Genomic DNA, 57,671 nt, shown 5'->3' on the forward strand with positions numbered 1-57,671 from the left:
CATGACTAAGGTAATAGATTCGGCGAGTGTAAATGGATGCTATTAATATTCTTAATAGACAACCTTTAAAGGTCACTAAGCAATGCGACAAGGTTCGATAAGAAGTGTAATCCCGTTACTCCTAATATTGCGTTTAGTTTTCCTTGAGGCCTTAATTTTAAATAATATAACGCGTAAATAATACCACTGATTGTTGTGGCTATTATATAAAAAACGTGGTAATGGTGTGATAAACCAAAAAGGATTGCGGAAAAAGAGATGATCAGGCCAGGGGGGATCTTTATCTTTCTTAATATTTCAATGACCAGGAATTGATAGATTAGAGTTTCAATTATTGGAGCAAATATTAACAACAGAAATGTTGTAAATAGTATTCCATAATCATCTGCTGGATTTTGAAGCGAAGAAGGATCGATTAGATAAGCGATTCCACTTGTAATAGCTCCGATAATGAGTTTTAAAATTAAAAACCAGAAAAAGTATTTTAAATTTTGCTGACTTGGGATAGGTTTTAAATTGAACATTGATAATTATTCTCCAAAGTGTAAAAATATAGGAACAATACTTTTTTAGTAATTTTTTATTCTTTCAGTTTTATGGTTACCATTCCGAATAATCTCCCAAAAGTACCATGAATTACATCTGAGCCCAATGATTTTTTATAGGATAATTCCTCTAAATTTTCAACCGATAAACCTTTTAGATCAGATGTCATTGATCGTACAGTCTGTGTCGTATCCCTTTTGTCGATTATTACATAATATTCTCCAGATTTAAGGCTAGGCAATGAATTGTTATACAAAAGGCTGGCATTGATATAGATCGATTCTACAAACTTTTGTAAGTCCATGCCCTTTCTGCTAATTCCATCTTCCATCAACAGGGAAGGGGTAGACACTCTATCAATAATTTCTGTGTTCTGTCCAAATGAAGCCTTGCCAATAACTAGCAAAACCAATAGAATAAAGGATATTCTCATGTAATATAATTTCTATTCATAGTAGTAAATTCTCATCAAATAGACGCTTTCTTCAGTTTGAATGATACGCTTACTTAATTTTAAAGATAATGAAAAACCTCAAAGGACCATGCTCAGATCCCGTGTTTCTTAAATAAAGAAATCCTAAAATAAAGGAACCCGAAGGGCTCAGTATCCATTCAGAATTCGATGAGCATTTGGAAGGAATTCCGCTTTTAATTCTTTTGATTCTGAACGATCATTGAAGAATCTGAACGGTTCTCAAATATTATCCCGTGTCATCCGCAATCGAAGATTGCGGAACTGTACGCCAATACAAAAAATGAAATTCTAAAATATTAAATGTTCGCTGTTCTCGTAGATGCTTCCGTTGTTTTTATAATACAAGCTTAAAGTCGTGATGAGTTTAAGGCTTGCATCGTCGAACAGTTCCTTAACCTTCGGTTAAGGATGACAAGGGGGTAGGGCGATAAAACAAAAGATTCTTGACGAATTGTTCAGGATCAGAAAGATACAACCTGCTGTTCTTGTTCCTTGGGATTGTTCTACTTTGTTCTTAAAAGCCCAGTCCTTGCTACTCATTGTCCGTTAAATGGTTTCTTTTAAGGCTATAGAATCAACTAGAATATCTTCTCTGGTTTTTAGATGTTTACCGTTCAATACTGGACAGAACCTTGTCCGATAGTGAACAATAATGAAATAAAGGAATTGTATATTTCATTGATAATCAGCATTGTGTTGGAATGGCAGACTGATTGTTGGTAAAAATATTAATAGCTTTTAAATATTATTAATCCATAGAAAGAATTTTATAACATGCTAATCTAAAAATTGTAGAAAGGATGTTTTAAGATTCGAAACACACTTATGAGATAAGAGAGCTAATGCTAGGCATAGATTACCAATTGATATAAAAACTGAAATAAACGAAAAATATGAAAAAGCTCAATCAAATTATTCGACATCTGTGGCGAAACAAATTTTTTACTAGCCTAAATATAGTTGGGTTGGCAATTGGAATTTCGGTTTGCTGGGTTATTTTCAGATTTGTAAATTATGAATTCAGTTTTGATAGGAATCTATCGGAAAGGGAGGATGTATATAAGGTAATTATACAAGAAACTATTGATGGGAACGAATCATTTTCAAATTATGCACCTTTGGGTCTTGCCCCGTTTATTGAAGATTATGTTTCTAATAGCGAATTATGCGTTCCAATCTATGGTAAATACGTTAAGGAAGTAATCATTGATCATGAAGAAGATGAGCTCTCCATTCATAACTCTCCTGATTATTTAGAAGCAATCAACAGAAATTATTTTGATCTAGTAAACTATAAATGGCTTGCGGGCAGTAAACAAAAAATCTTCAGAAGTCCATTCGAAGTAATTTTAACCTCGTCAAGGTCAAAATTTTACTTTCCCGAATTGAATCCTGAAGAGGTCATAGGGAAAACTGTCGTATATGATACTACACAATACACCGTCACCGGAATTGTGGAAGATCTCAATTCAGTAAGTAATTTTTCAGGAAAAGAATTTATTGCCATAGATAAAAATGATTGGAGTAGTACAGGTTTTTTGGGAGGTTCCTCCCAAAACCAATTGTTTATTAAAGTGAGCTCCGAAATAAACAAAACAAACCTTTTAAAGATTATCAACGATAGACTTGAATCAGAACTTTCAAATGGAAAGATATCTGGAAAAATGAAGTTTGTTTTTGTACCATTATCACAGCTTCACTTCAGTTCTTTTATGCATAATTCTGTTGATAAAAAAACGCTCTATGGAATCATCGGAATTGCAGTTTTTCTATTGGGTTTATCTGTCATCAATTTTATTAATATTTCTACCTCCCAGATTCCGGAAAGAGCAAAGGATATTGGCATTCGTAAAACGATGGGCGAACGTCCAAAACATCTAGCATTGACTTTTGTTTTAGAGACGATTATTATATGTCTGATATCTTTCTTCTTAGCATTCTTTTTAAAGGATTTAATCTTTTCTCAAATTCAAGAATATGTACCGGAAAACTTTCATTTTGTAAATGATATTAAAGAAGTTGCTTTATTCCTAACAATTTTATTGATTGTACTGGTAGCTTGTACAAGCATCTATCCGATTTATTTAGCGAATAAAGTTCAGGTCGTGGAAGTCCTGAAACATAAATCCCTAACCCACATTAAATTTGGTAATCTATCTATTAAAAAAGTATTAATCGTTCTACAGTTTATCGTGGCTCAATTTTTTGTTGTTACATCTTTACTGATTGGGTTACAGTTAAAATTTATGATGAATAAAGATTTGGGGTTTGAGCACAATGCTATTGTAAACATTCAGCTTCCAAAAACAATTCGTTCTGGATTAAGTAAGGATCCAAATGTACTTGTGGATATCTTAAAATCAAATCCCAAAATACAAGATGTTGCATTAGGTCGTTTACCATTAGAAAATGGAGTTAGTTCACTATTTTTAGAAAGTTTTGAGGGCCAAAAAATCCAGACTTCCAATAAAGGGGTAAATGAAAGATACGGAAGGCTTTTTAATCTTAAACTTCTTGCTGGAAGAGATCTAACAGTTAAGGATTCCATTAGCAATATAGCCATTACTAAAAGAACTGCAGAAATGCTAGGTTTTGATAAACCGAGTTCAGCGATAGGTAAAAGGATTCAAACAAATGAAAGCAAAACAAGAGAAATTGTTGGAGTATATGACGATTTCAATAGTCAAACATTACATTCAGAAATTAGGCCAATTTCGTTTATTGCAACCAACTGGCCACTTTCACTTGGATATATGAACATTAAACTTTCTCAAAATACCAATGACTGGAATGAAGCTTTATCAACTATAGAAAAAGAATGGAAAGCATTTTATAAAGACGGCTCATTTAATCTTCAGTTCTATGATGATAAGATGAAAAACTTGTATGAAAACGAGAGGAAATTTTCAAAAATCATTAATTCATCAGCCGTAATCACCATATTTTTAAGCTGTTTAGGTTTAATTGGATTGATAAGCATTGCGACTTTCCAAAGGACTAAAGAAATTGGAATAAGAAAAGTTTTGGGAAGTACGGTCAGTGGAATAGTCAAACTACTCTCAGTAGATTATGTAATATTAATTTTGATTTCCATCTTAATTGCAACACCCATAGCATGGTGGGCTATCAATCATTGGTTGTCGGATTTCAGTTATAAGGTCCCCTTAAAAATATGGATGTTTTTTATTCCGGCCTTAGCAACTTTGTTAATTGCTTTTCTAACAATGGCTTTTCTTTCAATTAAAGCGGCAAGAGCTAATCCAGTAGAAAGTCTAAGGGATGAATAGGTTTGGTTTTATGGTTGGGATTTTTTTATGGAATGAAGTTAAGACTTTTTGTGTAATACTGAGGTTTATCTAAAGTAGCCATTAATGCAAAAGTTCAAGATCAAAAATGTCATATATTGTACTGATTTATAGGTTTTTAATCTTTATTGTAGGAGGGCCATGGAGTAGAGGCAGGAGGCGTATTTGGAAGGAATTCCGCTCTTAAATCCTTTGGTTCTGAACGATCATTGAAGAATCTGTATGGTTCTCTAATATTTTACTGTTTCATCCGCAATCTTCGATTGCGGAACTGTACGCCAATACAAAAAATGAAGTTCTAAAATATTATATGTTCGCTGTTCTCGTAGATGCTTCCGTTGTTTTTGTAATACAAGCTTATAGTCTCGATGAGTTTAAGGCATGGAAAGCGAACAGTTCCTTAACCTTCGGTTAAGGATGACAAGGGGGTAGGGCGATAAAACAATAGATTCTTGACGAATTGTTCAAGATCAGAAGGATACAAATTGCAGTTCTTGCTCCTTGGGATAGTTCTTATATGTTTTCCCTTAACTTAAAGACATTGCCCAATTGGGTTAGTACATCTTAAATTTTATAACCATTTTGTTTTTCTTTGGCAGAATGTAATGTTCATCTTCAGATAGATTTCATTCTACCCCTTACACTAAAGTGCTGACAATCAAAACAACACTGATCAACATCAGCCCCCAATAAACATATTTAAAGAATGTACCATCTTTTAATTTATGGTTTAGGTACCTACCTAAAAATATTGCCGGAATGGTTGTGATCAGCGAATAGAGAAAATAAGTATTAACCTCTGTCGTGATCAATCCCTTTGCATAATAACCCACGACACTTAACAGACTGACCGGTAAAAAATAGGCCTGTAGGGTGGCCCTAAAATGTTTTGCGCTCCATTGCCTCAGATTTCCGTAAACAACGAGTGGCGGGCCATTTAGGCCATACGCTCCACCAAAAACTCCAGATAAAAACCCGCATACGAAGAGCCAGAACTTACTGTCCTCCTGCAAGGCCTTATTTTTTGTAAAATAGAGGGAATAAAGTGAATACACGATAATGAGTACACCAAGCCCAGTCTTTACGATTGTTTCATTAGCATAGGTCAGGATAAGGATACCCAAAGGCAGGCCAAGAATAGCATAAAAAATCAACCATTTGGCACTGTGAAAATGGATTTTTTTATGGTCTTGTATCACGACCACAAGAGCAATGACAATGGACAACATAACTGCCAGCGGAACTGCAACATCTACGGGCAAAAATAAAAGGAAAAACGGAACTGCAATTAACGCTTCGCCAAAACCTAAAGTCGACCGTACCAAAGAAGCGAAAAAACTAATAATAAGGATAAAAAATATTGTCAAAACAGGATGTAGTTAGTTGTTTTTCAACACTCTAATTTACAAAAATAATATCGGAATGGCTAGTGAAAAACGTCATATTTTGGAGGTAATCTTCGCAAATATTCTTATCGTTCAATAACAATTTTGAGGCTTAATCAAAGGTGAGTAGGAAGGGGGCCAAAAAATAAATTATAGCACCTATTAATACCTAGATATAAGCTCTCAGAAGTCAATTCACCGAGTTCGGTTTAATATTTGTAAATACCTTTCTCGGTGATGGAAGATTTAAGAATTTGTTTGAATATTGAAGGCTAGCATGCAGATAAATGGATTGGGTCAGAATATTTTAGATAAATGGGCATTTTCTTTACGAAAGTTTAAAATCGAGTCTATATATCGTAGTTAAATCTGAACTTCCATCGCTGTCCTCACACAATAGGAATGAGATCATTTCGGGCTGCAATTCATAGTATGTAATCCCTTCGAATTTTTGATCATTCGAGATTTTTTGACAGTGATCAATTTTCATATTGATTAAATCGAATTTTCCGAATACTGTTCCTCCGATTTTTCCGTCTTCATAAGTAGATAGTCCTTCTTCTGCGGTTGCGATGAAATAAAGTGAATCACCCTGCACAGCAGCACCTGAAAAACCAAATAGCAGACCATCGATCTGCGGTAAATCGATGTCAAAGCAAGTTATCACGAAGTCATTGATCAAATCATCTCCATCGACTTTGAAAATTACATTCCGTCCAGCTGGGCCATTTCCACGGTTCAGGAACAGCCAACTATTTCCATGCATTGCTACACCTTCGATATTAAAATCAGAAGAGGAAATGTTAGCTGACTTTTTCATGGCACTGAACAGGTTTCCCAGGTCTAGCTCAGTGCTATTCCAGTCGTTTCTCGAAATGGAAAATCCTCGTTCCCGGGCAGCAGTTGAACCCGATCCGAAAGTATATATCCTTTCCTCCGTAAATACCATTGCTTCCAGATCAATTTTTTGGGGTTTTTCGATCCTTTCCATCTGCGGACTCTGTAAAAGGACATGTCTATACAGTTGATTCTCAGTTATTCGGTAATCGTAAAGATAATTGCTGTTGTCTGATACGATATAGATTTGACCCTCCCAAAATTCTATTCCAGAGGCTGAACTGATTCCAGGGATATCTAAAAAGTCCTTTAAATAAAACTCATGCATAATGTTAACCTATCATATTTTCAAGAGATCGTGTATCTAATATATCCTATTTTCATGAAGGAGCAATAAGTATCTCATTAATTCTTAATCGAATGTTCAATGGGAAGGGGCAGATCGGACAAGGCAGGTCCAATTTGATATTTTTGAAACAATCCTTCAGCAATTATCAAAGGGAATAACCTTATAATAGGAATTCTTTCTAAGGGGTTTGATTATTAGAAGGACCTGTTCGCTGATATAATCTATGATGTTTTTGATTTTGTGTTTCTCCGGGACGCTTCGGATGAACCTTAGCGTGACAAGTCTGTTAGGACTGCAGTTCTACCCATTGATGTCCATATTTGTTTACCAGAGAATATTTTTATCCGCCATAAATCCCCAGCGGGGATGAATTCTTTTAGCATGAATGGTTTTGAATTATATAGGGTTAATGCAAAAACGATGTTCGATTAATCGAACATCATTTTTGCGCGACTTACGGGCTAACGTGCCATGTCTGCTAAAATAATGGAACCCCAAAAGGAGTTCTATATTTAAAAATAAAAGAGCTAATTTATTTTTATTGCCAACTTGCTGCCATCTCTTTTCGATAAATTAAGTCCAAATTTTTACTTCTCAGCATGACAAAATAATATTAGGATATTCCGGCGGTCACAATGCCTTGGGGATTCTCTTGGTCTGATCCCGCTAGGGTTGGTTCAGCCCCACATACCCCAGACACATTCCCTGAATCTTCTCCGGATCGAACCATAATTTGTGCCTTCGGTGCATGTCCGCCATGCCCACAGCCCTTCCCGGAACATGCAACTATTCGAACCCACTGGTGCGAAACTCGAACTCTTTAGTGCATGTTTTTTTTGAAAATGAGATAAAATTACTTTTTCAATATATCAAATAAAGCCTTATTGATATAAAGTGTTTCTTTCCATATTTTTTTGGGAGCTAATACACCAAGTTGTTCCAGCGTTTTCAGGTATTTTGACGCAGTAATCCTTGAAACGCCCATTCTTTCGACTACAAATTCGATCTTACTGTAAGGTTGTTCAAAAATAAGTTCCAATAGCTCCTTATTATACACCTTTGGTGCTTTGGTTCTCATCCTCTCCTGTGTTTGGGCAAACAACGTTTTTATGGAGTCAATCTGCTGTATGGTCTGTCGGGATGTCTCTTCTACCGCCTTCAACATGAACAGTATCCAGTCTTCCCATTGGTCGGTTGTCCTGACTTGCTGAAGTAGGCGGTAATAATCAGACTTATGCTTAATAATGTATTCACTAAGGTATAGCACCGGGCTATCCAGTAAGCCGTGCAGGAACAAGTACAGCACATTGAGTATACGTCCAGTCCTACCGTTGCCGTCATAAAATGGATGGATGCTCTCAAATTGGTAATGCTGTATAGCCAACTTGATCAAAGGAGATACTTCGTCTTTTTCATTGATATAGTCTTCGAGATTCTTCATCAATGCCAGTATAGCTTCTTTGTCATCGGGCGGTGTGTAGATGACTTCTCCCGTTGTCGCATTTTTCAACGCTGTTCCCGGCAGTTTACGCAATCCAGCATTATTCTCTTCCAACACGCTTTGTATGGCTATAATCGTATTGGTGTTCAGAATGCCTCGCTTCTGTACGGAGTGGTACCCTTTAATAATGGCTTCTCGGTAACGCAATACTTCTTTGGTGGCTGTATCTATTTCTATTCCCTTCGCAGAAAGTGCCTGATATAATTTGTCGTGTGTTGTGATGACGTTTTCAATCTCAGAACTACTACGTGCTTCTTTAAGGATGACCGCATTTAACAGGATAGATGGATTGGGTAATGTATGGACTAAGCCTTTCAGTTCTGCTAAAGCAATGGCAGACTTGGTTACCTGTCGTAATATGGGGACAGTCTCGATTTTCGATAACGATACGGGTAACTGGGGTAAGTTGTTATATGGGATTTCAGTATTTAGCTTCATCTGTTTATTTTTTGTTTGTAGGTGTCTAGTGGAACCTTTGATTAATAATAAACATTACTCTTGAACTTTATGCTGGTTATTAATCATATCGGATTCATCATGCAAAGTTTTTATACACGAATACTTTATCATGCAAATATAATTGTTTTTTCTATACATGATAATAATCTCATGTAAACTTTCTTATCATGATGATATTGATTCGACCAAACCGTTTTGTAACATTCATACAGACCATGAAACGCCTAAAACACAACATCGAACCCCGAAGATAATAGTGTATTCAGTGTATATCTGTCAGAATACCAGTGGATTATAAGGATATAAAAAAGGAAGCTAACTTGTTGTTTTTAGATTTGTCCCAAGAGGTGATCCCGCTGAGGTTGGTTCAGCCCCACAAACCCCAAACACAATCCCTGAACCTTCTCCGGATCGAACCATAAATGCTGCCTGCGGTGCATGTCCGCCATGCCCACAGCCCTTCCCGGAACATGGGATCAAGCTGAATTCTCGGGAGGAATACTGTAAATTTCCTGATTTAGGATTTTTTAAACAGATATTCCTTGCAAGATACTGAAAGTGAAATACTCTCCTTATTGATGTCCGAAGGACTTTTTGAATACTTTCAGATTATGGAAAGTAAATCAAGTCGACAATTGACTCCACATCTATTTAGATGAACTTAATATCGCTACAGTAGGTTATGAAAAAAGTAAGCTGGAGTCCAAAGGATTTACACTTTCTACCGAGATTTCAGAATTTCCCGTTAGAGATCAGAAAGTTAAGCTTCACATTTGATGTCGAGTTTGGACGGTTAAAGATACCGGACTGATTATTTCAAGAAATTATCCCGTATCGTCTGTGTTCTCGAAGACGGGGAAATCACGCTGACAGATTACTGCACAACATATTGAAACAACACTTTGAGGATTTCGGCGAGGAAATAAATACCATCCATGCCCGAGACCAAAAGCCAATATTATAGCTATGGAAACACGGTAATATGAAACCAATCCTCACAGGATTAGTTGTGTGGAAAGCACCAAGTACTTGAACTTAGACTCCGTGTTAATTTTATAACTATTGCCACTCGATTTTATAATTTCCGGTTGGTGCAGTTTCAACCCATTTACCTGTAATAATTTTATCTTCGTTTGTCCTATTATTCACTAAATGTAGTATGTAGGATACTTGTCGTTTTCGATATTCAAGCTCAACGATAAACTTGGACTGACCTTGCGGTATTGCTACTTTTGTGATTTGTCCTTTAAACTTACTGTGTTTTTGAATTAGGCTATTTGAATAAAAGGATGTTGCATCATTTGTAAACACTTTATTATCTATGATTTGAGCAGGAATTTCTATCGATATAGAGTCTGTCAATTTCCAAGGGAATGCACTTTCGGAGTTACTTTTAAATTGAGAAAGTTCAAATGAATTTATAAACGGATCAAATGAAAAACCCTGTTGTGTAGTCGAATTAATATTAAAGGAATGAGTACTCCCTTTTTCCACAAATATCGAATCGTTGTCATTGTTCTCTATGGTGTATTTAATGTTTTTTATTGTGTACCCTTGAGATGGTTTTTGATTTATTGCTATTTCCTTTGTGCCGTTACCCGATTCTAAGAAAATGATAAAGTGAAAATTCTTATTCGTGAAATTTTCTTTTAGCTGAATGACTACAGATGTTTCAGTTTCATGTTTAATAATAAATCCTTTATCAGACCAAATTGCTTCTAAGCTTCCAAAGCTATCTAATTCCAATATTTTGTTTTCTTGAATTAAATTTCCGTCAAACGAATAAATATTACCAAAAATGGTTTGATTGTTATCTTGGTTTACCACTTTTGTGATTTTCCAATCTTTATTTGTAAAAGATATATTCTTTACACCTCCCTCTCCTTCAAAATCGATGGATGTAGATGACGGATCAGTTGAAGTAAGGTCATCCTTTGAACAGGAAAAAAAGCTTATTAAAAGTAAAGCAAATAGTAAATGGGTGAATTGTTTCATTTTATAATGTTTTGCAAGAATTTTATAAATTCTTTAGCTTGTATCGATTAAATGACCGTTAGTGTTTTTTTGCACTAAACCTCAATCGAAGTAGAGACTTTAAATATAGTGCAAAAATTTCAATCAGGGCCTACCTGCCTTGTTTTCTTACAAAACACATATAACTGTTACACAGTCCAAAACAAATAAAGCTTCGCTTTTTCTATAAAAGAAATTCTAATCTTTAAAACATCCTTTCTAAACGTTTCCTGTTTTATTTTTTTTAGTCAATACCGCCACTTCCTGCCAACTAATTCCACGGATTTCCACTTTCCCGTACCGCTTCGATTTCCATAAGACTTTTGTTGCGAAAGCCCACACGGGGTGGGAAGGCAATAACAATATAATTCAGTTAAATCATGGAAAAACAAAGCAAAAAAATATTGATGACAGGCGTCCAGTTACTGTCGGCATTACCTCCTGTAGATTCTGAACAATCAGTGAAGAATCTGTACGTCAATTAAAAAAACTAATTGTCATTCTCTATCGAAGATAGAGGACCTGTTCGCTGATACAATCTATGATGTTTTGATTTTGATTTTCTGTTTCTCCGAGATGCTTCGAATGAACCTCAGCATGACAAGTCTGTTAGAACTGCGATTCTACCCATTGAGGTCCAAATTATTTACCAGAAGAATATTTTTATCCGCCATAAATCCCCAGCGGGGATGAATTATTTTAGTATGGTTGGTAAACAATATAGGGGTAATGCAAAAACGATGTTCGATTAATCGAACATCGTTTTTGCGCGACTTCTAGGCTAACGTGCCATGTCTGCTAAAATAATGGAACCCCAAAAGGGGTTCTATATTTAAAAATAATAGAGCTAATTTATTTTCATTGCCAACTTGCTGCCATCTCTTTTCGATAAATTAAGTCCAAATTTTTACTTCTCAGCATGACAAAATAATATTAGGATATCCCAGCGGGCACAATGCCTTGGGGATTCTCTTGGTCTGATCCTGCTGGGCGATGTCATTAAGTTAACGTTTTTTGTACTGAGGTTCACCCGAAGCATCTCAGAGAAATGCGAGCCTCCAAACTCAACGGCGGCCGTTGTTGAATTGACGAACAGTTCTTCAATCTTCGATTGAAGATGACAAAACCCCTAGAAGGAGAACCGTACATATTCTTCACTAATCGTTCAGAATTGGAAATGAATTCAGTAGGGATTTTCAGAAAAATATTTCACCCACACAGTGGGTTATCCGATTAACGATCCGTTTTTCTACAAAGATGTCACCCCTTTCAGGGGTTCCCATTTTATACAAACAACCATCCTTCCGCAGGAAGTCCTTTAGCAACCGGCTCATTTCCAGTGGCGGAAAAATGGATAGAATGCCGTTGACTTGCGCGATGGGATTGGCCTTTGAATGCTTTCAATAGATCATCCCATTAAAAGGGATGATCTATTGAAAGATATTCCCGACAACAAGGCATTCTATCCATGTGTGGGAGCCCGTGCGAAAAGCCACCTTAAATGGGCCGAAGCCTTTTGGTTACTTTTGGGCTTCAAAAGTAACGTAGAACCTAAATTTTGATTTTTCTTAACTTAATGACATTGCACGCTGGGAATGGTTCAGCCCCACAAACCGCAGACACTTACCCTGAACCTTCTCCGGATCGAACCAAAATTGATCCCTGCGGTGCATGTCCGCCATACCCTGAGCCCTTCCCGGAACATGCAATTATTCGAATCCCGAGCGGGCACAATGCCTTGGAGATTCTCTTGGTCTGATCCCGCTGAGGTTGGTTCAGCCCCACAATCCCCAGACACTTACCCTGAACCTTCTCCGGATCGAACCATAAATGATGCCTTCGGTGCATGTCCGCCATGCCCACAGCCCTTCCCGGAACATGCAACATTTCGAATCCCAAGCGGGCACAAAAAAAGCCTCACATTTCTGTGAGGCTTTTTTTGTGAACTTGCTGGTACAAAACTCGAACCTTTTATTGGAAGATTTGAAGAGATTAAATCAGTTGAAAGACACCCAAATTCAAGCAGGTTTGGATACAAAAAAAGATACTCTAATCAAAAAAACTGGTGTTCAAAGAAAAATTTGAGACTAAGAAAATATGCTTGATCGAAGAAAAAATTTTATAACATTAGCTAATGAATCTTTCTATCTCGAACCGGAAAAAGTCGTTAGCTTGTTGTTTGTAAACATCAAACTGAGAGGTCGCCTTTACATTTCCAAATTGATCAATATAAAGGTTCTTCAGTTGATCATCAGCTTCCAATCTTGAAACTAAATTTACACTCAAACCAATTTTAGTTAAAGCAATTGTGTCTTGATTGGTCGTTCCATAAGTGTACAAGTTATAGTCATTCAAGCTAATTAAATTGTAATCATATAAAAAAGCTATGAACTTACTAATCTTGAAACTTACAAAATCATCTTCAATTTTAAGCTTCACAATAGCCAAGTTAATTAATTCTGTGTCGCTTTTTGTTGTAAGATCAACATAACTTGGTAGCGAGAATTTTCCATTTTCTTTTTCTATTGATACTTCACCGTAGGTACTGCCGAAATATGTGTTGGGAGTATTTTCACGAATTCTTCTTTTGAAATATTCAAATAGCCAGTTTATATTCTGATTCAATGCACGCTTTTGGGCAACAGTTATGTAGCTTTCATAATATCTCTGTGCTGGCGGAAATTGTAGACGAGAAAACTCGTGGTCAGTTATAATATCAAGATTGCCAACAACAAAAAGTTTTGCAATTTTCTCCATCATGGTCAAACCAAGCCATTGAGGATCATTATTCATTTGGGTTATACCATTGGAAATTCTCGAAGTAAGAGTGTTTATTTGTGAGTAAAAAGAAGATATACCTGAATCTATTAAATTTTGCTTTATACGTTCCATTTCACTTGATGGCTCTGTACTTAAAAAGCTCTCATTCAATTGTATCGTCTGGCATTTTACTTTCTTTTCTTCTTTGTTAGGTCCTTTGATGGAATCAATATCAAATGCAGACAATGTCGGATTGTCTACTTGATCCCGAAAAGCGAATGAACGAAGTAGCTCAATTTTTGAACGCATCTTACTATTGGCTTTATTGTAACGTTCCGTATTAACAAAGTGGGTTGTCGGCAGAAGCTTACTTAAGTTATTACTATTTGCACTGAAAATCTGGTTGAGTCGATTGACCCTCCCAATTAAGTTTGTTAGCTCTTTCCCATATAAAGATCGGGTATTAAAAATAAATAGATTGTCTATGGGCAGATTCATTCCTTCAAGAATCACCATGTTAGCAACTACATATCTTATCTCGGGAATAATAGTGAACTTGCTTTCAAGATATTCCTTAATAAGGTCAGGCAACTTACCATGCAAATATATTATTCCATATTTCAAGAAGTCAACACCGTAAAATTTCTCATGAACTTCTGATTTTAATATTCTAATAACTTCTATCAAATCTGACGAAAGGGAATTTAACTGACCATTTTTTGTTTCTAAAAAAACAGAAAGTTCTTGGCAGAAATTCTCTATTTTAATAGGACGATAATGATAGATGAAATTCTTCGCAGTCGAAGCATTGAAAACATAACTTAAAGGACTATTGTCATATCCAACTTTATAATGAGTGTTAACAAATCGATTATACTTTGTGATATCACCATTTAATAAGTACTCATAAATTTCGGGCTCTTTGACATTGAAAGCAATTCTATGTTCGCTAATACTTTGTTTGTCGTTTACACGTAAATTTGAAACATCGTCAACCAAAGGTGATAAATAAACAACCTTCTGAAGTTCATTTCTATTTCTATTTCTTCTCAAAAGTCGTGAAATCAAAATACTTCTCTCATCTTCCTTAAGGATATTATGGGCTTCATCAACGAAGATTAAATCAAAGGATAAATCACTATTTTTGCTTAATAGTCGTAAAGCCCTTTCTTGCGTAAAAATAGCTATGAAACTATTTTGACCTTGATACATCTCGTCATGTATAACAATTTTTTTTCCAATATTAGAACTACGTATCATCCTATAAGTCTGCATTAATAGCGACTTTGTAGGGACTATTATTACTATCTTGATATTATCATGATTACTTTTTATAATGTACTCAATTATAACCGAACTCTTTCCGAATGAAGTTGGTGCTATATATCCTATGTCAGATGACTGACTGTTTAGCAATTCTATGCGTTCGACATGCTGATGTATAGTTTCTATATGTGTATCTTTTTTGAACCTTTCAACTTCAAGATCCAATAAAATATTGTCTAATTTGTCAAAATCTGACTGCTCCAAAATTGCCTTCGTTATCGGATAAAAACCGAAATTAGATGAGAAATCAAGAAGGGGCATGAAGTCATTATAGCTAATTGAGTATTTGAGAATTATATAATACGAAAATTCTGCAAATGTTTTTAAACGCTTGTCTTTATTGTAGGTTTTTAAAAAGAGTATAGCACAACTTAGAATGTATGCCTTTTCATTCTCATCCAGCAGTTGATTTACTGTGAGTTTGTGAATTATATCTTTGAATATTGGAATTGAGTTAATCTTTGTCAATTCTCGTTTAGAGATGCTTTCCATAGATTAGGAGACAGATAGGTAAGTTAAAAAAGCTTGAAGAGATTTCTTAGTAACACATATTACCTTTATCCTCTTAAAATCAAGTGCCTCTACTAAGGTTTTTACTTGACTTTCAAGATTAACAAGGTCACTCGCAACCCAAGCGCCGTCTAAAAATATTGTCGATCCGGGAATGATATTAAAATCTTTAACATCATAATAAACTCCCTTCAAATACTGATCGGAAAGAGCTTTTATATTTTGCCTTACAGTAGTCACAGCTCCAACATCTATTTGGCTCGCATGTTGATACGCATTTTGCCAAGGATTATTATTCGCTTTCCCTGCAACTTTATCTTTCAGGTCAGAATAAGCTTCTCTGATTTTGGCAGGATGGCTAATGGTCTGGGTAGTAATTGAACCTGATTTACTTTCAAAAATCCATTCTTCTCCATTTAGAAAATAGTATCCGTCGAATCCCTTTTTTATAGATTGTTCTTCAAGATTGAAGTACAAGAACTGTGGTTCAAATCCGATTTCATTGAGATATTGATGTACAATAAATTCAGCAATAGCTCCTAATTCAGTTGTTGTACCTCTCTTTGATCCCAAAAAATTCCTTAATCTCAATTTAACTAGAGACAAATCCGTTCCCGAATTCCCTTCACAAATTTTAATAAACTTTGCATCAAAGCATTGTTTGAGGTCATCATCTATATCTTCAATATCAACAATATGTAATTCATTACTGTTGCCAAGTTGCAACACATGGGCAGATTTGAATGGGTTGATATAGGCTACTGTCATAATGGCTTATATTATAATAAGCTCCAAGATAATAATCTTTTGTTGTACATTGATAATAGCTACTTAATTTTCACTTCCTTTTTCAAAACAGATGATTAATGATATGAAAAATGCATTGGTATAAAATAGTGTATTTTGCAAATTGGACTTTCCATATATGTGAAAAATCTTCCCCTACTTCGTCCTGTCTCATGAAAAAAGCTCGGTACTAATCGTAAAATTTGGAGAGGCATATTGGCTTCATTTTAAACCTTTAGTACTATGAGACACCTATTACACAAAATCGTCTCCGACATACAGAAACAGGAACGTAAATTGTCGGCTGCGGCTTCGAGTTTTATGGACGAGGCATACAGGATGACGGTCTATCTGAAAGAGCTTCTTGGGGACATCAAAGAAGATATAATAAACGAGGGCTTCAAAACATTAGAAGACGAAATTCTTTTCTTTAAGCAGATAAAACCGACCGTTCTTGGCAAACTCATCTATTACAACAAAGTGTTCAGAATAGAAACTGCATGCCCTGCAAACAATGGAAATATGTATGAGAGCTATTTTGCCATGCACCTGCGTGAATTGAAACTGGAATATACGGAGCATGTCTGCAATTCCGATTTTTACCGCTATTACCGTTCCGGCAGAACAGACCGAGATGAACAATACTTTACACTTGGCAAAATCAACTGCTATGACGGATTGAATAGCTTCGTGTTTGAAATTGATACAAAATTTTCAACATACTTTGATTACAAGGTGGCGAAAATCATAGCCAACGAATTAATCTATAATTACCTAACTACTAAGCTAAGCCCCGAACAAAATCCCGATGTCCTGCTACAGCATGAGGAAACCAAAGATGTTTTTTGGACACAGTCGAAAAATGCCCTTATCGAATTGATTTATGCGCTCTACGCCTGCGATGCCATTTCCCATGGGAAAATAGGCATCCGCAAAATCAGTATGGTATTCCAAATCCTGTTCCGTGTTTCGCTAAACGACATCCATAACAGTTTCCACCGGATGAAGACCCGTGCAGGCTCACGGACATTGTTTTTAGATCAACTCAAATATAGCTTAGAGGAATATATGGACAGGGAAGACAACCTATAAATTTTTGTCATCTATTTCCATCAAAAAGGACAGCATCAATCGGTGTTGTCCTTTTTTGTGCATTTGCCGATATGTGTCTATCGGCAAATTGGTCGAATGGCGTACCGAGCCATTACCGAAAAGTGTGGAAAGGCCCTAAAAACAGCACTTTACATGAATTGTAAAAAAATGAAAAAAGTGCCTTTTTGATAGACACGTATCGGACGACAACCTGCGCCAATCGCTCCAATTTTGTGGTGTTAGAAATCATTAAAAAGTATTGTTATGAACATCGACAGAATGGAATTTATCGCATGGATGGAACGTATCATGGAGCGTTTCGATATTTTGAAAGAGTACGTCCTAAACATCAAAAAAGAACGGCACAGCATAGACGGCGAAGAACTATTGGACAACCAAGACCTGCTCCTCATGTTGAAAATCAGCCACCGCTCTTTGCAACGATACCGCTCCACGGGCAAATTACCGTATTACACCATCAGCGGAAAGTTGTACTACAAACTATCGGATGTACACCAGTTCATTAGGGAAAGTTTCAAAGCCCCCATACGGCGTACAAAAGAAAATCCCGGACAAACACCGCCGTCCAAGGACGGGTAAATAGATTGGGGAGTCATAAGGAGTACTTTCGGACAATGTAAATTTTAAAAAAATCAATATCATGAACGAACAGACAAATGAAAATCTACAGCAATATCCCGAACAGCTTTCGGATGTGCTGTTGGTGATGGACAAGGAGAAAAAGAAAATCCAAGCCGTCACGGGTGTTGACGAAAACGGCAATCTGAAAACCGTTGATGCCACCAAGAAAAACCAAAGCCAATTTATGCGAGTTGACAGAACCGGAGATTTGTTTACAAATTTCTTCTCCAACTTTTGGCGACAGCTTAAAGACCCGACCCATTTCTCATTTTTCAAAGTACCTGCAAAGGAAGCGGTGGAAACCGCCAAAGAAATGCAGAAACAGGTCGATGCCCCCACCAAAGAGGGCGAGGCTGTCATGGCAAAGCACGAGGTCAAAGAGCCAAAGGAGCAACAACAGGAAACCAAAAAGGAGGTGGAAACACCACAGGTAACACAGACAGCACCGGAAACGCCGGAGAAAAACGAATACCGTTTTAAGGCAGAAGACGTTGACTGGAAAACTTTAGAGCAACTTGGTGTGAAAAGGGAAACGCTCGAAAAAATGGGGGCAATGGACACTTTGCTAAAGGGCTACAAAACTAATTTCGTAATGCCTGTAAGTGTCAATTTAGATACGGTAATTCTCCGTTCAGATGCAAGGCTCGGTCTTCAAAGCGGTGCGGATGGAAGGGCGGTATTTATGATGTACGGTGTACGCCATGAGCCGAACCTCAAAGCCCCTTTCTTTGGTCACGAGTTTACCAAAGAGGACAGGGAAAACTTGCTCAAAACCGGAAATATGGGGCGTGTAGTGGAATTGACCAACCGTAAGACAGGCGAAAAGATACCGTCCGTTATCAGTATCGACCACCTAACGAACGAGGTTATCGCATTCCGGCAAGACAGGATAAAAGTACCCGATGAGATTAAGGGCGTAAAGCTGACAGAAGACCAAAAACAGGATTTGAAAGATGGTAAAGCCATTTATTTAGAGGGGTTGGATTTTAAGAACAGTACGAACAAAAATGCCTATGTACAGTTCAATGCCGACAAAAAATATCCAGAGTACCTTTTTGGCGACAAAGCACCCAAGCAAACACAGGAAAACGACCCGAAAATGTTCCGAAATAAAGTGTTCACCGATGAACAGTATAAACAACTCAACGAGGGTAAAACCCTTTACATTTCGGATTTCAAAGATGGGCAAGGACAGCCGTATAAGGGGTATGTTACTCTGAACAAAGAAACGGGAAAATATGATTTCAGCTTTAAGAACCCCAATGCGCTGAAAAATAAGGCACAGCCTGCCGAGGCGCACAAAACACAGGTTGCCGTAAATTCCAACGGGAAAACCAACGAAGCAACCAAGCACATCAACGAGCCTCTGAAACCGGAGCAACAAACGCCGAAAAATAAAACACAACAGCAAGGGCAGAATGACCCCAACCTTCCGGCTAAATCCAGAGGGGTAAGAAGATAATACCATCAAAAAACATTTTTCTTTGGAAAATCCCCTTTCACAGAATACGAAGGGGTTTCTCAAAGAGAATTGTTCATCACATAATCCATTAAAAGAGATAATATCATGAAAGCAATCATTGCAGAAAAGCCAAGTGTAGCAAGGGAAATAGCTACCCTGTTGGGAGCGACCGAAAAACGGGATGGCTACCTCACAGGGAACGGCTATGAAGTTACGTGGGCATTGGGGCATTTGGTCGGACTGGCGATGCCCGAAGATTACGGGGTATCGGGCTTCCAAAAGGAAGCCCTGCCCATATTGCCCGACCCTTTTTTACTGACGGTACGAAAGATTAAAAAGGACAAAAGCTATGTTCCCGATAATAGGGCATTAAAACAGTTAAATATTATCGAACAGGTCATCGGCAGATGCGATAGTATTATCGTGGCTACCGATGCCGGACGTGAGGGCGAACTCATATTTAGATACATTTACGAGTACCTAAAATGCCGTAAACCGTTTGAACGTCTATGGATAAGCTCGCTCACGGAAAAGGCGATTAAACAGGGTTTTGAAAACCTAAAAGCCGGAAGCGATTTTGACGGGCTGTACCGTGCCGGACAAGGGCGGAGCAAAGCCGACTGGCTTGTGGGCATCAATGCCTCGCAGGCATTGAGTATTTCGGCAGGGCGTGGCGTTTACTCGCTTGGTAGGGTACAAACGCCAACGCTTGCCCTTATCTGTAAGCGGTACTTGGAAAACAAAGACTTTGCCGTCAAGAAATACTTTCAAATCCAGTTGGAACACCGCAAAGAATTTACAGACTTTAAGAGCCTGTCAAAGACCAAATGGGATGATAGAGAACTCGCTGACGATACGCTGAAATCCATTCAACGTAATAGAACGGCTACCGTTACGACAGTCGAGAGTAACACGGTTAAGGAGCAACCGCCTTTGCTGTTCGACCTAACGGGATTGCAGAAAGAAGCTAATAAAAGAGCATCCTATACTGCCGAGGAAACGTTGAACATTGCCCAAAGCCTATATGAAAAGAAATTTATCACGTATCCCCGTACAGGGAGCAAGTACATCCCCGAAGATATATGGTCGGAAATCCCTGCACTGGTAAGGAATTTGGAAGCACGGGCTTCCTGCAAAAAAGCGGTCGGAAAAGTGAAATGGGGTCGTTTCAATAAGTGCATCGTGAATGACGTAAAGGTCACAGACCACCACGGTCTGCTGATTACCGAAAAAATACCGTCCGAACTATCTGCACACGAAAATGTTATCTATGATATGATTGCGCACCGCCTGTTGGAAGCCCTTTCGTCTGCCTGTACCAAAGAAATAACGGACATCGGATTGCAGGCTCTACATTATGATTTTACACTGAAAGGGTGTAAAATCATAGAAGCCGGCTGGCGTGGCATCAAAGAAAAATTCACAGATGAGGACAGCGAATCTGTGCAGGAACTGCCGGAATTAAAGGTCGGCGATGAGCTGAAAATCAAAGAGGCATCCGTACTGGAAAAGAAGACCAAACCGCCTGTGCTTTACACCGAGGCAGGTCTGTTGTCCGCAATGGAAAATGCCGGAAAGGAAATTGATAACGAGGACGAACGGAAAGCCCTAAAAGACATTGGCATCGGTACACCTGCCACAAGAGCCTCCATAATCGAAACGCTTTTTAAGAGGGATTACATTAGGCGTGAAAAGAAATCCCTTATTCCTACCGATAAGGGATTGCAGGTTTACGGGGCAGTAAAGGACAAAAAGATTGCCGATGTAGCCATGACCGCCGAATGGGAAATGGCATTGCAGAAAATTGAAAACGACGAGGCGGATGCAGGTGCTTTTCAGCGTGAAATGGAAACCTATGCCACTTCCATTACACGGGAACTTTTGTACACGGGCATTCCCCATGAAAAGCAACCCGAACTGACCTGCCCCAAATGCAAGTGCCGTCAGCTATTGATTTGGCACAAAGTTGTAAAATGCCCCGATGAGGCTTGTGGTTGGCTTCAATTCCGTATTGTTTGCGGAGTGCCATTAAGCCTTGCCGATATAGAAAGTCTTTTGACCAAAGGAAAGACCAACCTTATCAAAGGCATGAAAAGCAATTCGGGCAATAAATTCAATGCCTATATCGTCATGAACGACAAAGCCGAAACCTCCTTTGAATTTGAAAACAGGAAACCAAAAAGGAAATAAATGTTTTGTTTTTTGGACGGCATACAGCGTGAGGGATAGAAGCGACATCCTTTTGCGGTCCTCGCAGATCCGCAAAAGATATAGCGGATAGCCCGACCCGTCTGCATTTTTTCGATAGCCTGGGCATGGGGATAAAATGCAGACGGTGGCACGCCCAAACCCTACTTTTCGTCCTGCTCGTCCATTCTCTTGATAAGTTCCTCTCGAAGCGCATCAAGGAATTTAGTACGGTTCATCTTCCGGTTTCTCAACTCCAAATAGGTCTGATAAAAATTACCCAAATCAATATCAAATGTGCTTTCAAAATATTGAGCGACTTCTCTTATGTCGTTGTTCCCTTTGTCAAATACATCTTGATAGTGCAAAGCATAAATCAATTCTATCAACGCCACTTTGCTACCCGTCCATTTCAATTTTTTAAAGGCTTTCGGTTTGTCTTTTTGGAATTTGTTATACAACTGGTCTTCGATGTAAACCTGTATCAAATCGTTGGCTATTATCTTGGCGACCTTGTAATCATGCGAAGTGGAAAAGGACTGGTCAGACTGGAAATAATAAGTATCCAACCACAGCTTTATATCATGTTTGCCACGTACAAAAAAACTTTCGTCAAGAAAGGAATTGTTGCTACGGTAATACTTATAAAAATCGAGGTTGTTGTCAAAGAACCTTTTTAGTTTTTTCAACTCTCTATTGAGGTACTTTCTTATGGGCTTTGCACCATAAGGCTTCTTTGTCTCGATTTTGTAAATAGCATTGTAATAAATGAGTTTGGCAACAATGGTGGGTTTTTGATATTTAAAAAAGCGGATTTCTTCGTCAACATTCTTAAACCCTTTTTTTAAGATACGCTCCTTTACTTCGGACAGGCATTCCAAAATCAGATGTATAACGGCTTCTATGCGTTGTATGGAGCAATCGGCTTCAATTTCCAATTCATTGATTGCCGTTTCCAGATTATGGAATATTTCTTTGAAATAATTATTCATATTTTGTTAATTATTGTTTGTTCTATTTAATAGATAAAAATTCTAACTAATGAATTACAAGCAATTCATACACAGAAAAAATCAAGACGGAATTAATCCGTCTTGATTTGTGAAAAAATAATTAGATTACACCTAATTGAACTTTTGCTCCCATAATATGATTTTCGTCATTAGTTTCTAATGCGAAATACCCATATGCCAAGGCTGATGCAGAAGCTCGTTCTATAGCTTGTTCATAAAGTTGCCCCCAAGTTCTACCACCTTGATTTTCATAAGCTGTAATTAGCTTTCGAAGACTTGCCTCTCCGAAAATAGTTACATGTCCAGAAAAATCATTCGCTGGATCTCCTAAGTGGGCTGTTGACCAGTCAATAATACCTGCGACAATACCATCCTGTGAGGTAAGTATGTGTCCTGCATATAAATCACCATGAATAAACTGTGTAAAATCTGGCCATAGTTTATCGTTATCTAACCATTTTTTATAGCGTAATTCAAGCTCTGAACTTATCCCTATTTCTGATTTTACCGTTTTTAATTGATTATCAATCTCTGGTCTTAAATCAGACGGCTTCATAATCTTCAGATGATTTTTAATCACTTCTTCTTCTGTAATATCATGTAACTCTACTAAAGATTTCGCTAATGATTGTATATAGTTTGGACTGTCTTTATCCATATTCCAAACCATACCATAAGTTTCCGCATCAACCGTAAGTGCAGGTTTTTCTTTAATTAGTGGATAGGCTATTAATTTTGGAGATGTAATCTTCCAATCGGGAACTTTAACAGATAGGTGTTTTTTTACAAGATGTAAAATTCTCTTTTCCTTATCTATTTGTTCACTCATATCATTCCGCCGAGGAATACGAAGTAACCACCTCTGTCCTTTATTATCTATAGCGAAACCTACCCTAAAGTCGATACCCATTTCATTAAATCTTATATTTTCTGTTAATAACAGTCCATGCTCTTCTGCAAGTATTTGAATATCCTTGATTGTCATTTTTTTCTATTTTTGCATCTATCCCATTTAAACGGTATAGATTATTATAAATTAATTCTTATTAACTAATTGCGATATTTCACCGCTTATAATGTTACTTTTTCCGACATCCCTTTTAGATTTACCAATTTTCATTAACATAGGCGATAAAAAGGAAACTATTCCAATTAGTATTGTTATCGAACCTGAGAGTAAAAACGAATTTGATATTCCGATTTTTTCAGCTAATGCACCAGTAAATAACAAACCTACAACCGATGGTAAAACAGCTAAGCTGTAGTACATAGAAAACACTCTTCCTAACATGTTAGAAGCGATTTCCAATTGTATAATCGTTGTAAATGAGGCTGAAAATATTGATAGTGAAATACCAGCCAATATGGTAATTACAGCATATCCTATAAACCATGTGGATGGTAACAAGCCACATAATAGAAAAGAAGCTCCTAATAATATATGCATGGAATTAACCATAATGATTTTTTTAGTTTTTATCTTAGCTAAACCTAAAACTGCACCTCCTAATAGCATTCCTACAGACCAAGCAATTTCGATCACACTCATTTCCCATTTACCCCCATTGTAATATTCAGTTGTTAATAGAGGAAACATAATTGCAGTTGGCATAATGAAAAATGTAACCATCATTGCGTATAAGAAAAGTAGAGCTAAACCTCTCTTCGCTAAAACATTCTTGAAACCATCTTTCCAATCTTTCAAAATGTAACTTATTGAAAGCTTTGTATTTGTTTTGATGTGAGGAATATGCACAAATACTAAAGATACAATGGCGATAATTGCTCCAAGTATATCTAAGTATAAGACGGTGGAAATAGACAAGTAAGTGATAGCTAAAGTTCCAATTGCTGGACCAGCTATTCCACTCACCGAATGTATTACTTGATTAATTCCTGCTATCCTAATCAATTCTTTTTTTGGCACAAGAAGTGGAGCTATAGTCTGTATTGCCGGAGAGTGGAACGCATTTCCAACAGAACGTAAACCCAACATAAGATAAATCCAATTGATATTTGCTGTTTCATTTCGTAGAAGAATGCTCATCGTTAATGCGCACAGTGCTAAAAAAATATCAGACATTATTAAGACCTTTTTACGGTTCCATCTATCGATAAAGACACCAACAAAAGTCCCTATTATAGCTTGTGGGAGCATTCCTGATATCCCTGCAAAAGCCAATACCTCAGCCGACCTATGCTCTAAACTCAACCAAATAATAATTGAAAATTGAACGGCATTGCTGGTCAACATAGATATAAATTGTCCAGACCATATAAATACATAGGTCTGTACCCATTTTCTATTTTCCATGAAAATTAATGAAATAGTTATACAACAAAAAAAGGAAGAGCAATACGATGATTGTCTTCTAAGAAGGGAAGTGTACTAAAGTAACACTTGGATTAGTTATTCCAAGGCTTAGCCATCATTGCTGTATTTGAATAGTTCATGGTACAAAGTTATAAAAAATACTGTTCGTTAAAACGTTATGAATAAAAAAGTTCATTCAAAGTTTTTATTTGCTATTCTGGATCAAATGCTGTAAATCGGGGTCGTTCTTAATACGCTCCATTTCGCTTTCTACAATATGCACAATGTCTGCTTTGACCTGCCTGTAATTGGCTTCAATGACCTGCTTCATATTGTCGTTGCCGTTTTCATCGGCAAAAGATAATATCTGCGGTATCTTCTTATATGCTTTGGTCTCGGCAGAAACCTTTTCGTTATCCACGACAATTTCAGCATGAAATATTTTCTGCTCGATACGCTCATCAAAGTTATCTGAAACAGACCCTACGAACATTCCCTGTGTCAAGGTAGATATTTTGGAAGCCGGAATAAGGCTGTCCAATTGGGTGGATATAGAAGTAGATTTGTCATTACGGTTGATAGTCATGCTTTGCCTTTTCTGCAACACTTTTCCAAAGCGTTCACTTAGATTCTTAGCTGTTTCGCCCACTACCTGACCGGAAAAAATATTACCCACGGTATTTTGGATGACCTTGCTTTCTTTATCGCCGTAATCCCTTATCAATTGTGAATAGTCTTGAAAGCCCAAACATACCGCAACCTTATTGCTACGTGCCGTTGCGATAAGATTATCCAAACCCCGAAAATATATCGTAGGCAACTCGTCTATTATAACGGAACTCTTTAACTTATCTTTCTTATTGATGAGTTTTACAATCCTCGAATTGTACAACCCTAAAGCGGACGAATAGATATTTTGGCGGTCGGGATTATTGCCCACGCACAAGATTTTCGGCTCTTGGGGATTGTTGATGTCCAGTGAAAAATCATCACCCGTCATCACCCAATAAAGCTGTGGCGAAATCATCCGTGACAATGGAATTTTTGCCGATGCTATCTGCCCCTGCAATTGGTCTTGCGCTCCGCCCTGCCACGCATCCATGAAAGCCGACAGGTAATTTTCGAGTTCGGGATATGAGGTCAGTATCGTAAAAACGTCTGCATATTTTTTATTCAGCAATTCAATAGCATGGGGGAATGTACAATACTTTCCATCTTCATAGATTTTCAGATACCAAATGATTGAGGCAAGCAATATAATTGGACTTTCCACGAAAAAATCCCCTTGCTTCAAAATCCACGACCTGTTAAGGTTAAGCATGATGGTATAAGAGGCTTCGTAGGCATCGGATATATCCGTCATAAAGGCAGGGCTTAGCGGATTGCATCGGTGGCTACGGCGTGGGTCGTCAAAATTGATAACATAAAATTTCGGCTTTACCTTATACTTATCGGAATGTTTCAGCAAATGGTTGTAGGCAATCGTGGAAAGGTCGTCAAACTTAAAATCGTAGATATACATCGCAAATCCCTTTTCGATATGTTGCTTGATGTAGTTGTTTACGATGGCGTAGGATTTTCCGGAGCCGGGAGTACCAAGCACAATCGAAGCCCGAAAAGGATTGACGATATTAACCCATCCATTGTTCCATTTGCCTTTGTAAAAAAACTTCGTTGGGAGATTGACCGAGTATTCATTTTCTATCAGACGGGTTTCCTGTTGGAAACTCTCGTTTTCATTATTGAAAACATCGTCCATCAGATTGTTGCGGAGCAGTCGGCTCATCCATACCCCTGCCATGAGCAAGGCTATATAACCCAAACTCGTTGTAAGGATATAAAGCGATGTGGCAACCCCTGCCGACAACTTTAACAATGGCGTGTTCAGAAAGAACAGCACAAAACCGATAACTAAGGCGGTGTAAATCTTAGCCCATGTTATCTTTTCATTCTTTACGCCTTTAGTGCCGAGACAGCTTAACGCCAATAACAGCAAGGCAAAAATCTTGGTGTAAAGGGTGTGGGCAAATAGCCCTGCGGTACGGTTGAAATTGGTCAGTATCTTGCCGATAATTTCCAGTGTCCATCCACGTTCGGCAAAGAACCCGTAACAGAACCAATAAAAGTGCATCAGTACCAAAAGAATACTTACAGCACGCATAAAAGCCATGATTTTGGCTAATCCTCTCAAATCGTCTTCTCCTTGCATAACAAAAAATTTTAGTGATGCAGGAAATTTAGAGGCTATTTAAAAGGGCTTATCCAAAGCGGTGTCGGATGGCTTTTGGGGGCTTAGTTTGGCTGAGTATCGTAGAAGCAGAAAAGGTAAAACTCGCTATTGAGTATCAAGAACAATTTTTTGTACCTTTGTTCCTAACAAAAACTAAAATATTTAATCCAATGAAGCTATAAGTAACTGTCCAAAAAAGAAATGATAGCTCATCACTTTTGCATAAGTGATGAAGAAATCTATTACAAACTTAAATTTATTACAATGACACAGTTACAAATGATTGATACAACCAAATCAATAGCTCAACAAGACGAAAATGTTTCCGCAGTTTTAATGTATGGTTCGTTTACCAAAAATGAGGGCGACCAATATTCTGACATCGAGTTTTATATTTTTCTGAAAAGCAAAGAAAATTTTTCTGCCGAAAAGTGGGTAAATCAGATTTATCCGACAGCGTTATATTTTACGAATGAATACGGAAGTGAAGTTGCCATTTTTGAGAACCTGATTAGAGGCGAATTTCATTTTTTAACAGTAAATGAGATTGACGTTATAAAATCGTGGGAGGGTTTTGTATCGTTCAGTGATTTTGACCAAATGAACTTAATTGACAAAAACGGTCTTTTGACTGAAACGCTTAATCAAATAAAAACAAAATTCCCCGACCGAACTACAAATGAAAACATTTTACTTTTAAGTAAATCATTACTAAATGTATTATTGACAACAAACAATTTGATTAAACGAGAGGAATACGCTCACGCTTACCAAAGTCTGTCGAACGTACAAAAGTATTTACTTTGGTTAATCCGAATAGCAACAAATCAAACCAATCATTGGGAAAGTCCGACAAAAAGTCTTGAAAAAGACATTGATAAAGATTGGTATTCAGCATTTAGATTGACAACATCTGATTTGGACGCCGACAATTTAAAAACAGCTTTCCAAAATTCATTGAACTTATCAAAAAAGCTGTTTGATGAATTAGGTGTTAAGACAGACCTAAAACGACTACTACATAGGATTGAATAAGCCGAAATTTTCTATTTCTTTATGTGGTTGGGAAATGTTTATTGCTTGTAATCTATTCTGACAAATGCGGTTAACCCATCCACTCTGTTAAACGTGGCATTCAAAGCTAAAACCATCAATGACCAGATGTTAATCCTGGTCTTTGATGGTCAAAAAAGCTATTGTTGTCTTCCATGCCTTTTGCGTTTCTTCTTTTTCTTCATACGGTTGTCAAATTCCTGTTCCTCGTAGTCTTCGCCCTGTGCCTCCGGCAGTAGCCCACCCAATCCGTCTATCAACAAATCGTCGGTCTGCTGTCCTTTATTAAGGAAGTTAAAAAGTGAATGGGCTTCCTCTTTCTTTACGGTGTTGCCTGTGGTCGATGACTGATTTTGTGCGTTCGTTTTTTCAGCTTCTTGGCGTTGTCCAACCGTCTGCCTGTTCCACCAATCGTTAAAGACATTCGCCGATAGGTTTTTGCCCAAAGCTGAACCGTTCCAAACGGTACGGCTTTCGTGGTCGATAAAAGTCATACCGTAGATACGCCCCTCATCGTTGCGCCGTACCACGGTATTGATGCCCTGCTCCAATAATTGCTTTTTAAAATCGGTTTCGTTTGTAGCGGTGTGCATTGCCACTTCAATGGTGCTTTTGAGTACGGCTCTTACGGGGTCAGCTTTCATTTTCTCTTTAGCCTTTGCGAATTGGTTTTGCAGTCCGTCCAGTCCTGCCTGTTTGCCGAAAAGGGATGCCTTAAAAGGATTGCTCGCTTTTTCGCCCGGTTCGTTCAATGCAAAATAGACAAGCCCATTTTTGGGCTGTCCGTGCAATTCCCCTTTGACTTCCTCTGCGGTGATATTGAAAAGCGAAAGCAACGCGTTGTACGCTCCGAGGCTTGCGTACCCGTAATACATCGGCAGGTGTCGCACCACCGATGCGATTTGGCTCTTAACGTCTCCGGCTCTGTAATCCACGGGACGGAATACCTGCTCGTTTCCGGTACGCTGTTTTTCCGTTGCAGGTATGAGGTTATACGTTTGCTCCAAATCCCGACAGATTGCCATCGAACGTGGATGGTCGTAACTATCCGGTAACTTCTTCCCGTCCAAACCCACACAGACCGTTACGATATGGATATGGGTACGTTCAATATCGGTATGCTTGAAAACAACATAAGGTTGATTGCCGTACCCCATACGCTCCATATACTCCTGCGCCATTTTTACGAACTGCCCATCGCTGACCCTATCCGCAGGATCAGGGTTCAGCGATATGTGGCGCACAGGCTTTTCCGTTTTGATATTTGCGGACAGATACGGCTCAAAACACTGGTGCAGGTAACTGGTCGAATAGGTATTATCCAACGTTTCGGGTATTCTGTTCAACAACAAAACCTGCCTGTTTTCACTATCAATTTTCTTTTGGTTGTATGAAATTGCACCGTACAAATTCTCACCCTTGCCAATCTTTGCTATCATCTTATCTGTGTTTTTGCAGGTGTTCTTTTTCAAATTCCTGTGTTAGCTCAATCACTTTCCGGCACAAGTCCGCCATTTCTGCGGTCTGTTTTTCCAGTTTAAAGAGGTAAGCCGATGCCTTTTTCTCCGAGAAATTGCGGTAAAGTATCTTCACGATTTGGTTGTAGTTCACGCCAACGGCTCTGAACTGGCTGTAAAAATTGGTCAGCCTCGTATGAAAATCGACTGCATCCATATCAATTTTTATGGTCTTGATTGGCTTCTGAAAAATGCAGGCTGTAATAAAATGTGCCATTACTTTCATTCCCGATTGCTCGAACAGCGTAAGGAACTGTGCATTTTCCATGTCGTTGAGACTAATCGAATAACGGTGGATGGCAGGGTCTTTCTTAGGCTTGCGACCAACTTTATTTGTTCGGTTTGTTCTGTTGTTTTCCATATCTAAATCCATTAATAACCGAGCTTCAGCGAGCTCAACTTTAGTTAATTATCATAAACCCCGACTTCGGAGGGTGTTTTCCAAGCCCCCTGCAAGGGCAAGTGGTTTTGAGATGCGGAATTTATTTCGAGCATCTCAAAACATAACTTGCTCTGTTCGGGTGAACAGAAAATCCGCCCTACGGGTCGGATTGGGTAAAGCGGAAAAAAACGGCTTTGTGCCGTTCCGCCAATAGTTTCCATTCTCCAATGACTTTTCCATTCACCTCTTGAATTTAAGCCTTTACAAAGTAAGGGTAGCTTTTCCAAAGCATTGCCCTATTACTCCCGACCAAACATTGCCAACAAATGCCCCAAACTACCGCATTAAAAGAGTGCATCGGAATAACCTGCTTCTTTGTGCTATCAGTCACGCAAGCCTGTTTGCAGGCATCCGCTCCCGATGGCAATGCTGAATGACGGAGCGCAGGAATGCCGGAACGCATGACGGCATTCCAAACGGCAGGCAGACCGGACGGCATGAACGCTATCCGGTAGCCATTCCATCGGGCAGGACGACAGGCAAGCCATCGGTCTTGCCTGTATGGAAGCCGGAATGACGGCACGGCTGACTGAATGGATGACGGCAAGCCGGACAGACGGCATTGTATCAAGACCGCCGGAGAGCGTGCAGGGATGACAGCCCCGTTCCATGCAGGACGGCAGGCAGTCCACGGAAATAGAAACTTAAAAATAGAATAGAAATGGAAGCAACAAACAGGACAAAATTCATTGCTTTTTCAAGCCAAAAAGGAGGCGTTGGAAAAAGCACGTTTACAACCGTTACGGCAAGCATACTCCATTACCAAATGGGTTATAACGTAGCCGTCTTTGACTGCGATTACCCACAGCACAGCATCTGTCAGATGCGAGAACGGGATTTGAAAGCGGTCATGCAGAACGAGATATTGAAAAAACTGGCACACCGCCAATTCTCGACCATCAACAAGAAAGCCTATCCGGTATTGCAAAGTAGGGCCGACAATGCCCTAACGGATGCGGAAGCATTTATACAGTCCTCGGCTGTTCCCGTGGATATGGTCTTCTTCGACTTGACGGGCACGGTGAACACTTTGGGCTTACTGAATACACTGGCAGGAATGCACCATATCTTTTCGCCCATCACGGCAGACCGTGTGGTTATGGAAAGTACATTGAGCTTTACCGATGTGCTGACCAACGTCCTTATGAAACACGGGCAGACCTCCATCGAAACCATAAGGCTGTTTTGGAACATGGTCGATGGCAGGGAAAAATCGCACCTGTACGAAATCTACGGCAATGTCATTAAGGAGGTCGGACTGCAAGCGATGGAAACACGTATTTCCGACAGCAAGCGTTTCCGCAAGGAAAGTGAAGCAACGGCAAAGACCGTCTTCCGCTCCACGCTGTTACCTCCCGATAAAAGATTGATGAAAGCCTCCGGCTTGGATTTGTTCATCAATGAATTTCTAAGAACCGTCAAATTTTAACTGCTATGGACAACGAAAACAAGAAAAAGCCGAATGCCCCGATTGACGAGGCATATCTCATGTCCATTATGGCAGGTGAAACAAAGAAGCCCCAACAGGCGGTAGCCCCCCAAGAGCCGAGCGCAGAGCCGACAAAGGAAACCATTACGGAAAAGCCCGTAACCAAAGAGCGTACCCGACAAAAAAGGGCTTCCGGCACAGGCTATGGTGAGCGTTTTCTCAACAGCCATACCATGACACGCCGTGGCGATAAGAGCATCTACATCCGGCAGGAATACCACGAACGGCTTTCCCGTATCGTGCAGGTTATCGGCGAGGATAAGATACCCCTATATGCCTATTTGGACAATATTCTCGAACATCATTTTGAACAGTTCGAGAAAGCCATCACCGATGATTTCAACAATAAGTTTAAACCCATTTTTTAAAATATTCGATTATGAAAAAGGAACAGCAAAACCAACCTAAAAAGGTACTGCAAATTGCCCGATATAAGTCAGCTTTTTTAAGACCGACCGGTGTTGTAGCACGGTGCGGAAAGTCGGTATATATCTGCCCGGACTTCCACAAGAAACTATCCCGTATCGTCTGTATTCTCGGAGAGGGAGATATTACGCTTACCGATTACCTGCACAGTGTATTGAAACACCACTTTGAGGATTTCGGCGAGGAAATAAATACAATCCATGCCCGAAACCAAAAGCCAATCTTATAGCTATGGAAACATTGATTGTAATATGCCTTATCATCGTCATTATCCTTTTGCTGAAAGATAAGGTGGTCATCCATAAGAACGTCCGCAAGGAGTTAAAGCCGGAAAAGGAAAGCCCCGACCTGCCGGATATTATGGGTCTTCCCAAGCCCGTGGAACGCCACACCTTGCCACTGAATGCCACAAAGAGCCAATCGGGCGAACGTGACGGGATAGCTGATAATTTTGGAACAGAAACCTACGGGATAGGTTTTGGATTGGAAAATCCGCAGATTGAGGGTGAGCCGGATGAAGTTTTCGGGAGTATGTCCGATTTTGAAAATGAGGAAGACGAATGGGATGAATACGGGTTTGAGGACAGCGACAATGAGTTTGCCACAGGGGTTACCTTTGATGAACTGACGACCGTGGGGGCATGGTTGGAGCAAGAGGCACCAGAGCCTGCCCTGCAACAGAAAGCGGTGGATATAGTTCAGCGATTACATGGAACGGAATTGTTCGGTCTGCTCGAAAACTCAATGGAGGGGGCTTCACGGAAGATTGCAGAATTGTTGGATAAGAGCCTCTCCGCCGGAACGGATTTCAGTTCTCCCGATTTGCGGAAAAGTGATTTGGAGGGTTTTGATATTGGGGAGTTTGTCTGACACAGAATTATTTTAATAGAGCCTGAAATTTAGCTTTTCAGGCTCTATTTATTTTTACATTCACTTTGCCAACTTCAATATCCTATACGCTCCCCTTGCTACAACGACAAATACAATCACTCCGATAATCAAATCAGGATAACTGGAATTAAGCCAATTGACCAAAAGGCCTGCGACAATAACGCCCGAATTAATAATAACATCGTTTGACGTAAAAATCATTGAAGCCTGCATGTGTGCTTCTTTACTTTTGTTCTTTTGCAATAGGTAAAGACAAAGTACGTTAGCTATCAGCGCCAAAATAGAAACAATAATCATTGTTTTGAAATCGGGCATCGTTTCTATTCCGATAAAACGTCTGATAACTTCAACGAAACCGATAACCGCTAATAGAATTTGAAAGTAACCTGCAAATTTGGCAATGTTGTTTTTCCTTAAAATCGTCCCCCCAACAGCAAACAAAGCCAATGCGTAAACAATACTGTCGGCAAGCATATCCAAGCTGTCTGCTACCAACCCCATTGAATTGGAAAAAATACCGAACAGCATTTCTAATCCAAAGAAAAGGAAGTTAATAATCAGTACAGCCCAAAGTAGTTTTCGTTGGTTATTGTGTGTATCTGTTTCAATAACTGCGTTATTTTCTTCGGTGGAAAGTAATGTTGTATTCAGGTTCAGTGCTTCCAAAGCCGAAAAAATCGGCTCTGGGTTTCCACTATGATAAACATTCAATTTTCTATTAGGAATATCAAAATCTAATGACTTTACCGTATCGAAATTTTGCAATTTCATACGAATTAATTGCTCTTCACTTGGGCAATCCATTTTAGTTATATTAAATATCGTTTTATTCATGTTTTTAAAGTCTAAATTTTATCCCTCCGTTAATTACAAATCCGTCCAATGGTGCATAGATGTCTTTAAAAACAGGGTTGGTTATCGTTCCTGTATAAATGTTGTCAAAACGTGTCTGTCTTGTATCAAGGAAATTTTCAAAGTTGATGTACAAAGAAAATCTTTCCCAAATCTTTTCAGCCATAAAGCCACACATCCAATACTCTTTTCCTGCTGTCCCGTCGTTCAGCTTTTGCGGACTGAAATAATAGGCTTCCAAACCAATCTTCCATTCGTCTTCTATTTCATACATCAATACAGAATTAACCCGATGTTTTGGGGTTAGCGGATTGTCGGTAGTTATTCCGTTTTCAATCAAGCGGGTATCGGTAAAGGTGTAGCCCAAAAACAGTTTCAAATCGTCATAGCCGATTTTGATATTAGTTTCTGTTCCTTTGGTATGGATGTAGCCGGAGGAGTTGATAAATTGATAAGTGTTTGCCGCTATATTTTGAAGTAACAAAGGATTATCCAAATAGGTGTAAAAGAATAAATGATTGATGCTAAAAGTCCAGTCATCACTAATATTAGTACGATAGTTGATGTCTGCATTTGCTCCGTAACTTCTTTCTAATTTATTGGTATTATCGTCAATAGGCATTACGTTTTGATATTGTATGCGTTCGCTTTCTTCGGTAAAAATGGTTGGTGTTTTGTAGCCAAATCCACCCCCGATACGTGAAGTCAATCCGTTTGCAATCTGAAACAATGCCGAAACTCTTGGTAAAAAAACTGCTCCGTAATCGACCACATAATCCGTTCTTAAACCCGCTTCCATTTGAAGCCAATCCGTAGCCTCAAAAGAATTTTGCACAAAAGCGCCAAAAGTCGTCTGGGTGTAATCCCTCATCGGAAATGTGGTCATCTGTTTTTCCTTAAAATTGTCCGTCCAAAGATTAACACCTGTCACCCATTCCGATTTTTCTTTGCTGTGGGTATAACTTGCTTCTGTAAAAGTCGCCGTTTGTGTTCCCTCAAACTCGTAATTGGGAATAGCTGTATTGCGGTTAAAATAACTTACGCTATTTTTTACTTGTATAAAACTGTTTTCATTTACCGTATGGTCAAAAACAAATTGAGTAGAATAACGCTGTGTTTTGTTTTCTTCAAAATATTGATGTGTATTATCTCCTTTGCCTTTGATGTACAGCATATCGCCACCCAAACGGTTTTCAATGGTGGTGTTAATGCCAAAGTTCATTTTTGTTCTATCATTGAAGTAAACAAATAATTTAGGGTTCAGCACATACCTTTCAAATTGGGGGATGGCAGAAAGTCCGATTTTTGCAGGGTCGTAAGCTACGTTACGATTGTGTGAAGCAAATATGGTTGTTCCAATTTTATTGAATTTTTGTCCGTAAAAACCATTGATGTCTAAACCTCTACCTGATGTCCCATTTAAATGAAAACGCAAATCCCTCTCTTCTGTCGGTGTCTTGGAAATTAGATTGACCAAACCTGCTATTGCTCCACCACCGTACAGCGTGGAAGTTGAACCCTTAATAAGTTCAACTTGCTTTAAGTCAAGTGGTGGAATTTGCAACAAACCTAACCCACTCGAAGCACCCGAATAAATCGGAAAACCGTCTTTTAAGATTTGCGTATATCGTCCGTCAAGTCCTTGGATACGAATACTTGCATTGGCACTTGTGGGCGATGTCGTTTGCACATGAATACCTGTACTTTCACTCAAAAGCATACGGATGTCACCGGCTTTCATGTTGCCTTTTTCATCCAATTCCTCACCACCAATAAATTCAATACGTGTAGGGATATTTTGGATGGTTCTCGTGCTTCTTGTGGATGAAATGACAACTTCCTCCAATTGTTCGGAACTATCATCGAGTAGGATTTCAACAACACTGGTGTCCGTTAACGGAAATTGAAAATTATCGATGCGTTCATTAAAACCGATATAGCTAAAATGTATTGATTGCAGTCCGTTGGGAATATCTAATAAAGTGATTTGTCCGTTTTCATTAGATGTTGTTGCAATTGCAGTTCCTGTAATCTGTACGGTTACTCCCATTAAAGGCTCTTTTTTTTCGCTGTCTTTAATTACAGCTTTGAATGTGTTTTGTGCAAATGCACAAAAACCGAGTGCCATAAAAAATGACACAATTAATATTCTTTTCATTGAAAAAATAATGATTAAATGAATGATTGCGGTGCTATGCACCGCAAGTAATAAACTGTGCTGAAAGCACTACATATTACACAAGCTGTGGGGGATGCCAAACAGAAAAGGGGAAGTCTGAAACAGGTGATGCTATTATTCTGCTTATTTTCATTTCAGGTTGCTTGACAACGTGTGGAATTGAAAAATGAAGTAAAGTTACTACAAACCCTGTACACGTTTTGCAAGTGAAAAAAGGCGAGCAACATTCTTTATCACAATCATCTTCATTCTGTTCTTGGTTGTCTGCTATCTGAAATGTTCGGTCATGGCATTTATCTTCCATAAAGCACGGTGCTGTTGATAAAATCAACACCATTAAAGCTAATATGAATGATAAATATTTCATTATGCGAAGATAGTAAAAACCTTTCCCTTTGTAAACATTATCCTGTAGATATAAACCTTTTTTCTTTATCTAAATCGCCATACCCTGCCAATTAATTCCGCTGATTTCCAGTTTCCCATAACGCTTCGATTTTCATAAGACTTTTGTTGCGAAAGCCCGCAAGGTGTGGGAATTAGTAACAAATTAATTCAGTTAAATCATGGAAAAACGAAGCAAAAAAGTGTCGCTGACAGGCGTTGCGTTACTGTCAGCATTCGGTGTGTTCGCACAGGGCGACGGCTCGGCAGGCATCCAAGAAGCCACGCAGATGGTAACGAGTTACTTCGACCCTGCAACTCAACTCATCTATGCGATTGGGGCGGTGGTTGGGCTAATCGGAGGTGTAAAGGTGTACAACAAATTTAGTAGCGGTGACCCCGATACAAGCAAGACGGCTGCGTCGTGGTTCGGGGCTTGTATCTTCTTAATCGTAGCGGCGACCATTCTCCGCTCATTCTTCCTTTAAACTGGCGTATTATGAGCAATTACAATATCAATAAAGGCATTGGGAGAACGGTCGAGTTCAAAGGACTGAAAGCACAGTACCTGTTCATTTTCGCCGGAGGCTTGCTCGGTGTGCTTGTCCTCGTCATGATTATGTACATGGCAGGTGTAAACTCTTACATCTGTCTGTTCATCGGAGCAGGCGGTGCATCGCTCATCGTGTGGCAGACATTCGCATTGAACGGCAAATACGGCGAACATGGCTTGATGAAAGTCGGGGCAAAGAAAAGACATCCGAAATACATCATCTGTCGCAGAGCTGTACACCGCTATTTGAAGTTCAACACTAAATCCAATACCCTATGAGAAATACTGCAAAAGTCACAACGTTGGAAAGCAAGTTTCCATTACTGGCGGTGGAACACAACTGCATCATTTCAAAGGATGCAGACATCACGGCTTGCTTTCGGGTACACCTGCCGGAACTGTTCACTGTGGCATCGGCGGAGTACGATGCCATACACTCGGCATGGCACAAGGCTATCAAGACCCTGCCGGACTATACCATTGTCCACAAACAGGATTGGTACATCAAGGAAAGTTATGCGCCGGATATTGCACAGAACGACCAGAGTTTTCTTGCAAAGTCCTATCAACAGCATTTCAACGAACGTCCTTTTTTAAACCATTACTGCTACCTGTTCCTCACCAAGACAACCAAAGAGCGGATGCGGATGCAGAGCAACTTTAGTTCGCTTTGCAGAGGTGTCCTCATCCCGAAAGAAATTCGGGATAAAGAAACCGTCCGCCGTTTCATGGAGACGGTTGCACAGTTTGAGCGGATTATCAATGATAGCGGTTTTGTGAAACTGGAACGCTTGACCGAGGATGACATCATCGGCACAAGCGACACACAGGGTCTGCTCGAACAGTACCTTACCCTGTCGAGGGAAGCCGGAACGCCCATGCAGGATATAGCTTTGGGCAGTGAAGATGTGCGTATCGGCAACAAAAGGCTGTGCCTGCACACCCTGTCCGATACGGACGATTTGCCGGGCACGGTATCGGCAAATACAAGGTATGAAAAGCTGTCCACGGACAGGAGCGATTGCCTGTTGTCCTTTGCCTCTCCCGTGGGCTTGCTCCTTAGCTGTAACCATATCTATAACCAGTACCTGTTTTTGGATAACAGCGATGAGAACCTGCGCAAGTTTGAAAAGTCAGCCCGTAATATGCACTCACTGGCAAGGTATAGCCGTGCCAATCAGATTAACAAAGAGTGGATTGAAAGGTATCTGAACGAAGCGCACAGCTTCGGGCTATCCTCCATCCGTGCGCACTTCAATGTGATGGCGTGGTCGGATAATCCAAGCGAACTCAAACAGCTAAAGAACGACACGGGCAGTGCGCTCGCTTTGATGGAATGCAGACCGAGGCATAACACGGTGGATGTTGCCACGCTGTATTGGGCAGGCATGCCTGGCAATGCAGGCGATTTTCCGGCAGAGGAAAGTTTCTATACGTTCATCGAACCTGCATTATGTTTCTTCACCGAGGAAACCAACTACCAAAGTTCGCCATCGCCTTTCGGTATAAAAATGGCGGACAGGCTCACGGGCAAACCCATCCACTTGGACATTTCCGACCTGCCCATGAAAAAAGGCATTATCACGAACCGCAACAAATTTATTTTGGGGCCATCGGGTTCGGGCAAGTCTTTTTTCACCAATCACATGGTGCGCCAATACTACGAACAGGGCGCACACGTCCTGCTCGTGGACACAGGTAATTCCTATCAAGGACTGTGCGAGTTGATTAAGGGAAAGACCAAAGGTGAAGATGGTGTGTATTTTACCTACACAGAGGACAACCCGATTGCATTCAACCCGTTTTATACGGATGACGGCGTATTCGACATTGAGAAAAGGGAAAGTATCAAAACGCTCATCCTTACACTTTGGAAGCGTGACGATGAACCGCCGACCCGTTCAGAGGAAGTGGCGTTATCCAATGCCGTGAGCGGTTACATCGACCGTATCAAGCAAAGCGGTGAATATCCCTCTTTCAATGGATTTTATGAGTATGTAAAAGGTGATTACAAAAAAGTACTGAAAGAAAAACAGGTAAGGGAAAAAGACTTTGACGTTGCAGGTTTCCTCAACGTATTAGAGCCTTACTATCGTGGTGGCGAGTACGATTACCTGCTCAATTCAGACAAGCAACTTGACCTGCTTTCCAAACGCTTTATCGTGTTTGAAATTGATGCGATTAAAGACCACAAAATCCTCTTTCCCATAGTGACCATTATCATTATGGAGGTCTTCATCAACAAGATGCGCAGGCTCAAAGGTGTGCGTAAACTGATACTCATTGAGGAAGCATGGAAAGCCATTGCCAAAGAGGGAATGGCAGAGTACATCAAGTACCTTTTTAAGACCGTTCGCAAATTTTTTGGTGAGGCTATCGTGGTCACGCAGGAAGTGGATGACATCATCCAGTCACCCGTGGTCAAGGAAAGTATCATCAACAATTCCGACTGTAAAATCCTCTTAGACCAACGCAAGTACATGAATAAGTTTGACGACATCCAAGCGATGCTCGGACTGACGGAAAAGGAAAAATCCCAAATCCTTTCCATCAACATGAACAACGACCCGTCAAGGCTTTACAAAGAGGTGTGGATTGGGCTTGGCGGTACGCATTCCGCCGTGTATGCCACAGAGGTATCGCTCGAAGAATACTTAGCGTACACCACGGAGGAAACGGAAAAAATGGAGGTCATGCAACTGGCATCCGAACTGGACGGCAATGTAGAACAAGCCATTAAGCGTATCGCCCTCCAAAGACGTGAAAAATCAAATAGTTATTAATCATTTAAAAAAATCAGAACAATGAAGAAAGTAATGTTACTGGTGTCTACGGCATTTATGCTTGCCGTTGCACCGTCCGCTAAGGCACAATGGGTAGTTACCGACCCTGCAAACCTTGCATCGGGTATCATCAACAGTGCGAATGAAATCATACAGACCTCATCCACCGTGTCCAACGTGGTTAAGAATTTCAATGAGGTAAAAAAGGTGTATGAGCAAGGCAAGGAATATTACGACAAACTGAAAGCCGTGAGCAACTTGGTGAAAGATGCCCGAAAAGTACAACAAACGGTGTTGCTTGTGGGGGATGTGTCCGAAATGTATGTAAACAATTTCGGCAAGATGATGAACGACCCGAATTTCAGCCCACAGGAACTGACGGCAATCGCCAACGGTTATTCCACGCTCTTGAACGAGAGTACCGAACTGCTCAAAGAACTGAAACAGATTGTTACCTCAACCTCGCTATCCCTCAATGACAAGGAACGTATGGACATTATTGATAAGGTGTATAAAGAGGTCAAGGATTACCATAGCCTTGTCCGCTATTACACCAACAAGAATATCTCCGTGAGCATTTTGAGGGCTAAGAAACAGAACAACACCCAAAGGGTGCTTGAACTGTACGGTACTGCTGAACAAAAATACTGGTAAACTATGGAATGGAACAATCTTCACGAACTCCTGCGCTCGCTGTACGATGAGATGCTCCCACTGTCCGCCGATATGGCGACAGTGGCAAAGGGCATCGCCGGATTGGGCGCACTGTTCTACGTAGCACTGAAAGTGTGGCAGGCTTTGAGCCGTGCTGAACCGATAGACGTGTTTCCGCTCCTGCGACCTTTCGCCATCGGGTTTTGCATTATGTTCTTCCCGACCATCGTATTGGGAACTATCAATGCAGTAATGTCACCTGTGGTAAAAGGCACACATGCCATGCTCGAAAATCAGGTGCTTGACCTCAACCAATTGCAACAGCAAAAAGATCAGTTGGAACGGCAAGCCATGCTCCGCAATCCCGAAACCGCTTACCTCGTAAGCGATGAGGAATTTGATAAGAAACTGGACGAATTGGGATGGTCTCCGTCCGATTTGGCTACCATGTCGGGAATGTACCTTGACCGACAAGCCTATAAGATAGAAAAAGCCATAAAGGAATGGTTTCGCAACCTTTTGGAGATACTTTTCCAAGCATCGGCACTGGTCATAGATACCATACGGACGTTCTTTCTTATCGTGCTGTCCATACTCGGGCCGATAGCCTTTGCGATAAGTGTGTGGGATGGTTTCCAGTCCACACTTACGCAATGGCTGACCCGATATATCAGCGTGTACCTATGGTTGCCCATATCCGATAAGTTCAGCTCCATACTTGCGAAAATACAATCGCTTATACTGGAACGGGATATTGAAATGCTTGCCGACCCTACATATATCCCCGACACATCCAACACGGTGTATATCATCTTCATGCTGATTGGGATTGTGGGCTACTTCACCATCCCAACGGTGGCAGGTTGGGTTATCCAAGCCGGAGGCGCAGGGAACTTCATGCGCAACGTCAATCAGACGGCATCGAAAACCGGAAACATCGCCGGAGCGGGAACGGGGGCAGTTGCAGGTAACATCGGTGGCAGGTTAATGAACAAATAATAAAAATCAGAAACAATGGAATTTAAGACACTAAGAAACATAGAAAACAGCTTTAGGCAAATACGTCTGTATGCCATTGTATTTGCCGTACTCTGCATCGCAGTGGTAGGATATGCGGTATGGCAGTCCTACCAGTTTGCGGAGGCGCAACGCCAAAAAGTATATGTACTGGACAACGGTAAATCCTTGATGCTGGCACTGTCACAGGATGCAAGCATCAACAGACCTGTTGAGGCAAGGGAACACGTAAGGCGTTTCCATGAACTGTTCTTTACGCTCGCACCGGATAAGAACGCCATCGAAAGCAACATGAAAAGAGCTTTTAATCTTGCTGACAAATCGGCGTTCGATTATTACAAAGACCTTTCGGAAAAAGGGTACTACAACCGTATCATTTCGGGGAATGTGCAACAGCGTATCGAAGTGGACAGCGTGGTCTGCAACTTCGATACCTATCCGTATGCGGTAAGAACGTATGCCAAACAATTTATCATCCGGTCAAGCAACGTCACAAGGCGAAGCCTTGTGACCTCTTGCTATCTCGTGAACTCCGTCCGCTCGGACAACAACCCACAGGGTTTCAATATCGAAAAGTTTGCCGTGTTGGAAAACAGAGACGTAGAAGTTATAGACCGCTAAAATCAAGATTATGGAAGCAATATCAGATTTGAACACGTTTGCCAAAATCCTTACCGCAAAAGGATATGACGGCTATTTCCATACGCAGGGAGCGTATGCCGGAAAGTTGAAAGACAGTATAAGTGAATACCTCGAAAACTGCCGAAATGGTACGGAGGGCGCACCAAAGTCACAGTTATTATTGACGGGCTTTCTACAATGGGCAGGCGAAGACAAGCCGTATGTAGAATGCTGTATGTGGGTGAAGTACCTAAACGGCAAATTCTTCCTCAATAAAATGGAAGTTGCAAGAAAAGACCAATTCGGGCAATTACTGAAACAATCGGAATTGACCGACCTGTCCGTGGTTACCGTTCCCAAAGCAAGGGAGGCAATCGCTATGGTGAGCGATGCACCGGAGCAAAAGACGGTTGACAGGCGGAAGCGGTTCAGCCTTTAAAACGGATTAAGGCATGAAAAATCTAAGAACAACAATCAGTAATTGGCTTGACAAGCTCGATGGACAGTGGCGGACGATGCCTGTTAAAAAACAGCATCGCTATACGCTACTGCTCTTTTTGGGCTATGCGCTATTGTCCTTTGTCGTGCTGTTAAAAGTGTGCTACGATGTAGCACAGTCCGATAATACCATGACCATTGAGCATATCGAAAACCCAATTAACAGGCAAAACAAATCCTCGGTTTCTCCGCAGGACAGTATTAACAAAATCTTAAAACGTAAAAACAATGAAAGAGAACAATAATGACAAAATCCGTTTTCTGTTCGGAAAAAAGGAAACGGAAAACGAAATGGATGCGACCCAAGAAGGGGCGCAGAACAAAGCCGACAAGCTAAAAAAGCCTATCATTTTTGCTCTTATGGGCGTGGTGTTCTTCGGCTGTATGTATTTAATCTTCAAACCATATTCCGATAAGCAAAAGGTTGAGGATATTGGTCTGAACGATGTCGTACCGCAGGCGAGCGATGCCGGGCTTCAATCCGATAAGCAAAAGGCTTATGAACAGGAAATGCTCGAACAGAAAATGGAGGAAAAGCGTAATGCGCTCCTGTCACTGTCCGACTATTGGAGCGAGGACAGTACCGCCGATCCGGAAGCGGAGCTACCGGATGAGGATTACGAAGACGGCTACGCTTACGGCGGTGGTACACGTAGGAACAGCAACCCTGCCCTGAACAGTTACCGCAATGCACAAAGTACGCTGACCTCGTTCTACGACAACAGCGATTACGAAATGCAGGAACTCCGCAGGCAGGTTGAGGAACTGAAAGAACAACTGGCAGAAAAGGACGTACCGCCCGTAACGACCGTGGATGACCAGTTGGCTTTGATGGAAAAGTCATACGAAATGGCATCCCGTTACCTGCCCTCAACTCCAACACAGACAGGTAATGCGGACACAACAGCTTCGGCAAAGAGTGCCTCGCAAAAGGAACATTTTGTGGCATTCACCCCTGTAAGGAAAAATACGGTTTCCGCATTGTATCGTGAACCGACCGACAGTGCTTTTTTGGCAAACTGGAACGAAACCCGAAACCGTGGCTTTTATACGGCAGATGTTTCGGAACAGGTCATACAGCCGAAAAACAGTATCAAGGCGGTAGTACAGAAAACGCAGGTCGTGATGGGCGAAAGCGGTGTACGGTTGCGCCTGTTGGAAACAGCGCAAACTCCCGTCCGTTCCATTCCGGCAGGAACGGTACTGACGGCAAATGCCAAGTTTCAAGGTGGCAGGTTGCAGTTAAAGGTAACGTCCATCGAATATGAGGGCAACATTATTCCGGTCGATATAACCGTGTATGATGTGGACGGACAGCAAGGGCTATATGTACCATATTCTCCCGAAATGAACGCCCTTAGCGAGATAGCTTCCAACATGAGCCAAACCTCCGGTACTTCTATCATGATGACACGCTCGGCAGGGCAACAGATGGCAGGCGACCTTTCCCGTGGTGTGGTGCAGGGCGTATCGGGTTACTTCTCCAAGAAAGTAAGGACACCGAAAGTAACGGTCAAAGCCGGTCATCAGATTTTCCTCGTTTCAAAAAATTAATGTTTAACTAAAATCAAAAAGAAAATGAAAGCAATATTTAAAAGCCTCATGGCAATGGTCTGTTTGATAGCCTTTATTACAGGTGCAAATGCACAGCAAGTGGCATCCAGTACAACAAAATTGAGCATGGGTAAGGTCGAGCCTTACGAAATGCAGGTGACGTACAGCAAGACCTCGCACCTCATATTCCCGTCCGCTATCCGCTACGTGGATTTGGGCAGTGAATACCTTATCGCAGGCAAAGCCGAAGATGCGGAAAACGTACTGCGTATTAAGGCAAGCGTAAGGGATTTTGACGAGGAAACCAATTTTTCGGTCATCACGGACGATGGTCGGTTTTACAATTTCAATGTCTTTTACAGTCCTTATCCGCTGGCGTTGAATTATGATTTGCTGACGATGCAAAAGGCATCGGACAGGGAAAACGGCAACGATGTGCTGTTTGAGGAATTGGGAGGCAATTCGCCGTCACTGGCAGGGTTGCTCATGGAAACGATTTACAAAAAGAATAAACGGATTGTAAAGCAAATCGGGTCGAAAAGCTACGGCATACAATTCCTGCTGAAAGGTATTTATGTTCACAACGGAAAATTCTATTTCCATACGGAACTGCGTAACAAAAGCAATGTACCGTTCAACATTGACTTTGTGAATTTCAAGGTAGTGGACAAAAAAGTCGCCAAGCGTACCGTGGTGCAGGAAAAGGCAATGAACCCGTTGCGGATGTATAAAACGCTCGGTGAAATTACGGGTAACAGCACCGACCAAAACGTGTTCCTGCTTGACCAGTTTACCATCACGGATGACAAGGTACTCGTGATTGAAATCTTTGAAAAGAACGGTGGCAGGCAACAGGTGTTGCAGGTGGAAAACTCCGACCTCGTACACGCCAAACTGATAAGCGATATGCACCTAAAGATTAATTAACCCAAAAGGAAAGAACAATGATAAGATACATTTTTGCCGTGGTGCTTGCCATGCTAAGTATGACGGCAGTACAGGCACAGCGTATGCTCCCCAAACAAAAGGGATTGGAGATAAACGCAGGTATGTTGTCCAAAGATATAAGCGACAATTACTATCTGAATTTGACATTGACCGTGAACGGAAAGAACGGCAGTTACTGGATATGGGGTGCGGAATATGCCTATCAGCTTTCCGGTTACAGGGATGTACAGATACCGCTCGAAACCTATACGGGCGAGGTGGGTTACAGTCTTCAGCTATTGGGCGATGCAAGAAAGACCATCACGCTGAATGCAGGGCTAACAGCCGTTGCAGGTTATGAAACGATTAACCGGAGCGAAGCCATGCTACCGGACGGCTCGACCATCCTCGACAGAGACAATTTTGTTTACGGCACAGGCGGACGGCTCACGCTCGAAACGTACCTGTCCGACCGCTTTGTGTTGCTCCTGCAAGGACGTACCAAAGTGCTTTGGGGTACGGATTTAAAACAGTTCCGTCCATCGGCAGGGATTGGACTAAGGTTTAACTTTTAAATTGATTTACGATGAAAATATCAATCAGAAAATACCGCCTACATTTACAGGCGATGTTCATGCTCTTGGCAATGTTGGTCTGCGCCGTGGTGCTGACCTCCTGCGAAAAAGACGAAATCGACATACAACAAAATTACCCTTTTGAGGTACAGGTAATGCCTGTACCCAAAGAGGTGACGAACGGGCAGACCGTTGAAATACGGATTACCATTGAACGGTCGGCCAATTTCAGCGATGCGAAATACTTTATCCGCTATTTCCAGTTTGACGGACAGGGAGCATTGCGGTATTACAGCGAACCGCCGTATATGCCCAATGACCTGTACCTCTTGCCACAGACACAATTTAGGTTGTATTACACCTCGCAATCCACCGTATCACAGGCGTTTGATATTTGGATTTCGGACAATTTCGGAAACGAAAAGCAAGTCAGTTTCCAGTTTAACAGCCGTGATTAAAGACAGAAAAATCCTGCCCGATGTGGCGGGATTTTTTAGTAGACTTAAAATGTAGTGTACTTTGCTCTTAAAGGACACGATTATAATATTGTGTATAATAAATCGCTTCGTTATCTTTGCTAATAGAAAATATTAAAATACTTAAAGTGTTTTTGCTTTAAGTCTCGATACTGAAAACTGGTAATTTTTAAGACAACGAGACAATAAGTAGGAATACTCACGCCATAGGCGTGGGTGCTCGCTTATTCGTTGTCAGGCATACCAGTGCCCCAGTATCGGTAAGTGTAGTTGCCTGCGCTTTTTTTATTGCAGGTCGCTACTTTTAAAACAGATATTATGAATACTGGAAAAGACAACAAAAACAATGTCTATGTAGCGGTCATAGATGACAATCCAAAGCTTCGGGATATGTCTGTAAAGCAACTTGAAAATTCGGGATATACGGTATTGTTCCAATCGGGTTACGGGCAGGATGCCCTACAAAAAATAAAAGAGGGTGGCAAGTTGCCGGATGTCTGTCTCATAGAGGAAGACTTTGCTACTGCTAAACTTTTGCTCGAAAAGTACCCCGATTTAAAAGTTCTAATTTCCAGTACGGACGATAACGAGGAAAGTGTAACGAGTATGCTAAAGGCAGGTGTTTCGGGCTATATACTGAAATTCGCTGACCCCGATGGAATGCTAACCGCCGTTAAAGCATTGAGTGAAAATAAAAAATATTTCAGCATGGGGATTAGGGGGGTAGCAATGGAATACTTTAAAAGTCAATCATAAACGTAGGTTTCTTTGCTACTTTCTTTTTCGTCTCAACTCACGAAAGAAAGTAGTCTGTTTCAAGCACAGCTCTTTTGAAAAATGCAATGGAGGAAACTGCGGGATGCGAGCATTTGACCAAGGGGGTGTTCCACTTTTCGCAAAAAAGACTGTTCCGACCTGGGGAGGATCTGTCTTTTTTGCCCGAACAGATTTTAATAAAAATGGGAACGGCGCACCGTTCCCTAAAATTCACGAATTACAAAATACATGACCACCATCGCTCCAATAATCACCACAAAACAGGTCACGGGCAAAAGCTTCATAATCGAAGTACCTTTTTGCAAATTCGGGTAAGTCCATTTGCTCAACCTGTTCATAGGCAAAATCTTCCTCGTCCTTGTATTCGCCTATATAGTCATCGTCAAAGTCGCTTATTAGGTCGCTTATATCCCCCTCGGATAGCTTACGGTGTCCGTTGTCGCCATATTAGGAATGCTTCTTTTCGGGTTTCGTCCATATCTTCCAAAGCCTCCAAAACTTCAAATATGTTATCACTTATCCAACACTCACCGATTAAGCCCTTAGGTATGTTTTCGTAGTCTTGAAACATAAATTCGGGGTCTTCCTCGTTATCGTGTAGCTTCTTGCAAGCGGTGTAAAATTCCTCGCTGTTCGCATAATCGGAAAGGTCAAGCCATTTCCCGAAGATTGAACCGTCATTGTATTTTCTGTATGTGCCGACATATACCCTTGCTTCCGATGTGTTTATTTGTTGTATCATTTCTTTACCGTTTTAAATTGTTTTTGATTTATTCGGCAATGAGAGGTGGTGCTGTTGTTTTGTTTCAATACCATTTCCAATGCTTTTAATTCTCATGTCTGACATTTTTTTTATTCGTGTAAAGAGCCGGAGTATGCTGTGTTTCGTTTCGGGAGCAGTTTAGGTTAGTGTTTAGGAGGCACAAGGTTTTGGAAAACAAATACTACCCAACGGGTGGAGATTTTTTTTCAAACTTGCATGACCTTTTGCCTCCGTTAAGAACACGTCCAACCTTTGCTCCATGAAACGTGAACAACAGGCATACTCGCTTTTTACATTAAAACCAATTGTGGAAGTAAGGAGGATAGTGTGTGGAAAATGGTTCAGAAAGAATTTAATATCTGTTAGTACGGCTACAGGTGATTGAAGTTTGGAGTGGAACAGCCCAACCTGTGGAACGACATCTTCAATTTCCTATTCCCAATCATAGCCCTAAGCTCTTTTGCGGTCAGTAGTGAAGCGAATGCCGTAAATGTGCTTTGGCTATTGTAATGCCACGCGCCAATCTAAGCCAAGTAATCCAGTAAGAAGACATATTCTAATGCTCGTTCCATCAACTCGATAAGTTTGTTTATGCGGATCAATCTGCACGGTTAGCAGGCAAAAATGAGTTGAGATGGAGAAAGAAAAAACGAACGATTTAACTCCCGAAAGAGTTGTGCAAATCTTGAAAAAGAAAGGAACAGAGGTCGATTTAGAGGAAGCAAAAACCATCTTGGAGTTTGTCAAGAAGATAGCTGACATTGCAGTTAACCAATATCTAAGAGGAAAACTTTAATCTAATGAACAAAGAAAACTGTTGTGATGAGAAAGGCAGATTTATACATACGTGTATCGACAGACGAGCAAGCGGACAAGGGATATTCGCAACGTGACCAAGAAGACCGATTAAGAAAATATTGTGAGATAAAAGGCATTCCGGTAAGGGATGTTTACATAGAAGACCATTCGGCAAAATCTTTCAAACGTCCGGAATGGCAGAAATACTTATCCAACCTACGCAAAACAAAGAACAATAAAGCGGGGTCGATAATACTATTTACCAAATGGGATAGGTTTAGTAGAAACGCAGGGGATGCCTACCAAATGATTAACCAGTTACGTACACATGGCGTTGAACCTGTGGCAATCGAACAGCCCTTAGACCTTACCATTCCCGAAAATAAAATCATGCTTGCGTTCTATCTTGCTTCACCCGAAGTGGAAAACGACAGGCGTGCGTTAAATGTTTTTCACGGAATGCGCAGGGCGAAAAAAGAAGGGCGGTATATGGGAACAGCGCCTTTGGGGTATGTCAATAAGATAACAGAGGGCAAAAAGAAATTCATTGCACCCCATGAATTTGAAGCACCGCTTTTAAAGTGGGCGTTTGAACAAATCGTTTCCAATAACTTCAATACGGAACAGATATGGAAAATGGTTCGGGAGAAAGCCGATGGAAAAGGTCGGTTCAGCAAAAATAACTTTTGGGTAGCCGTCCGAAACCCCTTGTACTGTGGCAAAATATTCATTCCTCCCTACAAAGAGGAAAAGGGATATTTTGTCAAAGGACAACACGAGCCATTAATCAGCGAAAAGACGTTTGCCGATGTCCAGGATATTCTCGATGGGAGAAAAAGGGAAGTAAAGCCTAAAGTTGTAGCTATGGAGAACCTACCGCTTCGAGGCTTTCTCAAATGCCCTAAATGCACACGTATGCTGACTGGAAGTGCTTCAAAAGGAAAGATGGGCAACTACTATAACTATTATCATTGTACTTCCTCATGCGGTGTACGGTTTAGGGCAGAACCTGCAAATGAAGCTTTTCTTAAACAGTTACAGTATATGTCGCCAAAAGAAGGTATGGTCGATGTCTTTATTGAAGCTTTTATAAAAGACTTCAATAACAAAACCAAAGCCCAAAACACGGAAAGGACAAATATCATAAGCGAGATTGATGCGTTGAACAAACGCTATCAAAACGCACTTTTAAAGAATGCCGATGGAGAAATGGCAGATGACGATTTCCAAGAAGTAAAGAGATTGACCAAAGGCAAGATTGAAGTTTTCGAAAGAAGATTAAACGACTTGGCGGTTGTGGGAACAGAGATTAAAGACTTAGTGGCTTCCACCTTAAAAAAGGTCGCAAACATTGATAGACGCTATGAAAACGGCGATATTGAAGAAAAAAGGCTTATAGTGAGTTCGATGTTCCCCGAATTTTTGGAATTTGACGGAACACGACATCGAACTCCAAGGCTAAATTCTGCAATTGCTCTTATTTATCAGAATAACAGCAAGTTACAAGGCAAAAAAAATGGGACAAGTCTATCTTTTCTAGACTTGTCCCAAGAAGTGATCCCGCTGGGATTCGAACCCAGGACCCATACATTAAAAGTGTATTGCTCTACCAGCTGAGCTACGGAATCGTTGTTCTTTTATCGAGAACCCTTCGTTGTTTGAAGTGATGCAAAGGTAGAAAAATCCTTAATATGTGCCAAATCTTTTGAACTTAAATTTGTCCTTAATCAAATAAGTCGCTGTTTTTCAGTTTGAAAAAATGAATAAAAATATTGGCTTAGATATATACTGAAGTGGTTTCTGTTCAAGTTTTACCTAAAAACTTGCAGAAACAACCATTTTGCCGAACAGCGAAAGGAGATCTGTTTTTCCATATTCATTAAAAAATTGAAATAAGTAGGGGCTGGAATTTTTAGGGCGGTGCATTCGGGAATTGATTTACCCATGTTCGGGCCATATTGCGAAATTTCCGAATATGTCTCGAATGAGACCAAAGCCATGTACATCTGAAATCAAAAACGATTGTTAAAATTTTGATCTAAGCTAGGAAGGAGGCAATGCTGGTATCGAATTAAATGAAAACAGTGGCTATGGTCTAAAGGTAGAAACTCTTCGGGAAAATAGGTTGCTATTTAAAGTTAAATAATCCTTGAATTTAGAAATTGTCCTAAATATACCTTGCCCTGATCATTCTGGGAACTGAGTTGATGTCATGGAGAATATCAACCTTGGCAAAACCTTTCTTGATCAGAAGTTCCTTGGTTTCTTCGGAAAGGTACTGGTTGATCTCGAAATAGAGGGTCCCTTCCTTTTTGAGGTGTTTTAGGGCGAATGAAGCGATATGGTCGTAAAACAACAATGGGGCTGAGTCTTCCACAAATAAAGCCGTGTGTGGCTCGAAATGCAGTACATTGCGGTGCATATCCCTTTTCTCGTCATGGGTGATGTATGGAGGGTTGCTGACAATGATGTCATATTGCTCCTGATCAAAGACCAGGTTCCATTCCAAGATATCCAAACAACGGAAATCAACAGGGCAATCATTTCTTTGTGCATTCTGTTTGGCAATGCTAATGGCCTCTGAGGAAATGTCCACTGCGGTAACATGGGATTCGGCAAGACCTTTTTTCAAGCTGATCGCAATACAGCCCGTCCCTGTGCCGATATCGATTATATCAAGATCTGATTTGCGCTTGTTTTCGGAGATAATCAGCTGTACGAGTTCCTCCGTCTCAGGTCTGGGGATTAAGGTATCCTCCGACACGATAAACTCCATTCCATAAAAAGGAGCCTTTCCAATAATCTGTTGTATAGGTCTGCCGGTCTGAAGCTGTTGCAGGAGCAAATTGAAGTTAGTTTCCTGATCCTCCGAGAGCTTTTCTTGCAACTTCATACTAAGCTGCACCCTGCTGTAACCCAGCAAATGTTCAGAAGCAATCTGAAACAGGCTCATTGCCTCATCCTGATCATAAATCGACGATAAATCCGACACAAATTTTTGCCTTAAGCTGCCTATAGAATCCATACAACAAAGGTAGGAAAAAAACTTCTGGCGAGCTGTCAAAAGCAGCTCGCCAGAAGTTTTTTAGACATCAGACAATAGGCACAAGACAACAGGCCCTGAGGCAAGAATCTTACACAAACTGTTGGGGTGTATCGCATATACCCCAACGAACATGTGCGTTAAGCTGGCAAAATATAGGTTATGATCTTGGCCTATCCGGTGGGTGAGCGGCATCTCGGCTCCGCTCGATGATCGTCGATCACCTAATCCCACTCATCCTGGTTCATTCCCTGATCTTGGTCTATCTGGCGGGTGAGCGGCATCTCGGCTCCGATCGATGATCGTCGATCCCCTCATCTTTTCCATCCTGGTTCAAACAAGCTGACATATACGAGCAGCTCCTACGAACCTGTGTATTATGCAAGTGAAATATAAGTCATGGTCATGGTCTGTCCGGAAGTTGTTTTCTCAAGCCACCTATCTCCATACTCAAATCTATTTCACTACCTTTGAAACATGCATAATCAATACATGAAGCGATGTTTGGAATTGGCTGTCTTGGGGGCAGGCAAGACCAGTCCGAATCCGATGGTGGGGGCAGTGATTGTCCATAATGGAGAAATTATTGGAGAGGGTTATACATCGCCTTATGGAGGTCCGCATGCAGAGGTGAACGCGGTCTGTTCCGTGATCGATCAGGTCGGAGAGGCGAAGGCAAGGGAGCTGTTTTCGGAGAGCACGATCTATGTGAGCCTGGAGCCCTGTGCGCACTTTGGGAAGACACCACCCTGTGCGGACATGATCGTGGACATGGGTTTCAAGGAAGCTGTGATCGCTTGTTTGGATCCCTTTGCGAAGGTCAATGGTATGGGCCTGAAGAAGTTGCAGGATGCCGGGATTAGCACTGAAGTAGGAGTTTTGGAGGATGAGGCTAAGTGGGTGAACCGCAGGTTCTTTACGAAGCTGAAAGAGTTTAGGCCATATGTAATCCTGAAGTGGGCAGAAACGGCGGATGGGTATTTTGCACCTCTATCAGGGCAGCGCTGGATCAGCAATTCGGCGAGTAAGCAATTGGTGCATAAATGGCGCTCGGAGGAAGATGCGATCCTGGTTGGCAAAAGAACGGCAGAGCTTGACAATCCAAGCTTGACGGTTCGGGACTGGGAAGGACGGAACCCGAAGCGCATATTGATTGACAAAAATTTGGAACTTCCGGAAAGTCTTTCAATTTTTGACGATGCAGCGGAAACCATAATTTTCAATGCTCAGAAAACCGATTGGCAGGGTAACCGGAAATATATAGAACTGGAGAATTTTGACCTGTACCTTCCACAGCAAATCCTTTATCAGCTGTATTTAATGGATGTACAGTCCATTATCGTTGAAGGCGGTAGAAAGACGCTAGACCTGTTTATCCAGGCAGCACTTTGGGATGAAGCCCGCATATTTGTAGGAGCCGAATCATGGTCTGAAGGCATTGAAGCTCCAAAATTAAATGGAGACCTGAGGGAAGAATTAAAAGTAGGTTCGGATCTATTGAAAATTTACCTTCCAAAATAAATCGAATCATAATTTTTCCTAGCAAAGCTTGCCCTCAATCTATTGGGAGGCTTAATTCACTATTTTATAAACTTGTTTTTAAAATTAAAATACGTAATTGAAAGTTAAATATATTATATTTAGCTATGCGTATATCAGAGCATATCCTACACTTTATTTGGCGTTATCGACTTTTTGCTCCATTCGATCTTCATTGTACGAATGGAGATGAGATTGAGGTTGTTCAGGCGGGCAACTATAATACCGATGCTGGACCAGACTTTCTTCTTGCCCATCTTCGGATAAATGGCCAGGACTGGCATGGGCATGTTGAAATCCATGTAGACCCCAATGATTGGAACCAACATGGCCATCAAAGGAACAAGGCCTATAATGCGGTGGTGCTGCACGTGGTGTGGGAAGCCGGCTTGGATTGTTTCCTGGAGGATGGAACGCTCATTCCCTGTTTGGAATTGAAGCCTATCGTTGAGGAATCCCTATTACAGAAAATTGAGAAACTCTTGCAGAATAACCATTGGTTGCCCTGTAGCTATGGGATGAATCAGGTGCCAGACTATCAGAAGATCCAGGTCTTGAACCGCATGGGGATTGAGCGATTGGAGCATCGCTATAAGATCGTGGTCCTGATGCTCAATAGCTATAGAGGAGATTGGGAGAGGGTCTGTTTGGGGATGTTGGCGGGTGCTTTTGGAATGAAGGTCAACAAGCAGTCCTTTCAGGACCTGAGCCAGATCCTGTCCTTGAAATTGATCCAAAAGATGAAAAATAACCCCGAGAATATACAGGCCTTGTTTTTTGGGCAATCGGGGTTCTTGAAGTCCTATAAGGGGGATGATCCCTATATCTTAAAGCTTCAGGCCAATTATGGCTATCTGAAGAAAAGTCAGAAGCTGATTGAGCTTTCCGCCTTCCAATGGAAGTTTATGCGCATGCGGCCTTATAATTTCCCGACGATTAAATTAGCTCAGCTTGCCGCGATGTACTGCCGCTTTGCCTCTTGGTTTTCCCTGATCGTGGAAGCGAACAGTTTGGATGAATTAAAGGGATATTGTCAGCAATTGGAGATTCCAGAGTTTTGGAATACGCACTTTCATCTGGAGAAAGAATCGGTCAGGCACAATACCCGGATTACCGAGCAGTTTTTCCATCTTTTGGCGATCAATAGCTTTGTGCCCATTTTATTTTCCTATGGAAAGTACATCGGGAACCAGCAGTATATGGATCGCGCCTTGCAATGGTTGGAGCAACTGAAGCCGGAGGTGAATTCCGTTTGCAGACGTTATATGGGTTTTGGCTTGGATCTGTTCAATGCACTGGAGACCCAGGCCGTGTTACATTTAAGGTCGGCCTATTGCAATTCCAAGCGATGTCTGGAATGTGGTATTGGGGTGTCGATTATCCGAAAGGATTAAGCTTTTAGGATCTCAGCAATCTCAGGGAATCCTTTTTCTGCGGCCATATCGGATGCAGTATGCCCGAAATCGTTGCGGATGGCGATATTGGCGCCATGTTCCAATAGAATGATGATCATATCGATATTACCCTGTTGGGCGGCCAAGTGCAGTGGGCTGATCCTAGAGGATTGCAGCACGTTGACTTCAGCGCCGGCTTCGATCAGCATTTTGGCGATATTGTTCTGCCCGTTACTTAGTGCCGAGTGGATAGGGAAGACCTGATATCCATTTTGGGAGGATGAATTGGGGTTAGCACCGTTTCGCAATAAGATGCGGACGATATCCTCTTTTCCGAAGTGGGAAGCGATCCCTAGCGGGTAAAAACCATGGGAGGAGAGTTCGTTGATGACATCAGGTTTTTGGTCAACCATAAACTGTACCTGTTCGGTCAGGCCTGCGGCACAGGCTTCGTGTATGGTGATGCTCTTGATATATTTTAGGATGACCTGCACGATCTGGCTTTTTTGGTAATAACAGGCCAAAAGCAGTGCTGAAATGTCATGGCTGGTGTTTTCCTTGACAAGGTCGGGGTTTTGGCTCAGTAATAAATCTAAATCTTGGTAGTTTCCGGTCTCAATATATTCTTCCAGTACTGTCAAACTCATAGTCCTTATTTTGCGTTACGAAATAAACAAAAAAAAGTTAAAATAAAGTTACTTGGGCCCTAAATTTCTATGTTTTGCTATAAAATATTTTAGGTTAATAAATGTAATCTATACAATTTTTTTTGTTTGGGTACGAACACTATTTAATTTTTGTAGCTGATTGTCTACAAAATAGGAAATCTACCACCTTGTCTTATAACTTTTCTGTTGATTTTTTTACTTTTGTAATGCCCTCCCCAAGGGCATGTTTTTCATAGGTAGATGTAGGGTCGAATTAATCTAATTCGACCCTTTTTTTCTTTAGGGCTCAAATTTAGTTTCCAATTAGGTATTTTTTGACTTAATGGGATTTGTTGAGACGGTTAATTATTAACTATAAAAGGGTTTTGCAGGTACTGTGGAGGAAGTTTCATAGATTTGTAACATGAGCAAAAGAAAAATTGTTGTAGCCATTACCGGAGCATCCGGATCCATCTATGCGAAAGTGCTGTTAGACAAGCTGCAGCAGCTTTCTGAGCAGATCGAAGCTGTAGGGATCGTTATGTCAGACAACGCCAAGGACGTTTGGAAGTTTGAACTGGACAACGATAGTTACAAAGATTATGATTTTCCGACCTATCAGAAGAGTGATTTTATGGCTCCCTTTGCTTCCGGTTCAGCAAAGTACGACTGCATGTTTGTCGTTCCCTGTTCTATGGGAACCATGGCAAGGATTGCACATGGGATTTCCTCGGATCTGACGACCCGAGCGGCCGATGTGATCCTGAAGGAAAGGAGAAAGCTCATTTTGCTTACCCGAGAAACTCCGTTAAGCAGCATCCATATCCAGAATATGGCCCTGATTACCCAAGCAGGTGGAATTATCTGTCCAGCCTCCCCGTCGTTTTACAGCCGTCCGCAAACCTTTGAAGAATTGGCTGCAACCGTTGTAGACCGTGCTCTGGATATTGCAGGGTTTGATCTGAGCGGTTTAAAAACCTTCCGTTGGAGTGAATGATTTTATTGGTCCATTTCTGGGATAGCTGCAGTAGGTATTTTGTGAATAATGGGATATACAAGGATTCCTAAAAGTTTTTGTAACAGTATTCATTGAATTTTGTACTTTTGTTTTTTAATGAAACAGCTGTTTATATCTTCGAATAAGGAGTTTTTATACTTGAAGAAGGTTTTTGAAAATGCTCATTGGAAAAGAACCTTTGGATGGCTAGCTGGTTCCCACAACTTAAACAACAGCATTCAGCACAATTTTTTGATTTTCAATTCAATTCATGGCTACAATATTAATTAATTCTGCGACTTTGGTTTCGGCAGGACATCCGCTGCATTTGTCTACTGTAGACGTACTGGTGAAAAATGGCAAGATCGAACAGATTGCCAAGAAGATCAAGTCGGACGACAATAAGCTTCAGGTGATTGATGGGAAGGATTCATTTCTTTCTGTAGGATTTTTTGACCTCAACGTTAATTTCGGGGAACCGGGTTACGAAACGAAGGAGGATCTTCAGACGGGAACTGCAGCTTCGGCTGCAGGAGGTTTTACGGCAGTGGCCGTACAGCCGAATACCAATCCGCCAATCCACAGCCGTTCGGAAGTAGCCTTGATCGTCAATGCTGCCAAAGGAAACCTAGTGGACGTTTTTCCGGTAGGGACGGTCAGCAAGAAGCGTGAAGGCAATGAATTGGCTGAACTATATGATATGAAAATTACAGGTGCCGTAGCTTACAGCGATGGCACGCACAGTATACAGCAGGCGGGTCTGATGTCCCGTGCCTTGCTCTATGCAAAAGGTTTTGATGGATTGATCATGGCATTTCCGGAGGACGACTCCATCGCCGCAGAAAGTAAAATGAATGAAGGTGAAGTGAGTACCTACCTTGGCATGAAAGGCATCCCTAACCTTGCGGAATCCGTTATGATCTCTAGGGATCTTTTCCTTGCGGAGTATAATGAGGCGCCAATTCACTTCAGTACCATCTCTACGGAAGAAGCAGTTGACCTGATCAAAAAAGCTAAGAGTAAAGGGATTAAGGTGACCTGCGATGTCGCTGCTCATAACTTGGTCTTTACGGATGAGGACGTTAAGGGTTTTGATAGCCATTATAAAGTAAGCCCTCCATTGCGTACCAAGAAAGATGTAAAAGCCCTGATCAAAGGATTGAAGGATGGGGTGATCGACGCGGTGGTATCTCAGCATACTCCACAGGAGATCGAATTCAAGCAGGTGGAATTCCAGATTGCGAAAAATGGTATCATTGCGGCACAGACCGTATTGCCCTTGTTACTGAAAGCAGGCTTGACCGCCGAACAGATTGTTGAGAAATTAGCGGTTAATCCTAGAAAAATATTGGGACAGGAAGTTCCTGTGATCGCAGAAGGAGCAGAGGCAAATTTGGTGTTGTTTAGTCCATCGAAAAAATGGATATTTGATAGTAAGACCAATAGATCTAAATCAGCGAATAGTCCGTTGTTCGGTCAAGAATTGACTGGACAGGTAATAGCTGTAATTAACAATAATAAGTTGCACATCAATTAAATAACATATGGATACTAAAGTAAAGAATGCCTTAGAGGCTGCTGTAAATAATTATGCTAAGGTAGAGCAGATTGATGGACAGGATATCCTTCC

51 protein-coding genes, 1 tRNA gene and 1 pseudogene (2 of these 53 running past the window's edge) are annotated in these 57,671 nt (G+C 40.7%); 30 read left to right on the forward strand and 23 right to left on the reverse strand.

The genetic code is table 11. From position 1 onward, the window contains the following. From RT138_RS10290 to RT138_RS10300, 3 genes are all read right to left on the reverse strand, one after another. A protein-coding gene (locus tag RT138_RS10290) for an AAA family ATPase (RefSeq protein WP_313190616.1) crosses the window boundary here: on the reverse strand, window positions 1-3 show its start. It extends 510 nt beyond the left edge of the window; only the first 3 of its 513 coding nucleotides appear in the window; the start codon lies at window positions 1-3; the stop codon falls past the left edge of the window. Window positions 4-65: 62 nt separating this feature from the next. Further along, complete coding sequence (locus RT138_RS10295; protein WP_313190617.1) at window positions 66-524, reverse strand: type II CAAX prenyl endopeptidase Rce1 family protein; 459 nt, start codon at window positions 522-524, stop codon at window positions 66-68. 56 nt (window positions 525-580) lie between these two features. After that, the gene (locus RT138_RS10300) at window positions 581-979 is read right to left on the reverse strand and encodes a hypothetical protein (protein WP_313190618.1); all 399 of its coding nucleotides are present in this window, start codon (window positions 977-979) and stop codon (window positions 581-583) included. A gap of 935 nt (window positions 980-1,914) precedes the next feature. Here RT138_RS10300 and RT138_RS10305 point away from each other — a divergent pair. Continuing rightward, window positions 1,915-4,308, forward strand: a complete 2,394-nt coding sequence (locus RT138_RS10305; protein ID WP_313190619.1) for an FtsX-like permease family protein — start codon at window positions 1,915-1,917, stop codon at window positions 4,306-4,308. A 656-nt stretch (window positions 4,309-4,964) separates the two neighbouring features. Here RT138_RS10305 and RT138_RS10310 read toward each other — a convergent pair. From RT138_RS10310 to RT138_RS10335, 6 genes are all read right to left on the reverse strand, one after another. Further along, window positions 4,965-5,693, reverse strand: a complete 729-nt coding sequence (locus RT138_RS10310; protein WP_313190620.1) for a sulfite exporter TauE/SafE family protein — start codon at window positions 5,691-5,693, stop codon at window positions 4,965-4,967. Window positions 5,694-6,039: 346 nt separating this feature from the next. Next, entirely contained in the window at window positions 6,040-6,876 is an 837-nt protein-coding gene (locus RT138_RS10315; protein ID WP_313190621.1) for a DUF6929 family protein, read from the reverse strand. Window positions 6,877-7,750: 874 nt separating this feature from the next. Continuing rightward, entirely contained in the window at window positions 7,751-8,836 is a 1,086-nt protein-coding gene (locus RT138_RS10320; protein WP_313190622.1) for a Fic family protein, read from the reverse strand. A 1,080-nt stretch (window positions 8,837-9,916) separates the two neighbouring features. Next, window positions 9,917-10,852 (reverse strand): hypothetical protein, encoded by a 936-nt coding sequence (locus tag RT138_RS10325; RefSeq protein ID WP_313190623.1) that lies wholly within the window; start codon window positions 10,850-10,852, stop codon window positions 9,917-9,919. Window positions 10,853-12,997: 2,145 nt separating this feature from the next. Then, on the reverse strand, window positions 12,998-15,448 hold the full coding sequence (locus RT138_RS10330) for a DEAD/DEAH box helicase (RefSeq protein WP_313190624.1): 2,451 nt from the start codon (window positions 15,446-15,448) through the stop codon (window positions 12,998-13,000). 3 nt (window positions 15,449-15,451) lie between these two features. Next, on the reverse strand, window positions 15,452-16,234 hold the full coding sequence (locus RT138_RS10335) for a hypothetical protein (protein WP_313190625.1): 783 nt from the start codon (window positions 16,232-16,234) through the stop codon (window positions 15,452-15,454). 261 nt (window positions 16,235-16,495) lie between these two features. On the opposite strand from RT138_RS10335, the gene RT138_RS10340 reads away from it, so the two are divergent. The 4 genes from RT138_RS10340 to RT138_RS10355 all read left to right on the forward strand — a co-directional run bounded on the left by RT138_RS10340 (window position 16,496) and on the right by RT138_RS10355 (window position 21,638). Next, a complete protein-coding gene (locus RT138_RS10340) occupies window positions 16,496-17,344 on the forward strand; it encodes an RteC domain-containing protein (RefSeq protein WP_313190626.1) in 849 nt (282 codons plus the stop codon). A gap of 264 nt (window positions 17,345-17,608) precedes the next feature. After that, window positions 17,609-17,944, forward strand: a complete 336-nt coding sequence (locus tag RT138_RS10345) for a helix-turn-helix domain-containing protein (RefSeq protein ID WP_293885519.1) — start codon at window positions 17,609-17,611, stop codon at window positions 17,942-17,944. A gap of 61 nt (window positions 17,945-18,005) precedes the next feature. Next, a complete protein-coding gene (locus RT138_RS10350; protein ID WP_313190627.1) occupies window positions 18,006-19,448 on the forward strand; it encodes a DUF3945 domain-containing protein in 1,443 nt (480 codons plus the stop codon). 105 nt (window positions 19,449-19,553) lie between these two features. Further along, window positions 19,554-21,638, forward strand: coding sequence for a DNA topoisomerase (locus tag RT138_RS10355; protein ID WP_313190628.1), 2,085 nt, complete (start codon window positions 19,554-19,556; stop codon window positions 21,636-21,638). Window positions 21,639-21,799: 161 nt separating this feature from the next. Here the strand turns inward: RT138_RS10355 and RT138_RS10360 are convergent, their stop codons facing one another. From RT138_RS10360 to mobC, 4 genes are all read right to left on the reverse strand, one after another. Further along, complete coding sequence (locus RT138_RS10360; protein ID WP_160370905.1) at window positions 21,800-22,627, reverse strand: RteC domain-containing protein; 828 nt, start codon at window positions 22,625-22,627, stop codon at window positions 21,800-21,802. Window positions 22,628-22,748: 121 nt separating this feature from the next. After that, window positions 22,749-23,633, reverse strand: a complete 885-nt coding sequence (gene mph, locus RT138_RS10365) for an Mph(E)/Mph(G) family macrolide 2'-phosphotransferase (RefSeq protein WP_045754347.1) — start codon at window positions 23,631-23,633, stop codon at window positions 22,749-22,751. Between the two features lie 51 nt (window positions 23,634-23,684). Continuing rightward, the gene (locus RT138_RS10370; RefSeq protein WP_149914632.1) at window positions 23,685-24,962 is read right to left on the reverse strand and encodes an MFS transporter; all 1,278 of its coding nucleotides are present in this window, start codon (window positions 24,960-24,962) and stop codon (window positions 23,685-23,687) included. A 205-nt stretch (window positions 24,963-25,167) separates the two neighbouring features. Continuing rightward, entirely contained in the window at window positions 25,168-27,171 is a 2,004-nt protein-coding gene (mobC, locus tag RT138_RS10375; protein ID WP_149914633.1) for a conjugal transfer protein MobC, read from the reverse strand. A 285-nt stretch (window positions 27,172-27,456) separates the two neighbouring features. On the opposite strand from mobC, the gene RT138_RS10380 reads away from it, so the two are divergent. Beyond that, complete coding sequence (locus tag RT138_RS10380; protein WP_149914634.1) at window positions 27,457-28,227, forward strand: aminoglycoside 6-adenylyltransferase; 771 nt, start codon at window positions 27,457-27,459, stop codon at window positions 28,225-28,227. 158 nt (window positions 28,228-28,385) lie between these two features. On the opposite strand, the gene mobB is transcribed toward RT138_RS10380, so the two are convergent. The 3 genes from mobB to RT138_RS10395 all read right to left on the reverse strand — a co-directional run bounded on the left by mobB (window position 28,386) and on the right by RT138_RS10395 (window position 30,727). Further along, window positions 28,386-29,684, reverse strand: coding sequence for a conjugal transfer protein MobB (gene mobB, locus RT138_RS10385; RefSeq protein WP_313190629.1), 1,299 nt, complete (start codon window positions 29,682-29,684; stop codon window positions 28,386-28,388). A 1-nt stretch (window position 29,685) separates the two neighbouring features. Next, window positions 29,686-30,123, reverse strand: a complete 438-nt coding sequence (gene mobA, locus RT138_RS10390; protein WP_160370907.1) for a conjugal transfer protein MobA — start codon at window positions 30,121-30,123, stop codon at window positions 29,686-29,688. Window positions 30,124-30,397: 274 nt separating this feature from the next. After that, window positions 30,398-30,727, reverse strand: a complete 330-nt coding sequence (locus RT138_RS10395; RefSeq protein WP_313190630.1) for a hypothetical protein — start codon at window positions 30,725-30,727, stop codon at window positions 30,398-30,400. Window positions 30,728-30,865: 138 nt separating this feature from the next. On the opposite strand from RT138_RS10395, the gene RT138_RS10400 reads away from it, so the two are divergent. Genes RT138_RS10400 through RT138_RS10415 form a run of 4 tightly spaced genes read left to right on the forward strand, consistent with a single transcriptional unit; the run spans window position 30,866 to window position 32,989 of the window. After that, a complete protein-coding gene (locus RT138_RS10400; protein WP_313190631.1) occupies window positions 30,866-31,633 on the forward strand; it encodes a ParA family protein in 768 nt (255 codons plus the stop codon). 5 nt (window positions 31,634-31,638) lie between these two features. Further along, entirely contained in the window at window positions 31,639-32,061 is a 423-nt protein-coding gene (locus RT138_RS10405) for a DUF3408 domain-containing protein (RefSeq protein WP_099372164.1), read from the forward strand. An 11-nt stretch (window positions 32,062-32,072) separates the two neighbouring features. Beyond that, on the forward strand, window positions 32,073-32,348 hold the full coding sequence (locus tag RT138_RS10410) for a DUF3408 domain-containing protein (RefSeq protein ID WP_293885560.1): 276 nt from the start codon (window positions 32,073-32,075) through the stop codon (window positions 32,346-32,348). Between the two features lie 2 nt (window positions 32,349-32,350). Continuing rightward, window positions 32,351-32,989, forward strand: a complete 639-nt coding sequence (locus tag RT138_RS10415; protein ID WP_099372166.1) for a conjugal transfer protein TraD — start codon at window positions 32,351-32,353, stop codon at window positions 32,987-32,989. A 60-nt stretch (window positions 32,990-33,049) separates the two neighbouring features. Here the strand turns inward: RT138_RS10415 and RT138_RS10420 are convergent, their stop codons facing one another. Then, window positions 33,050-33,844, reverse strand: coding sequence for a cation transporter (locus tag RT138_RS10420; RefSeq protein ID WP_099372167.1), 795 nt, complete (start codon window positions 33,842-33,844; stop codon window positions 33,050-33,052). Window positions 33,845-33,848: 4 nt separating this feature from the next. Then, window positions 33,849-36,020 carry a TonB-dependent receptor gene (locus RT138_RS10425; protein ID WP_099372168.1) on the reverse strand — a complete coding sequence of 724 codons (2,172 nt, stop codon included), beginning with the start codon at window positions 36,018-36,020 and terminating at the stop codon, window positions 33,849-33,851. A 587-nt stretch (window positions 36,021-36,607) separates the two neighbouring features. Between RT138_RS10425 and RT138_RS10430 the strand changes: the two genes are divergently transcribed. The 13 genes from RT138_RS10430 to RT138_RS10490 all read left to right on the forward strand — a co-directional run bounded on the left by RT138_RS10430 (window position 36,608) and on the right by RT138_RS10490 (window position 46,839). Next, the gene (locus RT138_RS10430) at window positions 36,608-36,913 is read left to right on the forward strand and encodes a DUF4134 domain-containing protein (RefSeq protein ID WP_099372170.1); all 306 of its coding nucleotides are present in this window, start codon (window positions 36,608-36,610) and stop codon (window positions 36,911-36,913) included. 11 nt (window positions 36,914-36,924) lie between these two features. Then, the gene (locus RT138_RS10435) at window positions 36,925-37,257 is read left to right on the forward strand and encodes a DUF4133 domain-containing protein (protein ID WP_099372171.1); all 333 of its coding nucleotides are present in this window, start codon (window positions 36,925-36,927) and stop codon (window positions 37,255-37,257) included. Beyond that, window positions 37,254-39,761 (forward strand): TraG family conjugative transposon ATPase, encoded by a 2,508-nt coding sequence (locus RT138_RS10440; protein ID WP_293885567.1) that lies wholly within the window; start codon window positions 37,254-37,256, stop codon window positions 39,759-39,761. Before RT138_RS10435 ends, RT138_RS10440 begins: the two co-directional genes overlap by 4 nt. Before the next feature lie 21 nt (window positions 39,762-39,782). Beyond that, window positions 39,783-40,415, forward strand: coding sequence for a DUF4141 domain-containing protein (locus tag RT138_RS10445; RefSeq protein ID WP_293885569.1), 633 nt, complete (start codon window positions 39,783-39,785; stop codon window positions 40,413-40,415). Between the two features lie 3 nt (window positions 40,416-40,418). Then, on the forward strand, window positions 40,419-41,414 hold the full coding sequence (gene traJ / locus RT138_RS10450; protein WP_313190632.1) for a conjugative transposon protein TraJ: 996 nt from the start codon (window positions 40,419-40,421) through the stop codon (window positions 41,412-41,414). Window positions 41,415-41,429: 15 nt separating this feature from the next. Then, window positions 41,430-42,053 carry a conjugative transposon protein TraK gene (gene traK, locus RT138_RS10455; protein WP_099372175.1) on the forward strand — a complete coding sequence of 208 codons (624 nt, stop codon included), beginning with the start codon at window positions 41,430-41,432 and terminating at the stop codon, window positions 42,051-42,053. A 10-nt stretch (window positions 42,054-42,063) separates the two neighbouring features. Then, window positions 42,064-42,492, forward strand: coding sequence for a hypothetical protein (locus RT138_RS10460; RefSeq protein WP_099372176.1), 429 nt, complete (start codon window positions 42,064-42,066; stop codon window positions 42,490-42,492). Window positions 42,493-42,505: 13 nt separating this feature from the next. Continuing rightward, on the forward strand, window positions 42,506-42,796 hold the full coding sequence (locus RT138_RS10465) for a nitrogen regulatory IIA protein (protein ID WP_099372177.1): 291 nt from the start codon (window positions 42,506-42,508) through the stop codon (window positions 42,794-42,796). Continuing rightward, window positions 42,780-44,105: a conjugative transposon protein TraM gene (gene traM / locus RT138_RS10470; RefSeq protein ID WP_099372178.1), complete on the forward strand. Its 1,326-nt coding sequence runs from the start codon at window positions 42,780-42,782 to the stop codon at window positions 44,103-44,105. Before RT138_RS10465 ends, traM begins: the two co-directional genes overlap by 17 nt. 24 nt (window positions 44,106-44,129) lie before the next feature. Continuing rightward, entirely contained in the window at window positions 44,130-45,032 is a 903-nt protein-coding gene (gene traN, locus RT138_RS10475) for a conjugative transposon protein TraN (protein WP_313190633.1), read from the forward strand. A gap of 17 nt (window positions 45,033-45,049) precedes the next feature. Next, window positions 45,050-45,607 (forward strand): conjugal transfer protein TraO, encoded by a 558-nt coding sequence (locus RT138_RS10480; protein ID WP_293885579.1) that lies wholly within the window; start codon window positions 45,050-45,052, stop codon window positions 45,605-45,607. A 53-nt stretch (window positions 45,608-45,660) separates the two neighbouring features. Beyond that, window positions 45,661-46,065: a DUF3872 domain-containing protein gene (locus tag RT138_RS10485; protein WP_373604707.1), complete on the forward strand. Its 405-nt coding sequence runs from the start codon at window positions 45,661-45,663 to the stop codon at window positions 46,063-46,065. Between the two features lie 336 nt (window positions 46,066-46,401). Further along, entirely contained in the window at window positions 46,402-46,839 is a 438-nt protein-coding gene (locus RT138_RS10490) for a response regulator transcription factor (RefSeq protein WP_118196667.1), read from the forward strand. 231 nt (window positions 46,840-47,070) lie between these two features. Here the strand turns inward: RT138_RS10490 and RT138_RS18890 are convergent, their stop codons facing one another. Then, window positions 47,071-47,268 (reverse strand): antirestriction protein ArdA, encoded by a 198-nt coding sequence (locus RT138_RS18890; RefSeq protein WP_409529453.1) that lies wholly within the window; start codon window positions 47,266-47,268, stop codon window positions 47,071-47,073. Between the two features lie 16 nt (window positions 47,269-47,284). Next, window positions 47,285-47,602, reverse strand: a complete 318-nt coding sequence (locus RT138_RS10495) for an antirestriction protein ArdA (protein WP_313190634.1) — start codon at window positions 47,600-47,602, stop codon at window positions 47,285-47,287. A 655-nt stretch (window positions 47,603-48,257) separates the two neighbouring features. Here RT138_RS10495 and RT138_RS10500 point away from each other — a divergent pair. Further along, window positions 48,258-48,419 carry a hypothetical protein gene (locus tag RT138_RS10500; RefSeq protein WP_165438746.1) on the forward strand — a complete coding sequence of 54 codons (162 nt, stop codon included), beginning with the start codon at window positions 48,258-48,260 and terminating at the stop codon, window positions 48,417-48,419. A 26-nt stretch (window positions 48,420-48,445) separates the two neighbouring features. Beyond that, a pseudogene (locus RT138_RS10505) lies at window positions 48,446-49,243 on the forward strand (recombinase family protein); the annotation flags it as partial. 733 nt (window positions 49,244-49,976) lie between these two features. Here the strand turns inward: RT138_RS10505 and RT138_RS10510 are convergent. Then, window positions 49,977-50,049: transfer RNA gene (locus RT138_RS10510), tRNA-Lys, on the reverse strand. Between the two features lie 539 nt (window positions 50,050-50,588). After that, a complete protein-coding gene (prmC, locus tag RT138_RS10515; RefSeq protein ID WP_313190635.1) occupies window positions 50,589-51,413 on the reverse strand; it encodes a peptide chain release factor N(5)-glutamine methyltransferase in 825 nt (274 codons plus the stop codon). A 528-nt stretch (window positions 51,414-51,941) separates the two neighbouring features. On the opposite strand from prmC, the gene ribD reads away from it, so the two are divergent. Both ribD and RT138_RS10525 read left to right on the forward strand, forming a co-directional pair. Continuing rightward, window positions 51,942-52,985 carry a bifunctional diaminohydroxyphosphoribosylaminopyrimidine deaminase/5-amino-6-(5-phosphoribosylamino)uracil reductase RibD gene (ribD, locus tag RT138_RS10520; RefSeq protein WP_313190636.1) on the forward strand — a complete coding sequence of 348 codons (1,044 nt, stop codon included), beginning with the start codon at window positions 51,942-51,944 and terminating at the stop codon, window positions 52,983-52,985. A gap of 125 nt (window positions 52,986-53,110) precedes the next feature. After that, window positions 53,111-54,397: a DUF2851 family protein gene (locus RT138_RS10525; RefSeq protein WP_313190637.1), complete on the forward strand. Its 1,287-nt coding sequence runs from the start codon at window positions 53,111-53,113 to the stop codon at window positions 54,395-54,397. Here the strand turns inward: RT138_RS10525 and RT138_RS10530 are convergent. After that, window positions 54,394-55,044 (reverse strand): ankyrin repeat domain-containing protein, encoded by a 651-nt coding sequence (locus RT138_RS10530; RefSeq protein ID WP_185217087.1) that lies wholly within the window; start codon window positions 55,042-55,044, stop codon window positions 54,394-54,396. The two genes, RT138_RS10525 and RT138_RS10530, sit on opposite strands and share 4 nt — an antisense overlap. Before the next feature lie 424 nt (window positions 55,045-55,468). Between RT138_RS10530 and RT138_RS10535 the strand changes: the two genes are divergently transcribed. From RT138_RS10535 to RT138_RS10545, 3 genes are all read left to right on the forward strand, one after another. Further along, window positions 55,469-56,041, forward strand: a complete 573-nt coding sequence (locus RT138_RS10535; protein ID WP_254529117.1) for a UbiX family flavin prenyltransferase — start codon at window positions 55,469-55,471, stop codon at window positions 56,039-56,041. Between the two features lie 271 nt (window positions 56,042-56,312). Next, complete coding sequence (locus RT138_RS10540) at window positions 56,313-57,578, forward strand: dihydroorotase (RefSeq protein ID WP_313190638.1); 1,266 nt, start codon at window positions 56,313-56,315, stop codon at window positions 57,576-57,578. A 7-nt stretch (window positions 57,579-57,585) separates the two neighbouring features. Further along, a protein-coding gene (locus RT138_RS10545; RefSeq protein WP_254529121.1) for a hypothetical protein crosses the window boundary here: on the forward strand, window positions 57,586-57,671 show its start. Its footprint extends 583 nt past the window's final position; 86 of the gene's 669 nt are visible here — the first part of the coding sequence; it begins with the start codon at window positions 57,586-57,588; its stop codon lies off the right edge, out of view.

Origin of the sequence: Sphingobacterium sp. (assembly GCF_032065005.1) — a bacterium.
Taxonomy (GTDB): Bacteria; Bacteroidota; Bacteroidia; order Sphingobacteriales; family Sphingobacteriaceae; genus Sphingobacterium.

Coding starts and splice junctions, on each gene's coding strand:
- RT138_RS10420 (WP_099372167.1), bottom strand. CDS start 33,844: ATGAATAAAACGATATTTAATATAACTAAAATGGATTGCCCAAGTGAA.
- RT138_RS10380 (WP_149914634.1), top strand. CDS start 27,457: ATGACACAGTTACAAATGATTGATACAACCAAATCAATAGCTCAACAA.
- RT138_RS10340 (WP_313190626.1), top strand. CDS start 16,496: ATGAGACACCTATTACACAAAATCGTCTCCGACATACAGAAACAGGAA.
- RT138_RS10400 (WP_313190631.1), top strand. CDS start 30,866: ATGGAAGCAACAAACAGGACAAAATTCATTGCTTTTTCAAGCCAAAAA.
- traJ (WP_313190632.1), top strand. CDS start 40,419: ATGGAATGGAACAATCTTCACGAACTCCTGCGCTCGCTGTACGATGAG.
- RT138_RS10500 (WP_165438746.1), top strand. CDS start 48,258: ATGGAGAAAGAAAAAACGAACGATTTAACTCCCGAAAGAGTTGTGCAA.
- RT138_RS10460 (WP_099372176.1), top strand. CDS start 42,064: ATGGAAGCAATATCAGATTTGAACACGTTTGCCAAAATCCTTACCGCA.
- RT138_RS10360 (WP_160370905.1), bottom strand. CDS start 22,627: ATGAATAATTATTTCAAAGAAATATTCCATAATCTGGAAACGGCAATC.
- RT138_RS10330 (WP_313190624.1), bottom strand. CDS start 15,448: ATGGAAAGCATCTCTAAACGAGAATTGACAAAGATTAACTCAATTCCA.
- mobA (WP_160370907.1), bottom strand. CDS start 30,123: ATGGAAAACAACAGAACAAACCGAACAAATAAAGTTGGTCGCAAGCCT.
- RT138_RS10425 (WP_099372168.1), bottom strand. CDS start 36,020: ATGAAAAGAATATTAATTGTGTCATTTTTTATGGCACTCGGTTTTTGT.
- RT138_RS10480 (WP_293885579.1), top strand. CDS start 45,050: ATGATAAGATACATTTTTGCCGTGGTGCTTGCCATGCTAAGTATGACG.
- RT138_RS10335 (WP_313190625.1), bottom strand. CDS start 16,234: ATGACAGTAGCCTATATCAACCCATTCAAATCTGCCCATGTGTTGCAA.
- mobB (WP_313190629.1), bottom strand. CDS start 29,684: ATGATAGCAAAGATTGGCAAGGGTGAGAATTTGTACGGTGCAATTTCA.
- RT138_RS10435 (WP_099372171.1), top strand. CDS start 36,925: ATGAGCAATTACAATATCAATAAAGGCATTGGGAGAACGGTCGAGTTC.
- RT138_RS10355 (WP_313190628.1), top strand. CDS start 19,554: ATGAAAGCAATCATTGCAGAAAAGCCAAGTGTAGCAAGGGAAATAGCT.
- traN (WP_313190633.1), top strand. CDS start 44,130: ATGAAAGCAATATTTAAAAGCCTCATGGCAATGGTCTGTTTGATAGCC.
- RT138_RS10410 (WP_293885560.1), top strand. CDS start 32,073: ATGAAAAAGGAACAGCAAAACCAACCTAAAAAGGTACTGCAAATTGCC.
- RT138_RS10300 (WP_313190618.1), bottom strand. CDS start 979: ATGAGAATATCCTTTATTCTATTGGTTTTGCTAGTTATTGGCAAGGCT.
- mobC (WP_149914633.1), bottom strand. CDS start 27,171: ATGCAAGGAGAAGACGATTTGAGAGGATTAGCCAAAATCATGGCTTTT.
- RT138_RS10345 (WP_293885519.1), top strand. CDS start 17,609: ATGAACATCGACAGAATGGAATTTATCGCATGGATGGAACGTATCATG.
- RT138_RS10415 (WP_099372166.1), top strand. CDS start 32,351: ATGGAAACATTGATTGTAATATGCCTTATCATCGTCATTATCCTTTTG.
- RT138_RS10315 (WP_313190621.1), bottom strand. CDS start 6,876: ATGCATGAGTTTTATTTAAAGGACTTTTTAGATATCCCTGGAATCAGT.
- RT138_RS10495 (WP_313190634.1), bottom strand. CDS start 47,602: ATGATACAACAAATAAACACATCGGAAGCAAGGGTATATGTCGGCACA.
- RT138_RS10295 (WP_313190617.1), bottom strand. CDS start 524: ATGTTCAATTTAAAACCTATCCCAAGTCAGCAAAATTTAAAATACTTT.
- RT138_RS10535 (WP_254529117.1), top strand. CDS start 55,469: ATGAGCAAAAGAAAAATTGTTGTAGCCATTACCGGAGCATCCGGATCC.
- RT138_RS10305 (WP_313190619.1), top strand. CDS start 1,915: ATGAAAAAGCTCAATCAAATTATTCGACATCTGTGGCGAAACAAATTT.
- RT138_RS10490 (WP_118196667.1), top strand. CDS start 46,402: ATGAATACTGGAAAAGACAACAAAAACAATGTCTATGTAGCGGTCATA.
- RT138_RS10405 (WP_099372164.1), top strand. CDS start 31,639: ATGGACAACGAAAACAAGAAAAAGCCGAATGCCCCGATTGACGAGGCA.
- ribD (WP_313190636.1), top strand. CDS start 51,942: ATGCATAATCAATACATGAAGCGATGTTTGGAATTGGCTGTCTTGGGG.
- RT138_RS10525 (WP_313190637.1), top strand. CDS start 53,111: ATGCGTATATCAGAGCATATCCTACACTTTATTTGGCGTTATCGACTT.
- RT138_RS10465 (WP_099372177.1), top strand. CDS start 42,506: ATGAAAAATCTAAGAACAACAATCAGTAATTGGCTTGACAAGCTCGAT.
- mph (WP_045754347.1), bottom strand. CDS start 23,633: ATGACAATCAAGGATATTCAAATACTTGCAGAAGAGCATGGACTGTTA.
- RT138_RS10445 (WP_293885569.1), top strand. CDS start 39,783: ATGAAGAAAGTAATGTTACTGGTGTCTACGGCATTTATGCTTGCCGTT.
- RT138_RS10540 (WP_313190638.1), top strand. CDS start 56,313: ATGGCTACAATATTAATTAATTCTGCGACTTTGGTTTCGGCAGGACAT.
- RT138_RS10530 (WP_185217087.1), bottom strand. CDS start 55,044: ATGAGTTTGACAGTACTGGAAGAATATATTGAGACCGGAAACTACCAA.
- RT138_RS10350 (WP_313190627.1), top strand. CDS start 18,006: ATGAACGAACAGACAAATGAAAATCTACAGCAATATCCCGAACAGCTT.
- RT138_RS10325 (WP_313190623.1), bottom strand. CDS start 10,852: ATGAAACAATTCACCCATTTACTATTTGCTTTACTTTTAATAAGCTTT.
- RT138_RS10370 (WP_149914632.1), bottom strand. CDS start 24,962: ATGGAAAATAGAAAATGGGTACAGACCTATGTATTTATATGGTCTGGA.
- traK (WP_099372175.1), top strand. CDS start 41,430: ATGGAATTTAAGACACTAAGAAACATAGAAAACAGCTTTAGGCAAATA.
- RT138_RS10430 (WP_099372170.1), top strand. CDS start 36,608: ATGGAAAAACGAAGCAAAAAAGTGTCGCTGACAGGCGTTGCGTTACTG.
- traM (WP_099372178.1), top strand. CDS start 42,780: ATGAAAGAGAACAATAATGACAAAATCCGTTTTCTGTTCGGAAAAAAG.
- RT138_RS10485 (WP_373604707.1), top strand. CDS start 45,661: ATGTTCATGCTCTTGGCAATGTTGGTCTGCGCCGTGGTGCTGACCTCC.
- RT138_RS10440 (WP_293885567.1), top strand. CDS start 37,254: ATGAGAAATACTGCAAAAGTCACAACGTTGGAAAGCAAGTTTCCATTA.
- RT138_RS10320 (WP_313190622.1), bottom strand. CDS start 8,836: ATGAAGCTAAATACTGAAATCCCATATAACAACTTACCCCAGTTACCC.